54 protein-coding genes are annotated in these 56,638 nt (G+C 71.6%); 26 read left to right on the top strand and 28 right to left on the bottom strand.

Annotated features, from left to right (window positions below):
• The first annotated feature begins 21 nt into the window (after window positions 1-21).
• Window positions 22-1,719, top strand: coding sequence for a GAF domain-containing sensor histidine kinase (locus Ari01nite_RS21315; RefSeq protein ID WP_203783074.1), 1,698 nt, complete (start codon window positions 22-24; stop codon window positions 1,717-1,719).
• Window positions 1,720-1,726: 7 nt separating this feature from the next.
• Window positions 1,727-2,395, top strand: coding sequence for a response regulator transcription factor (locus Ari01nite_RS21310; protein WP_020512124.1), 669 nt, complete (start codon window positions 1,727-1,729; stop codon window positions 2,393-2,395).
• Here Ari01nite_RS21310 and Ari01nite_RS21305 read toward each other — a convergent pair whose 3' ends face one another.
• The 7 genes from Ari01nite_RS21305 to Ari01nite_RS21275 form a co-directional block, all read right to left on the bottom strand.
• On the bottom strand, window positions 2,396-2,809 hold the full coding sequence (locus Ari01nite_RS21305) for a DUF4395 domain-containing protein (protein ID WP_203783073.1): 414 nt from the start codon (window positions 2,807-2,809) through the stop codon (window positions 2,396-2,398).
• 61 nt (window positions 2,810-2,870) lie between these two features.
• Window positions 2,871-3,635, bottom strand: a complete 765-nt coding sequence (locus Ari01nite_RS49950; protein WP_239162893.1) for a TlpA family protein disulfide reductase — start codon at window positions 3,633-3,635, stop codon at window positions 2,871-2,873.
• A 27-nt stretch (window positions 3,636-3,662) separates the two neighbouring features.
• A complete protein-coding gene (locus Ari01nite_RS21295; protein ID WP_239162892.1) occupies window positions 3,663-5,510 on the bottom strand; it encodes an ABC transporter ATP-binding protein in 1,848 nt (615 codons plus the stop codon).
• A gap of 473 nt (window positions 5,511-5,983) precedes the next feature.
• Complete coding sequence (locus Ari01nite_RS21290; RefSeq protein WP_203783072.1) at window positions 5,984-7,141, bottom strand: glycosyltransferase family 4 protein; 1,158 nt, start codon at window positions 7,139-7,141, stop codon at window positions 5,984-5,986.
• On the bottom strand, window positions 7,141-8,397 hold the full coding sequence (locus Ari01nite_RS21285) for a M48 family metallopeptidase (RefSeq protein WP_203783071.1): 1,257 nt from the start codon (window positions 8,395-8,397) through the stop codon (window positions 7,141-7,143). Before Ari01nite_RS21285 ends, Ari01nite_RS21290 begins: the two co-directional genes overlap by 1 nt.
• Window positions 8,398-8,416: 19 nt before the next feature.
• On the bottom strand, window positions 8,417-8,638 hold the full coding sequence (locus Ari01nite_RS21280) for a hypothetical protein (protein WP_203783070.1): 222 nt from the start codon (window positions 8,636-8,638) through the stop codon (window positions 8,417-8,419).
• Between the two features lie 75 nt (window positions 8,639-8,713).
• Complete coding sequence (locus tag Ari01nite_RS21275; RefSeq protein ID WP_203783068.1) at window positions 8,714-10,084, bottom strand: NYN domain-containing protein; 1,371 nt, start codon at window positions 10,082-10,084, stop codon at window positions 8,714-8,716.
• A 104-nt stretch (window positions 10,085-10,188) separates the two neighbouring features.
• Between Ari01nite_RS21275 and Ari01nite_RS21270 the strand changes: the two genes are divergently transcribed.
• The 5 genes from Ari01nite_RS21270 to Ari01nite_RS21250 all read left to right on the top strand — a co-directional run bounded on the left by Ari01nite_RS21270 (window position 10,189) and on the right by Ari01nite_RS21250 (window position 15,598).
• Entirely contained in the window at window positions 10,189-11,988 is a 1,800-nt protein-coding gene (locus Ari01nite_RS21270; RefSeq protein WP_203783066.1) for a DEDD exonuclease domain-containing protein, read from the top strand.
• A gap of 108 nt (window positions 11,989-12,096) precedes the next feature.
• A complete protein-coding gene (locus tag Ari01nite_RS21265) occupies window positions 12,097-13,893 on the top strand; it encodes a RelA/SpoT family protein (RefSeq protein ID WP_203783065.1) in 1,797 nt (598 codons plus the stop codon).
• 22 nt (window positions 13,894-13,915) lie between these two features.
• Window positions 13,916-14,413 carry an NUDIX hydrolase gene (locus Ari01nite_RS21260; RefSeq protein ID WP_203783064.1) on the top strand — a complete coding sequence of 166 codons (498 nt, stop codon included), beginning with the start codon at window positions 13,916-13,918 and terminating at the stop codon, window positions 14,411-14,413.
• Window positions 14,410-15,243, top strand: a complete 834-nt coding sequence (locus Ari01nite_RS21255) for a sugar phosphate nucleotidyltransferase (protein ID WP_203783063.1) — start codon at window positions 14,410-14,412, stop codon at window positions 15,241-15,243. Before Ari01nite_RS21260 ends, Ari01nite_RS21255 begins: the two co-directional genes overlap by 4 nt.
• 67 nt (window positions 15,244-15,310) lie before the next feature.
• Complete coding sequence (locus tag Ari01nite_RS21250; protein WP_203783062.1) at window positions 15,311-15,598, top strand: Lrp/AsnC family transcriptional regulator; 288 nt, start codon at window positions 15,311-15,313, stop codon at window positions 15,596-15,598.
• Between the two features lie 168 nt (window positions 15,599-15,766).
• On the opposite strand, the gene qcrB is transcribed toward Ari01nite_RS21250, so the two are convergent.
• Genes qcrB through ctaE form a run of 4 tightly spaced genes read right to left on the bottom strand, consistent with a single transcriptional unit; the run spans window position 15,767 to window position 19,998 of the window.
• On the bottom strand, window positions 15,767-17,377 hold the full coding sequence (gene qcrB, locus Ari01nite_RS21245; protein WP_203783061.1) for a cytochrome bc1 complex cytochrome b subunit: 1,611 nt from the start codon (window positions 17,375-17,377) through the stop codon (window positions 15,767-15,769).
• Window positions 17,374-18,483, bottom strand: a complete 1,110-nt coding sequence (gene qcrA, locus Ari01nite_RS21240; RefSeq protein WP_203783060.1) for a cytochrome bc1 complex Rieske iron-sulfur subunit — start codon at window positions 18,481-18,483, stop codon at window positions 17,374-17,376. The genes qcrB and qcrA overlap by 4 nt, the downstream gene beginning before the upstream one ends.
• Window positions 18,480-19,349 (bottom strand): cytochrome bc1 complex diheme cytochrome c subunit, encoded by an 870-nt coding sequence (gene qcrC / locus Ari01nite_RS21235; RefSeq protein ID WP_203783059.1) that lies wholly within the window; start codon window positions 19,347-19,349, stop codon window positions 18,480-18,482. Before qcrC ends, qcrA begins: the two co-directional genes overlap by 4 nt.
• A gap of 49 nt (window positions 19,350-19,398) precedes the next feature.
• Entirely contained in the window at window positions 19,399-19,998 is a 600-nt protein-coding gene (gene ctaE / locus Ari01nite_RS21230) for an aa3-type cytochrome oxidase subunit III (protein ID WP_203783057.1), read from the bottom strand.
• Between the two features lie 124 nt (window positions 19,999-20,122).
• Here ctaE and Ari01nite_RS21225 point away from each other — a divergent pair, with 124 nt between their 5' ends.
• The 4 genes from Ari01nite_RS21225 to Ari01nite_RS21210 all read left to right on the top strand — a co-directional run bounded on the left by Ari01nite_RS21225 (window position 20,123) and on the right by Ari01nite_RS21210 (window position 23,003).
• The gene (locus Ari01nite_RS21225) at window positions 20,123-21,055 is read left to right on the top strand and encodes a cytochrome c oxidase assembly protein (protein WP_203783228.1); all 933 of its coding nucleotides are present in this window, start codon (window positions 20,123-20,125) and stop codon (window positions 21,053-21,055) included.
• A gap of 59 nt (window positions 21,056-21,114) precedes the next feature.
• Window positions 21,115-21,564, top strand: coding sequence for a hypothetical protein (locus Ari01nite_RS21220; RefSeq protein WP_203783055.1), 450 nt, complete (start codon window positions 21,115-21,117; stop codon window positions 21,562-21,564).
• 57 nt (window positions 21,565-21,621) lie between these two features.
• Window positions 21,622-22,680: an anthranilate phosphoribosyltransferase gene (gene trpD / locus Ari01nite_RS21215; protein ID WP_203783054.1), complete on the top strand. Its 1,059-nt coding sequence runs from the start codon at window positions 21,622-21,624 to the stop codon at window positions 22,678-22,680.
• 110 nt (window positions 22,681-22,790) lie between these two features.
• On the top strand, window positions 22,791-23,003 hold the full coding sequence (locus Ari01nite_RS21210; protein ID WP_203783052.1) for a hypothetical protein: 213 nt from the start codon (window positions 22,791-22,793) through the stop codon (window positions 23,001-23,003).
• 46 nt (window positions 23,004-23,049) lie between these two features.
• Here Ari01nite_RS21210 and Ari01nite_RS21205 read toward each other — a convergent pair whose 3' ends face one another.
• Window positions 23,050-23,475, bottom strand: a complete 426-nt coding sequence (locus Ari01nite_RS21205; RefSeq protein WP_203783050.1) for a cytochrome c oxidase subunit 4 — start codon at window positions 23,473-23,475, stop codon at window positions 23,050-23,052.
• Window positions 23,476-23,485: 10 nt separating this feature from the next.
• Window positions 23,486-24,337 (bottom strand): aa3-type cytochrome oxidase subunit II, encoded by an 852-nt coding sequence (gene ctaC / locus Ari01nite_RS21200; RefSeq protein ID WP_203783227.1) that lies wholly within the window; start codon window positions 24,335-24,337, stop codon window positions 23,486-23,488.
• Between the two features lie 266 nt (window positions 24,338-24,603).
• Here ctaC and Ari01nite_RS21195 point away from each other — a divergent pair, with 266 nt between their 5' ends.
• Both Ari01nite_RS21195 and Ari01nite_RS21190 read left to right on the top strand, forming a co-directional pair.
• Window positions 24,604-25,752, top strand: a complete 1,149-nt coding sequence (locus tag Ari01nite_RS21195) for a cysteine desulfurase family protein (protein WP_203783047.1) — start codon at window positions 24,604-24,606, stop codon at window positions 25,750-25,752.
• Window positions 25,752-25,976 (top strand): sulfurtransferase TusA family protein, encoded by a 225-nt coding sequence (locus Ari01nite_RS21190; protein ID WP_203783226.1) that lies wholly within the window; start codon window positions 25,752-25,754, stop codon window positions 25,974-25,976. Before Ari01nite_RS21195 ends, Ari01nite_RS21190 begins: the two co-directional genes overlap by 1 nt.
• Here the strand turns inward: Ari01nite_RS21190 and Ari01nite_RS21185 are convergent.
• From Ari01nite_RS21185 to Ari01nite_RS21170, 4 genes are all read right to left on the bottom strand, one after another.
• Window positions 25,969-26,466: a P-loop nucleotide/nucleoside kinase family protein gene (locus tag Ari01nite_RS21185; RefSeq protein ID WP_203783045.1), complete on the bottom strand. Its 498-nt coding sequence runs from the start codon at window positions 26,464-26,466 to the stop codon at window positions 25,969-25,971. The genes Ari01nite_RS21190 and Ari01nite_RS21185 overlap by 8 nt on opposite strands.
• A gap of 9 nt (window positions 26,467-26,475) precedes the next feature.
• Window positions 26,476-27,453: a carbohydrate kinase family protein gene (locus Ari01nite_RS21180; protein WP_203783042.1), complete on the bottom strand. Its 978-nt coding sequence runs from the start codon at window positions 27,451-27,453 to the stop codon at window positions 26,476-26,478.
• Between the two features lie 125 nt (window positions 27,454-27,578).
• Complete coding sequence (erpA, locus tag Ari01nite_RS21175) at window positions 27,579-27,947, bottom strand: iron-sulfur cluster insertion protein ErpA (RefSeq protein WP_203783040.1); 369 nt, start codon at window positions 27,945-27,947, stop codon at window positions 27,579-27,581.
• A gap of 178 nt (window positions 27,948-28,125) precedes the next feature.
• Complete coding sequence (locus Ari01nite_RS21170; RefSeq protein ID WP_203783038.1) at window positions 28,126-29,229, bottom strand: glycerate kinase family protein; 1,104 nt, start codon at window positions 29,227-29,229, stop codon at window positions 28,126-28,128.
• 67 nt (window positions 29,230-29,296) lie between these two features.
• Between Ari01nite_RS21170 and nadA the strand changes: the two genes are divergently transcribed.
• The 3 genes from nadA (at window position 29,297) to Ari01nite_RS21155 (ending at window position 32,793) form a co-directional block, all read left to right on the top strand.
• Entirely contained in the window at window positions 29,297-30,508 is a 1,212-nt protein-coding gene (gene nadA, locus Ari01nite_RS21165) for a quinolinate synthase NadA (RefSeq protein ID WP_203783036.1), read from the top strand.
• Between the two features lie 223 nt (window positions 30,509-30,731).
• Window positions 30,732-32,087, top strand: coding sequence for a UDP-N-acetylglucosamine 1-carboxyvinyltransferase (gene murA, locus Ari01nite_RS21160; RefSeq protein WP_203783034.1), 1,356 nt, complete (start codon window positions 30,732-30,734; stop codon window positions 32,085-32,087).
• An 82-nt stretch (window positions 32,088-32,169) separates the two neighbouring features.
• Complete coding sequence (locus Ari01nite_RS21155; RefSeq protein ID WP_203783025.1) at window positions 32,170-32,793, top strand: DUF3043 domain-containing protein; 624 nt, start codon at window positions 32,170-32,172, stop codon at window positions 32,791-32,793.
• A gap of 18 nt (window positions 32,794-32,811) precedes the next feature.
• Here Ari01nite_RS21155 and Ari01nite_RS21150 read toward each other — a convergent pair whose 3' ends face one another.
• Window positions 32,812-33,120 carry an AzlD domain-containing protein gene (locus Ari01nite_RS21150; RefSeq protein ID WP_203783023.1) on the bottom strand — a complete coding sequence of 103 codons (309 nt, stop codon included), beginning with the start codon at window positions 33,118-33,120 and terminating at the stop codon, window positions 32,812-32,814.
• Window positions 33,114-34,022: an AzlC family ABC transporter permease gene (locus Ari01nite_RS21145; RefSeq protein ID WP_203783020.1), complete on the bottom strand. Its 909-nt coding sequence runs from the start codon at window positions 34,020-34,022 to the stop codon at window positions 33,114-33,116. Before Ari01nite_RS21145 ends, Ari01nite_RS21150 begins: the two co-directional genes overlap by 7 nt.
• Window positions 34,023-34,088: 66 nt before the next feature.
• Between Ari01nite_RS21145 and Ari01nite_RS21140 the strand changes: the two genes are divergently transcribed.
• Window positions 34,089-34,643, top strand: a complete 555-nt coding sequence (locus tag Ari01nite_RS21140) for a helix-turn-helix domain-containing protein (protein ID WP_203783018.1) — start codon at window positions 34,089-34,091, stop codon at window positions 34,641-34,643.
• Here the strand turns inward: Ari01nite_RS21140 and Ari01nite_RS21135 are convergent.
• The 5 genes from Ari01nite_RS21135 to Ari01nite_RS21115 form a co-directional block, all read right to left on the bottom strand.
• Window positions 34,627-35,586, bottom strand: coding sequence for an ABC transporter ATP-binding protein (locus Ari01nite_RS21135; RefSeq protein WP_203783016.1), 960 nt, complete (start codon window positions 35,584-35,586; stop codon window positions 34,627-34,629). The two genes, Ari01nite_RS21140 and Ari01nite_RS21135, sit on opposite strands and share 17 nt — an antisense overlap.
• Complete coding sequence (locus tag Ari01nite_RS21130) at window positions 35,583-36,383, bottom strand: ABC transporter permease (RefSeq protein ID WP_203783009.1); 801 nt, start codon at window positions 36,381-36,383, stop codon at window positions 35,583-35,585. The genes Ari01nite_RS21135 and Ari01nite_RS21130 overlap by 4 nt, the downstream gene beginning before the upstream one ends.
• Window positions 36,376-37,050, bottom strand: a complete 675-nt coding sequence (locus tag Ari01nite_RS21125) for an ABC transporter permease (protein ID WP_239162891.1) — start codon at window positions 37,048-37,050, stop codon at window positions 36,376-36,378. Before Ari01nite_RS21125 ends, Ari01nite_RS21130 begins: the two co-directional genes overlap by 8 nt.
• A gap of 2,060 nt (window positions 37,051-39,110) precedes the next feature.
• Window positions 39,111-40,058, bottom strand: coding sequence for a hypothetical protein (locus Ari01nite_RS21120; RefSeq protein ID WP_203783007.1), 948 nt, complete (start codon window positions 40,056-40,058; stop codon window positions 39,111-39,113).
• A gap of 6 nt (window positions 40,059-40,064) precedes the next feature.
• Window positions 40,065-40,544 (bottom strand): pentapeptide repeat-containing protein, encoded by a 480-nt coding sequence (locus Ari01nite_RS21115; RefSeq protein WP_203783006.1) that lies wholly within the window; start codon window positions 40,542-40,544, stop codon window positions 40,065-40,067.
• Between the two features lie 436 nt (window positions 40,545-40,980).
• Between Ari01nite_RS21115 and Ari01nite_RS21110 the strand changes: the two genes are divergently transcribed.
• Window positions 40,981-42,252: a WG repeat-containing protein gene (locus tag Ari01nite_RS21110; RefSeq protein WP_203783005.1), complete on the top strand. Its 1,272-nt coding sequence runs from the start codon at window positions 40,981-40,983 to the stop codon at window positions 42,250-42,252.
• A gap of 13 nt (window positions 42,253-42,265) precedes the next feature.
• Complete coding sequence (locus Ari01nite_RS21105; protein WP_203783004.1) at window positions 42,266-43,264, top strand: aldo/keto reductase family protein; 999 nt, start codon at window positions 42,266-42,268, stop codon at window positions 43,262-43,264.
• A 26-nt stretch (window positions 43,265-43,290) separates the two neighbouring features.
• Here the strand turns inward: Ari01nite_RS21105 and Ari01nite_RS21100 are convergent, their stop codons facing one another.
• Window positions 43,291-44,118, bottom strand: coding sequence for a site-2 protease family protein (locus tag Ari01nite_RS21100; protein ID WP_203783003.1), 828 nt, complete (start codon window positions 44,116-44,118; stop codon window positions 43,291-43,293).
• A gap of 1 nt (window position 44,119) precedes the next feature.
• Window positions 44,120-44,317 (bottom strand): hypothetical protein, encoded by a 198-nt coding sequence (locus tag Ari01nite_RS21095; RefSeq protein WP_203783002.1) that lies wholly within the window; start codon window positions 44,315-44,317, stop codon window positions 44,120-44,122.
• Between the two features lie 81 nt (window positions 44,318-44,398).
• Here Ari01nite_RS21095 and Ari01nite_RS21090 point away from each other — a divergent pair, with 81 nt between their 5' ends.
• Window positions 44,399-46,357, top strand: coding sequence for a bifunctional adenosylcobinamide kinase/adenosylcobinamide-phosphate guanylyltransferase (locus Ari01nite_RS21090; RefSeq protein WP_203783001.1), 1,959 nt, complete (start codon window positions 44,399-44,401; stop codon window positions 46,355-46,357).
• The gene (locus Ari01nite_RS21085) at window positions 46,354-47,109 is read left to right on the top strand and encodes an adenosylcobinamide-GDP ribazoletransferase (RefSeq protein ID WP_203783000.1); all 756 of its coding nucleotides are present in this window, start codon (window positions 46,354-46,356) and stop codon (window positions 47,107-47,109) included. The genes Ari01nite_RS21090 and Ari01nite_RS21085 overlap by 4 nt, the downstream gene beginning before the upstream one ends.
• Window positions 47,110-47,157: 48 nt before the next feature.
• Here Ari01nite_RS21085 and gcvT read toward each other — a convergent pair whose 3' ends face one another.
• The gene (gene gcvT, locus Ari01nite_RS21080; RefSeq protein WP_438872206.1) at window positions 47,158-48,261 is read right to left on the bottom strand and encodes a glycine cleavage system aminomethyltransferase GcvT; all 1,104 of its coding nucleotides are present in this window, start codon (window positions 48,259-48,261) and stop codon (window positions 47,158-47,160) included.
• A 141-nt stretch (window positions 48,262-48,402) separates the two neighbouring features.
• Here gcvT and Ari01nite_RS21075 point away from each other — a divergent pair, with 141 nt between their 5' ends.
• Entirely contained in the window at window positions 48,403-49,944 is a 1,542-nt protein-coding gene (locus Ari01nite_RS21075) for a leucyl aminopeptidase (protein WP_203782998.1), read from the top strand.
• Between the two features lie 7 nt (window positions 49,945-49,951).
• Here the strand turns inward: Ari01nite_RS21075 and Ari01nite_RS21070 are convergent, their stop codons facing one another.
• Window positions 49,952-50,272, bottom strand: a complete 321-nt coding sequence (locus Ari01nite_RS21070) for a hypothetical protein (protein WP_203782997.1) — start codon at window positions 50,270-50,272, stop codon at window positions 49,952-49,954.
• A gap of 164 nt (window positions 50,273-50,436) precedes the next feature.
• On the opposite strand from Ari01nite_RS21070, the gene lpdA reads away from it, so the two are divergent.
• The 4 genes from lpdA to Ari01nite_RS21050 all read left to right on the top strand — a co-directional run bounded on the left by lpdA (window position 50,437) and on the right by Ari01nite_RS21050 (window position 56,636).
• Window positions 50,437-51,825 (top strand): dihydrolipoyl dehydrogenase, encoded by a 1,389-nt coding sequence (lpdA, locus tag Ari01nite_RS21065; protein WP_203782996.1) that lies wholly within the window; start codon window positions 50,437-50,439, stop codon window positions 51,823-51,825.
• A gap of 31 nt (window positions 51,826-51,856) precedes the next feature.
• Window positions 51,857-53,740: a 2-oxoglutarate dehydrogenase, E2 component, dihydrolipoamide succinyltransferase gene (sucB, locus tag Ari01nite_RS21060; protein WP_203782995.1), complete on the top strand. Its 1,884-nt coding sequence runs from the start codon at window positions 51,857-51,859 to the stop codon at window positions 53,738-53,740.
• Window positions 53,741-53,824: 84 nt separating this feature from the next.
• Window positions 53,825-54,754: a TIGR01777 family oxidoreductase gene (locus Ari01nite_RS21055; protein ID WP_203782994.1), complete on the top strand. Its 930-nt coding sequence runs from the start codon at window positions 53,825-53,827 to the stop codon at window positions 54,752-54,754.
• A gap of 19 nt (window positions 54,755-54,773) precedes the next feature.
• On the top strand, window positions 54,774-56,636 hold the full coding sequence (locus Ari01nite_RS21050; protein WP_239162890.1) for a DUF6311 domain-containing protein: 1,863 nt from the start codon (window positions 54,774-54,776) through the stop codon (window positions 56,634-56,636).
• Window positions 56,637-56,638 lie beyond the last annotated feature (2 nt).

Here is a 56,638-nt window from a genome sequence, read left to right as displayed (position 1 = left end):
CGGAGGACTACCATCCGTCAGGTGCCGGTGCTGATCAGGGTCTCCTCGCGCGTCCAACCGCTTGCGGTGACGGCGCGCATCATCATGCTGGCGCTGGTCGCGGCACTCACTCTGATCCTCACCAAGGAACCCGGTCAGCTGCGCTGGATCGCCCTGCTGCTGGTCGCCGCGCTGCCCGCGTTCATCGCGCCCGACCACCGGCTGTTCGGGCCGCTGGGCCGGTTCGCCGAGGTCGCGGTCACCGGGCTGGCGGCCGGCTCGATCGCGCTGGCGGCCGACCGCAGCGGCACCGTGAGCGCGCCCGGGTTCGGCGCCGAGGCCGTCCTGCCCTATCTGGCGGTCCCGCTGCTCACCGCCGCCCTGCGCCGCAAGCCGACCGAGGGCGCCGCGCTGCTCGGCGTCGCGGCCGTGGCACTGGTGGCCGGCGGCACGCTGATCGGCGGCGCCAGCCCCAGCCCGATCACCCAGCCCGGCTTCCTGGCCGCCAGCGGGCAGTGGCTGGTGCTCGGCGCAATCGTCACGTTCGCGGCCGACGCCATGCGCCAGTTCATGCAGCCCGCCGAACCCACCCCGCAGCCGTACGCCGAGGCCACCCGCCTGCTCACCCAGCTGCGCAGCGTGGCCCGTTCGCTGCCCGGCGCCACCCTCGACCCGGGTGGCATCTCCGAGCACCTGCTCGAGGAACTGCGCATGGTGGCGCCCGGCGACCGCGCCGCGGTGCTGTCGACCAGCGGTGGCGGCCGGCTGGTGGTGCTGGCCCAGACCGGCGCCGACCGGGTCGACTGGGAGACGACTCTCGACTCGGAATCGGCGGTGGCCGAGGCCTGGACCACCCAGCAGCCGCAGGTGGCGAGCCGCTCGCAGGCCCGCTCGCACCGCGGCGGCGACGTGTCCTCGCTGGTCGTGCCGCTGGTCGCCGGCGTGCGCACGATCGGGCTGGTCATCCTCGAGGCGGACGTCTCCAGCGCGTACCCCTCGGGCGTGGTCTTCGACGTGACCGGCGTGACCGAGCCGGCCGCGCTGCGGCTGGAGGCCGCCCTGCTCTTCGACGACGTGCGCTCGCTGGCCACCAATGAGGAGCGTCAGCGGCTGGCCCGCGAGATCCACGACGGCGTCGCGCAGGAACTCGTCATGGTCGGCTACGGGATCGACAACGCGCTGGCCACCCTGCCCGAGGGCACCGAGGAGACGGCCGAGGAATTGCGCACCCTGCGCAACGAGGTGACGCGGGTGATCACCGAGCTGCGGCTGAGCCTGTTCGAGCTGCGTTCCGAGGTGGACCGCAATGGCGGCCTGGCGGCGGCGATCGCCGAATACGCGCGGACTCTGGGCACTTCGGCCGGCCTGCGCGTGCACTTCACGTTCGACGAGTCGACGGCGCGGCTACCCGCCGCGACGGAGGCCGAGTTGTTGCGCATCGCCCAAGAGGCGATCACCAACGCGCGCAAGCACGCGGGTGCCTCTAACCTGTGGGTCACCTGCACTGTCGACCCCCCGTACGCGGAGATCGAAGTCTCCGACGACGGTAAGGGTTTTGCCGACGACCGCCCGGACGGTCGGTACGGTCTCACCATCATGGCCGAGCGAGCGGAACGGATCCGGGGCCGACTCAAGATCACGCCGCGACACCCCAGCGGGACAACCGTGGCCGTAGTGCTCGGTTCTTCCGCCAAGCGCGATAGCGTGCGGGATAGCGTTTCCGCTCCAGAAGGGGAGTAACCCGAGCATGTCGACCAGTCCTGCGCCTACCACGCGCACCAAGGTCCTCCTTGTCGACGATCACGACCTGATTCGTAAGGGGCTGCGACACGCATTCGAGCGCGACCGGCAGTTCGAGGTGGTCGGCGAGGCGGCAACGGCCGCCGAGGCGGTCCGTCAGGCCGGTGCCCTGCAGCCGGACGTCGTGATCATGGACCTCCGGCTGCCCGACGGCAGCGGCCTGGAGGCCACCAAGGCCCTGCGTAAGAACAACGCCAACATGGGCATCGTCGTGCTGACCATGTACGCGGGCGACGACCAGCTCTTCGGTGCGCTCGAGGCCGGTGCCAGCGCGTTCGTGCCCAAGACCGCACCCGCCGACGAGGTGGTCGCGGCCGCCCGGCACGCGGCGTCGGCGCCCAGCGCCTTCACCGCGGCAGATCTGGCCGAGGCCATGAAGCGCCGGCTCGCCCCGTCCGGCCCGCAGCTCTCGCCGCGCGAGGGCCAGGTGCTGCGACTGCTGGCCGACGGCATGAGCGTGGCCGGCATCGCCAAGCAGCTGTTCGTGTCGGAGTCCACGGCCAAGACCCACATCTCGAAGCTGTACGAGAAGCTGGGCGCGGCCAACCGGGCGCAGGCGCTGATGACGGCGCTCCGGCTGGGCCTGCTCGAAGCGCCGGATGCCCCGAAGTTCTGACTAAGTGGTCCGCGCGGTCAGCCGCCGGATCGCCAGGTAGGCCTCACACCCCAGGCAGAGGCCGAACGCCGCGTTGAGGAACGCCGCGAGCAATGCGAAGGCGGCGAAGATCAGCCCCAGCGCGGTCAGCCCGGTGAGATACCCGAACGCGGCCAGCAACAGAAACGTGAAACCGACAGACTGGGCGAAACGGACGGGGGCCACGGGCTCCCGTTCCGATGGCGGTCCCAGGCGCGGCAGGACCAGAAGGCGATAGAGGTACGCGTACGGGCTGCGCCGCGGATCGACGGCCGCGACCGCGAAGATCACGGTCTGCGCCAGCGCCAGCCACCCCGAGCCGGTAATCAGCACCACGATGAGAACGACGCTGGTCAGCGCCGCGGCGAAGCGCTGCCCGCGGGGATCGAGTTCCATCCGTGAAGGGTCGCACCGCGCGGCGCGCTTGCCGAGGTGAGAGGCATCACGAGCGCCGCGGTCAAGAATCGGCGGCCGGCAGGATGTCGGCGAGCGCGGCGATCAGTTGCGGCTTGCTGGGTACGCCGGTGGCCCGCTTGCTCACCCGGCCGTCGGCGTCGAGCAGGAGCAGGGTCGGGGTACGCCAGATGTTCAGCGCCCGCACCTCGTCGAGGTGGCTCTCGGCGTCGACCTCGACGTGCTGCACACTCGGCAGGAGGTCGGCGACCTCGGTGCTGATCCGGCGGACGGCCCGGCAGGGAGCACAGAAGGCCGTCGAGAACTGGAGAATCGTGGCCTGCGCGGGCCGGACACCGAGGCGCTCCAGCAGCCCGGGATCCAGCCGGTCGTCGCCGGCGGCAGGTGACTCGACGACCCCCGGCTCCTCCGTCGCATCCGGGATGACCCCACTGCCTTCCGCCCCGTCACGCCCACTGCCTTCCGCCCCGTCACGCCCGCTGCCCGCCGCCCCCTCGCGCCCGCTGCCCGCCGCCCCCTCGCGCCCGCTGCTCGGGGCCGCCTCGTCGTCGCGTACCAGGTGCAATGCTCTCGGCTTGGCCGGCCTCCCAGCCGGCGCCGGAACCGCAGCCGCCGCCGCGTTCGAGGCCGCATTCGCGGCCGTCGCGGCCGCCTCGGGCGATTTATCGCGATTTTCCACGAACTGCGCGAGCTGATTCTTGGCCTCCGCGACGTCGCGGAACTTGCCGTCCATGCGGCGGCGCAGCAGGCCCGCCATGACGCCCATGATCAGCACGACCACCACCATGAGCACGCCCACCCAGTCCATGGATCAACTCTGGCACGCGCCGGTTGCTCAGGCCGACTGATACGCGCTCGCCTGCAGCGTGAACAGCTGCGAGTAGATGCCGCCGGCCGCCATCAGTTCCTCGTGATCGCCCTGCTCGACGATTGCGCCGTGGTCGAGCACGTAGATCCGGTCGGCCTCGCGGACGCTCGCCATCCGGTGCGTGATCAGCACGACCGTGCGGCCGGCCGCCAACTCGCGGAGCCGCTGGTAGACGCTGTGTTCGGCGCGGGCGTCCAGGTTCGCGGTCGGCTCGTCGCAGATCAGCAACGGGGCGTCGCGGTAGAAGGCCCGGCTCACCGCGAGCCGCTGCCACTGGCCGCCGGACAGGTCGGCGCCGTCGGTGAAGTGCCGGGACAGCAGCGTCTCGTACTGCCTGGTCAGCTCCATCACGAACTCGTGCGCGTCACCCGCCCGCGCCGCCGCGTGCACCTCCGAGGTGTGCGCCAGCCGCTCGTACCGGCCGATCGTGATGTTCAGGCGCGCCGACAGCGGCCACCGGGTGGGCTCCTGCATGACCACCGCAACCCGCTCGCGCAGGGTGTCCGGGTCGAGGCCGTTCGCGTCCTGCCCGTCCCAGGTCACGGTGCCCTCCTGCGGCCGGTACAGCCCCGCGAGCAGTGCCGCCAGGGTCGATTTGCCGGATCCGTTCTCCCCGACGAGCGCGACCACCTCGCCGCGGCGCAGCGTGAGGCTCACGTCCCGCACGGCCGGCCGGTCCGCGTCCGGATAGCTGAACGTCACCCCCTCCAGCCGGATCTCCCGGAAGGCCGGCGGCGCCACTCCACCCGGCGTCGGTTCGGCCCGCCGCTGCGACAGGTCACAGAAGCCCTGGAAGTCCGCGAAGTACAGCCCCTGCTCGAACACGCGGTTGACGGTGAACGCAATCTCCCGCAACTTCCCAATACCAACATTGATCGCGTACGCCGCGGCGCCGCCGGCGGCCAGTTCCATCCGTCCCGTCCAGAGCAGCCAGAGCAGGACCGCGTACGTGACCCCGGTCGCGGCCGCGCTCAGCGCCGTGCCGATCAGGTTGGTGCGCACCTGGCGGTTGGAGACCCGGATCTCCTCGTTCGTGGAAATCCGCAGCAGCCGCCGGACCTCGTCGAGCAGAAACGACCGCAGGGTGAACGCCCGCAGCTCCGGCGCCGGCTCCCGCGCGGCCAGCAGTTCGGCCAGCATCCGCTGCCGCCGCCACACCGCGATGAGCCGCAGCATCCGCCGGTATCCCAGCCGCGCCGACCGCATCGACGCCCACCCCACCGGAATCACCGACAGCACCAGCAGCGGCAACAGCACCGGATGCAGCACCGCCAGCACCCCCGCCGCCGCGATCAACCCGACCATGTTCGTGGCCAGCTCGATCGCCCGGTCAACCAGCTGCTGCGCCGCCGAAATCCCCCGGTCCCGCGCCCGCTCCATGGCGTCCCGCCAGTCCGGCGAGTCAAAGGTGGCCAGGTCAACCCGCGTGGTAAGCGACAAAAGGCGCATCTCGGCAGCCTGGTAGACCTTGGGCGACAGCCGCCCGTTCGCCGCCACAGCAGCCGCGGTGAGTGCACCACGCACGGCCGCGGCCCCAATGACCAAAAGCAGAGAGGGTACGGCGGCCCGCACCCGTTCCGGCGTTGGCCCGTCCCGCAGCAACCCGTCGAACACCCCCACCACGCTGATCAGCCCCACGGCACTGGCCACACCCCCCGCCAGCTGCAGAATCACGACCGCCACCGTGGTCCGCTTGTCGGCCCGCCACCCGAGCAGCCACGCTTCCCGCAGCAGAGCAGGAAGCCGCTGCAACATCCGCGCAAAGCTGGTGTTGGCCGCCTCCTCGGTGCTGGTGAGCCAGTAGGGCAGCTCCAACTCCCCATCCTCAAGCCGAGCCTCAAACTCCTCCCGCACGTCCGCCCGCGGATCCGCCTCACCCCCGGCCGCGTCAGCCCGCCGCCCGGAGGAGAGGGAGTCGGATGAGAGCGAGGCCGCACCGAGGACGCGGCCGTCAGCCGGCCGAGCGCCCACGGCAAGGCCGCCCACCGCACTCGCATCCGCGCCGCCGGCGCCCGGGGTCCGGGCGTCTGCGCAGGTGACCGGCGTGCGCGCGTCAGCCGGGTGCGCCTCGGCGCGAGGGTCGGGCGCGGCAGGGGCGGGTGGTGCCGGCGGGGGTGGGTCGGGGAGGTCTGCGTCGGTGGTGGCGTCCGGCATCGGAGGCTCCGTCTCGGGGTCCCTCAGCGCGAGCTCCGCGTCCGCGCGTGGGCGCGCTTGACGCTCGGGCGGCTCGCGACGCAGCGGGCCGGAAGCTCTGTGACTTTCCTACGCCTTTCGGGCACGTCCGTCTATCAGGTTTCGGCTCCTTGAGAGTTGAGGGGGTTTAGCGGGTTGAGCATGTCGTGCAGGCGGGCCGCCTGCTTTTCCCAGCGCCACTCGCGCTCCACCCAGGCGCGGCCGGCTGCGCCCATCGCTCGGGCTCGGGTGGGGTCGGCCAGCAGGTCGGTGAGGCGGGCGGCCAGGGCGGGCACGTCGCGGCCGCCCACCACGTAGCCGGTTTCGCCCTCGCGGACCGCGTCGGGGGCTCCGCCGGAATCGCCGCCGACCACCGGCAGGCCGACCGCGGACGCCTCCAGGTAGACGATGCCGAGGCCCTCCACGTCCAGGCCGGCGGCTCGGGTGCGGCACGGCATCGCGTACACGTCGCCGGCCGCATAGTGCTCGGGCAGCTCGGCCCAGGGCACCGAACCGGTGAACACCACATCGGACTCGACGCCCTGGTCGCGGGCCAGCCGTTCGAGTTTTTGGCGGTACGGGCCGCCGCTGACTAGCAGCAGCGCGGCGCCGGGCACCCGGCGGCGGATCGTCGGCAGGGCGCGGATCAGCATGTCCTGGCCCTTGCGCGGGACCAGCCGCGAGACGCACACGACCACCGGGCGATCGGACAGGCCGTGGCGTTTGCGGACCTCGCTGCCGTCGACCCCGGGGTGGAACGCGTCGACGTCGACGCCGGGCGCCAGCCGCTCGAGGTCGGTGAGGCCGGCCAGCGCCCGGTCGAGCCGGGTGCGCTGGAATTCGCCGAGGTATGTCACCACGTCGTTGCCCCGGGCGATGCGGCGCAACAACTGGCGGGCGCCGGGCAGCGCGGCCCAGCCGATCTCGTGGCCGTGGGTGATCGCGACCGCGCGCTCGACACCGGCCGACCGGCGCAGGCCGTCGGCGAGCAGGCCGAGCGGTGCGGCCGCGCCGAACCAGACCTTGTCGCAGCCGTGCTCGCGGGCCAGCGCGGCGGCCCGTCGCGCCACCGCGGGCGTGGGCAGCAGCACCCCGGTCTGCTCGCGCACCACCTCGAACGGCTGCTCGGCGTCGAATTTCTCGGCGCCCTTCCACGTCGAGGCGTAGACCACCAGCGAGCCGGCCGGCTGCCGGACCGCCAGGTTGTGCACGAACTGCTGGATGCCGCCGTGCCGGGGCGGGAAGTCGTTGGTGACGAGCAGCGTGCGTCCCATCAGCGGGCCCCCCGGGCGAAGGCGCGAGCCGCCGCCATCCGTTCCACCGTGGACGGGTGTGAGGCGAAGATGATGTGCTCCCAGGCCGGCGGGTCGGGATCGGACAGGTTGACGGAGCCGAGGCGGCGCTGCATGGCCTCGAACGTGGCCGGGTCGCCGGTCAGCCGCAGCGCGTGCTCGTCGGCCCGGGCCTCGATGCGCCGGGAGACGAACGCCTGGGCCGGCCCGGCTATCAGCCCGGCCACCGTGACCACGGCCAGCATCAGACCGATGGCCCGCGGATCGGCGATCGAGTCGACCCCGGCCCGGCTCAGCAGGCCGGTCCACGCGCCGAGCAGGTAGAGAGCGATCACCGCGGTCGCCGTGCCGAGCGCACCCAGGACGGTGCCGGTGAACACGTCGTTGTCCTTTGCGTGGCCCAGCTCGTGCGCCACCACCGACACCACCTCGTCTCCGGTGGCCTCGGTCAGCATGGTGTCGTAGACGACGATCCGGCGGGTCGGGCCGAGGCCGGACACGTACGCATTCACCGCCCGGGTGCGCCGGGATGCGTCGGCCACCAGCACGTCGCGGACCGGCACCCCGTCGCGGGCGGCCAGCTCGATCAGCTCGGTGCGCAGCGGACCGTCGGCCATCGGGGTGAACTTGTTGAACACCGGCTCGACCAGCACCGGCAGCACGAACGAGAGCAGCACCACGAGCCCGGCCGCACCCACCGCACCCAGCGCCCACCACCAGCGCGGCGCGAAATGCGTGATCGTGTAGAAGCCGAGCAGCGCCAGGCCGCCGATGACCGCGCCGACCGCCCAGGATTTCAGCAGGTCGGCCGTCCAGCCGCCCCACGACTGGGTGGAGATGCCGTAGCGGACCATGATCGTGTGCCGCCAGGCGGCGAGCGGCAGCGTCACCACGTCGGCCACCAGCACCACGGCCAGGCCGCCGAGCAGCGCCTGAGCCACCCAGTTGCCGCCGAACGGGCGCCCGGCCTGGGTGACCAGCCAGGACCCGAGCGGGGTGAGGCCGAGCACGAGGGCGACCAGCAGGCCGAGGGCCATCCCGGCGTACGAACCCGGCCGGAGCTCGCCGCGGAACTCGCGGGCCCGCTCGACCTGCTCGCGGGGCAGCAGGCCGAGGGCGTCGAGCTGGTCGGTGCGCGGCGCGGGTGGCCGCTGCCACGGGACGGTGACCGCCGCGAACACCACGAGCAGCACGACCAGCAGCACAAAGGTGCCGATTGCCCAGGCTCGTGGCGTCATCCGGACATCCTAGAGAGGGTCACGCCACGTCGCGGCGGCGCGGGAGCATCGGCACCACGACCGGCGGATCCGGTGTCTCGAGCAGTTCGACCTCGAAGCCGGCCAGCTCGAACGTCTCGATCGCCCGCAGCTCGCCGGGCGTCAGGTCGGCGATGCCGTCGGGCGTGTCCATCAATGCGCTGACCAGGCAACCCCGGCACGCGTCGGACACTCCGGCGCAGCGACCGCAGTCGACGATCATTGCTCCTCCTCACCCGGGTGGAGACGACCACCATCGGTAACCGTCACGCTAAGCGAGGGGTACGACAAAAATTCGTCAGCTGCGGGCCAGCCTGCGCAAAAGCGAGTCGGCGCCCATCGGGTACGCACCGTGGCGGCGCACCCCGTCGGCCACCTCGCGGTCGGAGGAGATCACCACGATCGGCCGGCCGGCCGGTTCGGCTCGGACCAGTTGCCGGATCAGCTCGTCGGCGGTGTCGCCCTTGCGGGAGAAGAGCACGCGTACGCCGCGCGGCGTCGGCGGCAGCCCGTGCACCCGCTCGGCACCGTCGAAGACCACGGTGACCTCGTCGCCGGTCTGCGCCGCGATCCCGCCGAGCCCGGTGATCAGGCGTTTGCGCTGCTGTTCGAGGGACATCTCGGCGAAACCGCGCTTGGTCACGTTGTAGCCGTCGACGATCAGGTGCGCCCGGGGCAGGGCCAGCAGCTGGTCGAGCCGGCCGGGGTCGTCGGTGTCCTGGGCGCGGGCCCGGGACCGCTCCGGCGAGCCGGGCCGGTCGGCCGCGGCGTCCGCCACGAAGTCGGCCGGCAGCTTGTCGGCCGGGCCGAGGGCGAGCTCGCGGCGCAGCCCGGAGGCGGCCTGCCCGATCGTCTCGATGAGCAGCCAGAGCCGGGCGTCGTCGGCGGCCCGGGCCTCCTTGGCGCTCTGCTTGCCGGTGGCGGCCAGCCCCTCCGCCTCGGCCAGGCGCGTCTTGAGACGGCGTACCTCGGCATCGTGATCGGCCGCAATGCGCGACGCGCGTCCCTTTTCCGTGGCCAGCAGGTCGCTCGCGCGCTTTTGCGCGGCCTGCGACTCGCGCAGCGCCTTGGCCGTCGCCCGGGCCTCCTCGCGCAGCTGGCCGAGCTCCTCGCGGACCCGGGCCAGTTCGTCGCGCAGCTTGTCGGCCTCGACCTTGGCCACCGCCCGGTCGTGCTCGGCCCGTGCGACCCGATGCTCGGCGTCCCGGATCTGGCCGGCGATGGCGGCGCTGTCGGCCTCGGCCCGGACCACGTCGCCGGTGCCCTCGATCAGCTCCCGCCAGCCCTCGGGGCGGCCCAGGTAGGCCAGGGCGGCCACCTCGATCGGGTCGGCCGCGGCCGGTGCCACCCCGCTGGCCACCGCGGCGCCCAGATCACCCGCGTCGGCCACCACCCGGGTGCTGATCCGCTGCCGGAACAGCGGGTCGGCGGCGAGCTGGGCGGCGATCTCGCGGCCGCCGAGCCGGGCCCGGCGGTTGGGGGCGAACCGGGCGACCCGGCGCAGTGCCACCGGGATCTCGTCGCCGGGCAGGCCGGGCAGGGCCGCCGCGGCCAGCGCCGTGATCCGCTGCCGGACCGGTTCGGGCAGAACCGGCTCCGGCACGAACTCCGCATCCTGGACCGCCGCCTCCTCATCGGGGCGGTCGCTGGCGAACGCGGGCTCGGACATCTACCTATTCTCACACCGTGGGCAGAGGAAAAGCTTGTCGAAGCAAGTGATCTTTTCCGGCCGGGTGCCCGTTTCTGTCGTACCCCTTCTCTAATCTCCCCGCCGTGGCACAACCTGCATATGTCCAGGGCACTCTGGACACGCTCCTGACCGCCGACGGCTCGGTCGATCCGGCGGCGTTGTCGCTGGCCGACACCACTTTCGTGGTCCTCGACCTGGAAACCACCGGCGGTGCTGCCGACGGCGCCGGGGTCACCGAGGTGGGCGCCGTCAAGGTCCGCGGCGGCGACGAACTGGGCGTCTTCGCGACTTTGGTCAACCCGGGCGAACGGATTCCGGCGTTCATCACGGTTCTGACCGGCATCACCGACGCCATGCTGGCTCCCGCGCCGCCGATCGAGGCGGTGCTGCCCAGCCTGCTCGAGTTCCTGCGCGGCTCGGTCCTGGTGGCGCACAACGCCCCGTACGACGTCGGTTTTCTGAAAGCCGCCTGTGCCCGGCACGGCTACACCTGGCCGCAGGTCCGGGTGCTCGACACGGCCGCGCTGGCCCGCCGGGCGCTGACCCGCGACGAGGTGCCCAACCGCAAGCTGGCCACGCTCGCCCAGTTCTTCCGCTCGTCGGTGCAGCCCACCCACCGCGCCCTCGACGACGCCAAGGCCACGGTCGACGTGCTGCACGGGCTGATCGAGCGGCTGGGCAGCTTCCGGGTGCACACGCTGGGCGACGCGATCGAGTTCGCCCGCGCGGTCACCCCCACCCAGCGGCGCAAACGCCACCTGGCCGACGGCCTGCCGCACGCGCCGGGGGTCTATGTGTTCCGCGCCGCCGACGACCGCGCGCTCTACGTCGGCACCTCGAAAGACATCGCCACCCGGGTCCGCAGCTACTTCACCGCCAGCGAGAAACGCGCCCGGATCTCCGAGATGCTGGCCGCCGCCACCCGGGTCGAGGCGGTGGAGTGTGCCCACTCCCTGGAGGCCGAGGTCCGCGAGCTGCGGCTGATCGCGAGCCACTCCCCGCCGTACAACCGCCGGTCGAAATATCCCGATCGGGTGGTCTGGCTCAAGCTCACCGCCGAGGCCTACCCCCGCCTGTCGGTGGTCCGCCGGCTGGTCGACGACGACGCGGCATACCTGGGCCCGTTCTCCTCGCGGCGGGTCGCCGAGCTGGCCGCCGCGGGGGTCTACGACGCGGTCCCACTGCGCCAGTGCGGGCACACCCTCTCGGTGCGCACCCCGACGCCGGCCTGCGCCCTGGCCGAGATGGGCCGCTGCCCGGCACCCTGCGAACACAAGATCACCCCGGAGGACTACGCGATCACCGCTGCCCGCCCGGTCCGCACCGCGATCCACGGCGACCCCGAGCCGGTGGTCCGCGCCCTGATGGGCCGGATCGACGTGCTCTCCGACCGCCGCCGCTACGAGGAGGCCGCGGTGCTCCGGTCCCGGCTGATCGCGCTGCTCCGGGCCACCGTCCGCATGCAGCGGCTGGCCGCGATCACCCGGCTCACCGAGGTGGTGGCGGCCCGCCGGGACGGCATCGGCGGGTGGGAGATCGTCGTGGTCCGGCACGGCCGGCTCGCCGCCGCGGCCACCTCGCCGCCGCGCGAGCATCCCCGGCCGACATTGGATGCGGTACGCCTCACCGCCGAGACGGTCCTACCCGGACCGGGTCCGGTGCCGGCCGCCTCGGCCGAGGAGACCGAACGCATCCTCGCGTGGCTCGAACGCGCCGACACCCGCTTGGTGGAAACCTCCGGCGACTGGGTGTCACCGGTTCGTGGCGCCGCGCGGTTTACTGCCCTGCTCAACCGGGCTGAGGCCGCTGCTTCGGGCAAAGACTCGGCCGTTCGCTCATCGGTAACTGACCGTTCGGATGACGCTCGCTCGCTTAGGCTGTAAGGCAAGTGAATTCTCCGGGCGCGGTTCGGGTGACTTCACGGCGATTTGCCAGGCGGCACGCGCGGCTTCCCTCGGGCTCCGCGCGACCGAGCGGTGAGGGGGTGTCCAGTGGACGTCGACGCCGGCCACGGCGCCGCCCTTGGACGTGCCCTCCCGACCCCTTCACCGGCACCAGACCTGACGCTCTCCCAGCGACTGCGGTCCTTTCTGAGCTTTCCGGGCAACGACGACGACCCGGTCTCGCGTCTCACCAAGACGCACCGCGGCATCCACCCCTCGGCCGACCCCGGCGTCCTGCGCCGCGGCTACGCCATCGCGGAAAACATGCACCGCGGGCAGATGCGCAAGTCCGGCGACCCCTACATCACGCACCCCCTGGCGGTCGCGCAGATCTGCGCCGAGCTGGGCATGGACACCACCACCCTGGTCGCGGCCCTGCTGCACGACACGGTGGAGGACACCAGCTACACACTCGAGGCGCTGCACAGCGACTTCGGACCCGAGGTGACCCACCTGGTCGACGGCGTGACCAAGTTCGACAAGGCGTTCTACGGCAAGGCGGCCGAGGCCGAGACCATCCGCAAGATGATCGTGGCGGCCGGCAAGGACGTACGCGTCCTGGTGATCAAGCTCGCCGACCGGCTGCACAACATGCGTACGCTCGATGCCCGCTCCCCCGCCAGCCGCGCCCGGATCGCCACCGCGACCCTCGACGTGCTGGTGCCCCTCTGCGACCGGCTCGGCATCCAGGCCCTCAAACGCGACCTGGACGACGTGGTGCTGTTCCACCTCGAGCCCGACTCGTACGCGCGGATCGACGACCACGTCCGCAACCGGCCCGGCTGGAACGAATACCTCGCCGAGGTCAGCAGCAAGGCCCGATCAGCCCTGCGCCGCCAGCGAGTGACGGCCGAGGTCACCCCCCGGCCCCGGCACTACTACTCGATCTGGAAGGACACCGTGGCCGGCGGCCATCCGGTCCCGTTCGACCTTCCCCGCATCGCCGTCGTGGTCGACGGCCCGCCCACCGACTGTTACGCGGCGCTCGGCGCCATCCACGGCCAGTGGCGCCCGGTGGCCGGCCGGTTCAAGGATTTCATCGCCTCGCCGAAAAACAACCTCTACCGCTCGCTGCACACCACCGTGACCGGCCCGGACGGGCGCCTGGTCGAAGTGCTGATCCGCACCGAGACGATGCACCGCTACTCCGAGTACGGGGTGGCCACCAGCTACCGCTACCCCAAGGTCGCCGACACCGCCGACCCGTCCGGCGCCGACCAGTTGTCCTGGCTCAAGCGGGTGCTGGAGTGGCAGGAGGACACCACCGACGCGGCCCAGTTCCTCGCGTCGCTGCGGTGCGACCTGGCCGAGGCTCAGATCACCGTCTTCGCCCACGGGCAGGCGTTCGAGCTGCCCAGCGGATCCACGCCGGTCGACCTGGCCTACGAGCTGGGCCCGCAGCAGGGCGACCAGTGCCTGGCCGCGACGATCAACGGCCGGCTCGCCCCGCTCAGCTCGCCGCTGCGCGACGGCGACGTGGTCGAGATCTTCTCGGAGACCGACGGCCACGTCGAGGTCGAGCCGAACGCGCCCCGCGGCCCCCGCAAGGAGTGGCTCGGCTTCGTCAAGTCCAGCCAGGCGCAACTGCAGATCAACCGCTACTTCGACGACAAGAACGAGCCCGGCATGAGCATCGCCGACAAGGTGAAACTCGGCCGGGCCACGATCGGCCTGACCCTGCGCAAGCACGACCGCGGCCTGGCCAGCGAGGTGCCGCTGCGCCGGCTCGCCGAGGAACTGGGCTACCCCGACCTGGAGACCATGCTGGTCGCCGTCTGCGAGCGCAACCTCGAACCGGACGCGGTCGTCGAGCAGCTCATCGCCCTGGTCGACCACCCCGACTAGGGGCACCGCTAGCCTTGCTTACGTGAGTCTCCCTCGGCGGTTGCGTGGCCTGGCATATCAGGTCTTCTATTCCCTTCCGGGGCACACCCGCCATCGGCTGGCCCGCCTCGTCGCCCCGAAATACCTGGTCGGCGCCGTCTGCATCATCCGCGACGCGGACGCCGAGGACGGCCCGCTGCTGCTGATCCGCCAGCCGCCCAACCGCGGCTGGGGCCTTCCGGCCGGCCTGCTCAAGAAGCGTGAGGATCCCGCGGTCGGCGCGGCCCGCGAGCTTCTCGAGGAGTCCGGCGTACGCCTCGACCCCGCCGACCTGACCCCCGGCGTGCCCAATGCGATCGTCCACATGGCAGGCGTGGTGGACACGGTCTGGTTCGGCTCCGTGCCGGCGTCCCGGACCACGCTGCGCGTCGACGGCGGCGAGGTGCTGGAGGCGGCCTGGTTCCCGATCGACGATCTCCCCCCGCTCACCGTCAACACGGCCCTGCTGCTGGGCCGCTACGGCATCGGACCGAAGGCGTGACCCCCAACCACGTCTGCGCCGTCATCCTCGCGGCCGGCGAGGGCCAGCGCCTGCGCCCGCTGACCGCGACGGTCCCCAAGGCACTGTGCCCGGTCGGCAACGTCCCGTTGCTCGACCACGCCCTGGCCCGGGTGTCCGGCCTGGGCCTGTCCGGCCCGGACAGTGTCGCGGTGAATGCCGCCTACCTGGCCGGCCAGATCGTCGCGCACGTCGCCGCGCGTACCCGTCTCTCGGTGGAGCCGGACGGCCCGCTCGGCACCTCGGGCGGGCTGGCCCGCCTCAAGACCTGGGTGGACGGCCGCGGCGTGCTGATCGGCAACGCGGACGGTTACCTGGCCGACCCCGCCCGCGAGCCCGGTAAGGACATCGCGATCCTGCTGGAGGGCTGGTCCGGCGAGACCGTCCGGATGCTGACCCGTCCGCTGCCGCCCGGCCAGAGCGGCGGTTTCGGCGGCCGTCGCTTCGCCGGTTTCTCGCTGCTGCCCTGGCGCTACGTCCGCGATCTTCCAGAGACCAAGGCAGAGCTGGTACGCACGGCGTGGCGTCCCGCCGAGGCGGCCGGCGAGCTGGAACTGATCGGCTTCGACGGCACCTACATCGACACCGGGACGCCGGCCGACTACCTGGCCGCCAACCTGCACGCCGCCGCGGGCCGGACCGACCCCACCGCCGAGGTCACCGGCACGGTCACCGAGTCGGTGATCGGCCCCGGGGCCCGGGTCGCCGGCTCGGTGACCCGCTGCGTGGTCTGGCCCGGCGCTGTGGTCGCGGCCGGTGAAGTTCTGGTCGACGCCATCCGCGCGCCCGGCAACCTCACGGTCCAGGTGTGACCGCCCCGGCCGCGCCGTTAGCATGGTCGCAGCCCAAACCCGCTCTCACCGTCGAGGAGCCCCCAAGGTGAACACCGCGATCGTGCACATCGACTGCGCCACCGACTCGATCCCCGAGGTGGCCGAGGCACTGGCCGCCCTCGACGGCGTCAGCGAGGTCTACTCGGTGGCCGGCAACGTCGACCTGATCGCGATCGTCCGCGTCCCGCACTTCGACGACATCGCCGAGGTGATCGCCGGCAAGATCTCCAAGACCGAGGGCGTCCTCAACACCGAGTCGCACATCGCCTTCCGCGCCTACTCGAAGCACGACCTCGAGGACGCCTTCGCGATCGGCCTCCCCGCCGCCGACTGACCCTCCCCCCGGGCGCAATCACGCAAAAGCCATGCCACCTTGGATGGCGCCCCCGGCCGAGCCCCGCTGCCCGCGACGGATGCCGCTTGGCGCGGCGCGCGCGGGATGCGGGAGCAGGGCGGCGAAAGGGCCCGCCGTGTGGGCGGGCCCTTTCGAATGGTGCTGAGATCAGCGGCCGGAGGTGATCTCCTCGCGCTCCTCGCGGCCGGAGACCGGCGGCATGCCGGGTGAGACCGGGGCCTCGGCCGGCTTCTCGACCGGGAAGAAGAAGCCCTTCACGGCCGGGGCCAGGGCGCCGACCCGGTTCATCTTCTTGGGGACCACCCAGCCGCCGTACTCGAGCGGGATCGGGTGGCCGTGGTCGTCGACCGGGCCGAGCGGCTGGTGGACCTCGATGAACTGGCCGTTCGGCAGGCGGCGGATGATGCCCGTCTCGACGCCGTGTGCCAGCACCTCGCGGTCGTGTTGCTGCAGGCCCAGGCAGATCCGTACCGAGATGTAGTACGCCAGCGGCGGCAGCACCAGCAGGCCGATCCGGCCGGCCCAGGTCATCGCGTTCAGGCTGATGTGGAACTTGTCGGCGATCACGTCGTTGCCACCGGACAGGGTGGCCACGATGAAGAACGTGAACGACATGGCGCCGATACCGACCCGCTCGGGGTTGTCGCGCGGGCGCTCCAGCAGGTTGTGGATCTTTTTGTCCTTGAGGCGCCGGGCCTCGATCCACGGGTAGAACATCGGCACCGTGGTGAGCGCGCCGAGGCCGACTACCGCGGGCCAGAACAGCGGCGGGATGCTGTAGTCGAAGATGTAGATCTGCCACGGCGGCATGAGCCGGACCAGGCCGTCCATGAACATGACGTACCAGTCGGGCTGGCTCGCCGAGGACACCTCGGACGCCCGGTACGGGCCGAACAGCCAGATCGGGTTGATCTGGAACAGGCCGGCCAGCAGCGCCACCGTGCCGAAGACGGCCATGAAGAAGCCGCCCTGCTTGAGCGCGTACCGCGGGAACATCCGCTCGCCGACCACGTTGGTGTTGGTCCGCATCGGGCCGGGCCACTGGGTGTGCTTCTGCTTGAAGACCAGGCCCAGGTGAATGCTGATCAGCGCGAGCAGGCCACCCGGGATGAGCAGCACGTGCGCGATGTAGAACCGGCCGATGATCAGGTGGCCCGGGAACTCGCCGCCGAAGATCGAGGCGGAGACCCAGGTGCCGACCACCGGGATGGACAGCATGATCGCGGACGCGATGCGCAGGCCGGTGCCGGACAGGCCGTCGTCCGGCAGCGAGTAGCCGGTGAAGCCGGCCAGGAAGCCGAGCAGGAACAGCGTGACACCGATCGCCCAGTTCGCCTCGCGCGGCTTGCGGAACGCACCGGTGAAGAAGATGCGCGCCATGTGCACCACGATCGACGCCATGAACAGCAGCGCCGCCCAGTGGTGCATCTGCCGCATGAACAGACCGCCGCGCACCTCGAACGAGATGTTGAGCGACGACTCGAACGCCGCGGACATCATGGTGCCGCGCAGCGCCGGGTAGGAGCCGTTGTACGGGACCTCCTTCATCGACGGGTCGAAGAAGAGGGTCAGGAAGACACCGGTGAGCAGCAGGATGATGAACGAGAAGAGGGCGATCTCGCCGAGCAGGAAGGACCAGTGGTCCGGGAAGACCTTGTTGAGCAGCGCCCGGAGCGGGGTGGCCGCCTGGTAGCGCTCGTCCACACCCCGGGCCACATTGGCGGGGGCCTGCGAGAGATCAACTTTCCGGCGCTTCACGGCCGCTCCCAGAAGTCGGGTCCGACGGTGTCCTTGAAGTCGGACTTTGCCACGAAGAAGCCTTCCTCGTCCACGTCGAGCGGCAGCATCGGCAGCCGCCGGGTGGCCGGGCCGAAGATCGGCTGGGCGTTGTCGGTGATCAGGAACTGCGACTGGTGGCACGGGCAGAGCAGACGGTTGGTCTGCTGCTCGTACAGGCTCGCCGGGCAACCCGCGTGCGTACAGATCTTGGAGTACGCGACGTAGTTGCCCCACATCAGCCCATTGTTGCGCGGGTCGGCGTCGGCCGCCGCGCGGGTCTTTTCCGCGTCGTCGGGGCGGAGGTGGATCAGCAGGGTGGGCGAGTCGGCCCACTCGTTGGTGGCGCCGTGCGGGATGCCCGGGAACACCGTCAGCTGACCGCCGGTGCTCACGTCCTCGGGGCGCAGCGGGGTGCCGTCGTCGCGGGTGAGCCGCACCGGCTTGCCGCCGTTGTGCACCGGGTTGAACCCCGTGCTGAACATGATCGGCGGGTCGTCCTTGTGCGGGTTCTCGATCAGGCCACCGATCAGCGGCGCGGCCGCGGCCACGCCGAGCGGCGCCATGCCGATCGCGATCGCGCCCTTGAGCAGCGGCCGGCGCTGCACGCCCTGTGCCAGTTCGTCACCGACGAAGGCCAGCGTGTGCCCCGTGATGATCTGCTCGTCGCTGGGCGAGCCGCCGTCGTGCCGCTGCTGGATCGACACCTCGTGCGGCAGCAGCTTTTTGGCCCAGGCCAGGATGCCGAAGCCGACGCCGAACAGCGCCACCGACAGGCTGATGCCGAGCAGCGCGGTGTAGTAGTCGCTGGCGGTGTGGCCCAGCTCGAAACGCCACGGCCACCAGATGTAGAAGCCGATGAACGCGGCACCGCCCAGCCCGGAGATCAGGAACAGCAGGGCGATGTTGCGGACGACCCGCCGCTCCGCCTTGGAGTTGGTGCCCTGGAACTGCGACTCGTACGTGACGATCTCGATCTCGTCGCGCCGGGCGCCTTCCTTGACGATCTCGAACCGGGTCAGCCGCGGGTCGCTCACGTCGACCGGTTCGCGGCCGGCGTCGGTCGCATGGTCGTGCACAGCTGTCATGACTTCCCCGCAATCCAGAGCGCCACGAAGACGAGGATCGTGATGCCCACCATGAAGATGGCGACACCCTCGGTCGCCGGGCCGTACCGGCCCAGGTTGAACAGGCCGCCCGGGTCCTTGTCGTCCTGGAGCTGGACCGTGACGTAGGTGATGATCTCGCGCTTCTCCTCGGGGGAGAGCTCGTTGTCGCCGAAGACCGGCATGTTCTGCGGGCCGGTCAGCATCGCCGCGTAGAGGTGCTCGGGGGAGACGTCGTGCAGGCCCGGCGCGAACTTGCCGGACGAGAGGGCACCGCCGCCACCACCGAAGCCGTGGCAGGACGCGCAGTTCACCCGGAACAGCTCACCGCCGCGGGCCAGCGCCTCGGGGTTCGCCTCGATGTCCTCCACCAGCTCACCGGTCGGCATCTGCGGCCCGCCACCGAGCTCCTGGATGTACTGCCCCAGCTGCTTGGTCTGCGCCTTGTCGAACTGCGGCTTCTTTTCCTCGGCCTGAGCCTCCTGGCGGGTCATCGGCATGCGGCCGGTGCCCACCTGGAACTCCACCGAGGCCGACCCCACACCGATCAGGCTGGGACCGCGGCCCTCGACACCCTGGGCGTCGCGCCCGTGACAGGTGATGCAGCTGGTGTCATAGAGCTGCTTGCCCTCGATCGCGGCGGCGGACAGCTGCCGGGGCTCGTCGGCAAACGCGCCGGGTGCGAACGCGGTGTATACGCCGCCGGCGAGCGCGAGCGCTGCCAGCATGCGGGCGGCCGCCCCGATCCGCCGACGGACCCGGCTCGGCGCGGAGCGCCGCGGGGTGAAGAACCCCCAGCGGAGCCTCCCAAACCGAGACCGCCGACCGGCAGGGGTGTCTGAAGTCATCAGCTGTGTCCCTCTGGTTTTTGACCTGAACTCTCGGACGCCGGCCCCATCACTGCAGCCAATAGATCATGGCGAACAGCGCGATCCACACGACGTCCACGAAGTGCCAGTAGTACGACACGACGATCGCCGAGGTCGCCTGCGCCGGGGTGAACCGGCCCATGGTCGTACGGATCATGAAGATGATGAAGGCGATCAGACCGCCCGTGACGTGCAGGCCGTGGAACCCGGTGGTCAGGTAGAACATCGAGCCGTAGCCGTCGGCGTTGAGCGCGATGCCCTCGTGCACCAGGTGCCGGTACTCGTTGACCTGGCCGAGCACGAAGATCAGGCCCATCACGAACGTGATGGTGAACCAGCGCCGCAGCCCGAACACGTCGCCCTTCTCCGCCGCGAACACGCCGAGCTGGCATGTCACCGAGGACAGCACCAGGATCACCGTGAACGTCGTCGCGTACGGGATCTGGAGCTTGGGGGTGTGTTCTTCCCACATGCTGTAGTCCGCCGCACGGATCGAGAAATACATGGCGAACAACGCCGCGAAGAACATGAGTTCACTGGAGAGCCACACGATCGTGCCGACGCTGACCATGTTGGGTCGGGTCAGCGAGTGGATCCGGCTCTTGTCTATGGCTGAGGCCGCTGTCACCGGCTCATTATTGCCCCGCGATCAGTCCAACGTGCCGCGGGGGGTGGAATCCGGCACGTGTCGCAGCCCGGTAGAACGTCCGCGACGGGGGTGGGCCTAGCCTCGAGAGGTGCAGCTCGCCGAAATGCCCACGCCGGCGCTCGCGGCCGGGGATACTGGACTACCCCCGTTCACCGCCAGTGTGATCTTCACGCAGCTCCACCTGACCAGCCTGATCGCTCTGTTCCTGCTGGTGGCTGCCGCCCTGTACGGCTACGGCGTGTATCAGCTGCGAGCCCGCGGCGACCACTGGCCGGTGGGCCGCACGGTGGCCTTCGTGGTGGGTGGGCTGGGCTCGATCGCGGCGGTCTCGGTCACCGGCATCGAGGCGTACGACAGCTCGCTGCTGTCCGTACACATGGTCCAGCACATGGTGCTGTCCATGGTCGGGCCGATCTTCCTGGCCCTCGGCGCGCCGGTCACGCTCGCCCTGCGGATCCTGCACGGCGGCCCGCGCCGCACACTGCTGGCCGTGCTGCACAGCCGGGTCGCCCGGGTGCTGACCTTTCCGCTGGTCGCGTTCGGGATCTTCGTGGCCAACCCGTTCGTGCTCTATTTCACCGGCCTGTACCGGCAGACCCTCGAACACGGCTGGTTGCACGAGGCCACGCACGTGCACTTCATCCTGACCGGCTGCCTGTTCTTCTGGCCGCTGCTCGGCCTCGACCCGCTGCCCAACCGCTGGCCGTACCCGGGCCGGGCGCTGCTCATGGTGCTGTCGGTGCCGTTCCACACCGTGCTGGGACTGACCATCATGCAGAGCCGGACGCTGCTCGCCGGCGACTACTACCCGAGCCTCCAGCTGGGCTGGGTCGACCCGGTCGACGACCAGGTCACCGCGGGCGGCGTCCTGTGGGCCGGCGGCGAGATCGTGAGCGTCACCATGCTGGGCATCCTGGTGTTCCAGTGGATCAAGCAGTCCGAACGGGAGGCCCGCCGGATCGACCGCGCGCTGGACCGGGCCGAGGCCGAGGAAGCCAAGGCCGCCGCGGTCCGACCACGGTCGGACGCGGAGTAATCGTGTTCGGTACGATCAGCGGGCTACTTCGCCCACCCAGACGGACTGGAAGCGCAACCATGAGCGACGCAAACGCGACTCCGGAGCCGGAGACCTTCACCGTCCTGCTCTACAGCGACGACAGCGCGGTCCGCGACCGGATCCGGCTGGCCATCGGCACCCGCCCCGCCGCCGACCTGACGGTCGAGTTCGTCGACGCGGTCACCTGGGAGGACTGCCGTGACCTCCTGGACAAGTACGAGATCGACCTGATGGTGCTGGACGGCGAGGCCTCGCCCGCCGGCGGCCTGGGCATCGCCCGGCAGACCAAGGACGAGTACGCGACTCCCCCGCCGGTCTGCGTGGTGCTGGCCCGCGCCGCCGACCGCTGGCTGGCGGCGTACGCGCAGGTCGACCAGACCCTGACCTACCCGCTCGACCCGGTCACCACGGGCCAGACGGTGGCCGCCATGCTGCGCGCCCGCCGCGGCGGCGCCATCCCGCTGGGCACGCTCGGCACGCTCGGCTGACCTTCCGCTCCACCAGACCACCTACCGACCCCCGTAAACCCCCCACGGAGGCCCGCCATGGGCGCACGCACCTGGCCGAACCTGACGAGCGCCCTGCTGCGCGGCGAGGATCTCGCGACCGCCGACACGGCCTGGGCGATGGGCGAGATCATGGCGGGCAACGCCACGCCGGTGCAGGTCGCCGGCTTCGCGGTGGCGCTGCGGGCCAAGGGCGAGACCCCGGTCGAACTGACCGGTCTGGTGGACGCCATGCTGGCCAACGCCACCCTGGTCGAGCTGCCGGAAAAGATCCGCACCGACGCGGTGGACGTGGTCGGCACCGGCGGCGACCGGGCCAACACGGTCAACATCTCCACGATGGCCGCGATCACCGTGGCCGCGGCCGGCGTCACCGTGGTCAAGCACGGCAACCGGTCCGCGTCGTCCACCACCGGCACCGCCGACCTGCTCGAACACTTCGGCATCCCGCTCGACCTGGGCCCCGAGGGGGTGGCCCGGACGGTCGCCGAGGCGGGCATCGGCTTCTGCTTCGCGGCCCGGTTCCACCCCGGCATGCGGCACGCTGCCGTCACCCGGCGCGAGCTGGGCGTGCCCACCTTCTTCAACATGCTCGGCCCGCTGACCAACCCGGCCCGGCCCACGTCGGCCATGGTCGGCTGCTTCGACCTGCGGATGGCCCCGGTGATGGCCGGCGTGCTGGCCGGTCGCGGCGACTCGGCCCTGGTGGTCCGTGGCGAGGACGGCCTGGACGAGTTCACCACGGCCGCGCCGTCGCGGCTCTGGGTGGCCCGGGAGGGCACCGTCGAGGAACTGGTGATCGACTCCGTCGAGCTGGGCCTGCCCCGCAGCCAGCCGGCCGACCTGCGCGGCGACAACGCGGCGTTCAACGCCGACGTGGCGCACCGCACCTTCGCCGGCGAGAAGGGCCCGGTGCGCGACGCCGTAGTCCTCAACGCCGCGGCGGCCTTCGCGGCGCACAGTGGCCTCCCCGGCGACCTGAGGGAGACGCTGCGGGCCGGAATAGCCCGGGCCCAGGAGACGATCGACTCCGGCGCCGTGACGGCTCAGCTGGAGCGCTGGGTGGCCGCGGCGCAGGAGGCCAAGGCCGCCGAGTGACAGATTCGCGGCGGACACGCCGCGCGAATTACTCCGCATTGCCGGATTTCCGTGCGACGGTCTGAATGACATTCGGGTAATTCCACCTCCCGCGAAGAGAGGAGCCACCCGTGTCCGATCGCGAACTGCGCTGTGTCATCTGTGACGGCGACATGATGTTCGAGGTGCCGCCCTGCACGGACGGCCACGACGACTGCCCTGAACTGGTCTGCACCCGCTGCGGTGCGGCCGAGGTGGTCGCCCCGATCGTCGTGCACCTGTGGTTCAGCCCGTACGGCAAACGCAGAGCCGTCGCCCCGCAGCAGCGCCGCGCGGCAGCCTAGAACAACAAAGCCCGCGCCCCGAAGGGCGCGGGCTTTGGAAAAATCCTCAGTGCTCGGCGGTGTGCCGGGTGCCCGAGTAGTACTCGAAGAGCATCGCGCTGGCCGAGACGATCACCAGGATCAGGCCGAGCGCGATCAGCCACCACATCCAGAACACCAGGCCGATCGCGGCCACCGAAGCCGACAGGGCGATGCCGAACGGCCAGTAGCTGCCCGGGCTGAAGAAGCCGATCTCGCCGGCGCCCTCGGCGATCTCGCCGTCCTCCCGGTCCTCCGGGCGTAGCTCGATCCGGCGGGAGACGAACCAGAAGAAGCCGCCGCACATCGCGCAGAGCAGTCCGGAGAGGATCAGCGCAACCGTGCCGATCCACTCCACGTTGCCGGCCTCGCCGTGCGTCCAGAAGCCGTAGAGGGCGGCCACCGCGAAAAGGAACCCGGCTACGCCGGCGAAGATCTTGTATTCGGTCTTCACTGCGTGTCCTTTACTTCGCGGCCGCGGTGTTGGGCTGGTACCAGTTGCTGCCCTGGCGGCGGGTCTCCAGCGGCGCGGTGGTCGTGGCGTACGCCTGGGCGCCGGTGAAGCCGATCGCCTCCATCGCCTGCTGGGTGGTGGAGCCGCGCTTCTTGGTGTCCAGGAAGGTGGTGAACTTGTCGGCCGAGACCACGACCATCTCGAACTGCATGTAGGCGTGATAGGTGCCGCAGAGCTCGGCGCACCGGCCGACGTAGCGGCCCTCCTTGTCGAGGGTCACCTCGAAGACGTTGCGCACGTTGCCCGGGAACACGTCCCGCTTGAACAGCAGCTCGGGCACCCAGAACGAGTGGATGACGTCCCGTGCCGTCTCCTCGAACCGGATCTTCTGTCCGACCGGGACGACCAGCAGCGGGATGACGTCGGCCGAGCCGACCGTCGAGGCCACGGTGCCGGCGTCCGGGCCGATCCCGTCACGGTAGTTGAACTGCCACTGCCACTTGAACGCGACGACCTCGACGACCTGGTCGGGGTTCTTCGACAGCTTGTCCACGTCGGTCTGCACGATGGCGGTGTAGTAGAACAGCACGGCGACCACGAGGATCGGGGTGACCGTGTAGAGCACCTCCATCGGCATGTTGAACCGGGTCTGCACCGGCAGCTCATCGCCGCGCTTGCGGTACCGGATGATGCACCAGAAGATCAGGCCCCAGACGAAGATACCCACGACCAGTGCCGCGATCGTCGACGCGATCCACAGGTCGTACATCTTGTGTGCCTGGAGGCTGATGCCCGGCCCCGGCCAGCCGAAGTGGCCGAACGCCTTGCCGACGCTCTCCAGTGAACAGCCCGAGAGCAGCATCAGCAGCGACGTGCCGCCGAGTCCGAGCCCGGCGATCCGGGCTGCCGCTCGCGGCCGTGCGGCCGAACTCTTTGCGCCCACCTGCTTCTGCCTCCTTAGCAGCGCCGCCCCGCCCGGAACGTAGGGCCACCCTAAATCGGACAGCGGGCGGCAGAGCGTCACCGACGGTCGCACACTACTCGACCAGGCCCTACCGGCCCGTTGCGGGGTCGGATCTTCGACCGCCGGCGAGTACCCCTCAACAACCGGACGATACCGTTCGCGGGGTGGAATATACGGGCGTTCCCGCCGGTGCGGCGGCATACCTCGACGCGGCGAGCGCGGCTCCACTGCATCCGGTGGCCGCCGAGGCACTGGTTGCCGCGCTGGCGGACGGCTGGGCCGACCCGTCCCGGCTCTATTCCGCGAGCCGGCGGGCCCAGCAGCTGAGAGACGCGGCCATGGCCGCATTCGCCGAGGCATTGGCGGTACGCCCGGACGAGGTGTCGATCTGGTCCTCGGGCGCGGCCGCGGCGCAGGCGGCGGTGCTCGGCGCGCTTGCCGGACGGCGGCGTCAGGGTGACACGCTGGTGCACTCCGCGATCGAGCACTCGGCCGTGCTGCACGCCGCGACCCGGGCCGGGCGCGCCGTCGAGGTCGGAGTGGACCGCCACGGCCGGCTCGACCTGGCCGCCTGGGACGAGGCGGTCTCGGCGCCCGGCACGGCCCTGGCCGCCCTGATCAGCGCGAGCCACGAGGTGGGCACGGTGCAGCCGGTGGCCGCCGCGGCAGATTGTTGCGCCGAGGCCGGCGTGCCGCTCTACCTGGACGCCGCCCAGTCGGTCGGCCGGCTCCCGGTGCCGCCGGGCTGGTCGCTGCTGAGCGCGAGCGCGCACAAGTGGGGCGGTCCGCCGGGCGTGGGCGTGCTGGTGGTCCGCAAGGGTGTGCGATGGATCTCGCCGCACCCGCAGGATGATCTTTATCGCCCCGGCGCCATCGGCGCCATCGACCTGCCGGCGGTGGTCGCGGCCGCGGCGAGCCTGCGCGCCGTCGTGGCCGAGAGCCAAACCGAGGCGGTACGCCTGAGCGCGCTGGTCGACCGGATCCGCGAGCGGGTGGCAGCCACCGTGCCGGACGTGGAAGTGGTCGGCGACCCGGTCGAGCGGCTGCCCCACCTGGTGACGTTCTCCTGCCTGTACGTCGACGGCGAGGCGCTGCTGCACGCGCTGGACCGGCAGGGTTTCGCGGTGTCGTCGGGGTCCTCCTGCACGGCGTCCACGCTGCGGCCCAGTCACGTGCTGGAGGCGATGGGCGTGCTGAGCCACGGCAACGTCCGGGTTTCGCTGCACCGCGGCACCACCGCGGACGAGGTCGACCGCTTCCTGGCCGTTCTCCCCGGGATCGTGGCCGGAATCCGGACGGAGGCCGGCCTGTGATCCCGGACGGCCCCGCGATCCTGGACTGCCTGGGCCAGAAATGCCCGCTGCCGGTGATCGCCCTGGCGCGGCAAATCGAAAAAGTCCCGCTTAACGGGGTGATTCGGGTACTAGCCGACGATCCGGCGGCCGCGAACGACATCCCGGCCTGGTGCCGGATGAAGCGGCAGGAATACCTGGGCTCCCCCGAGCCGCACGCGTTCGAGGTGCGCCGGCTCAGCTGAGGTAGGCGACCACCGGTGCGACCGGCTCCTTGGCCAGGTGCGTGTCGACGACCAGGCGCGGACCCAGGTAGGGCTCGTACTCCTGGCGGCGCTCCAGCACCCGCACCCAGTCCGGGATGCCGTCGTGGTCGCGCGCCGCGTACCGGGCCTCGACGCGGCGCCGGTGCTCCGCGTCGTCGCCGCAGACCACCTCCACGACCCGCAGCGGGACCCGGTTGCGCTCGGCCAGCTCGACCCACAGCTGGCGGGCCGCCTTCACCGGGTTGACCGCGTCGATGATCACGTGGTGGCCGATGCCGAGCTGCACCTCGGCCAGCGCCGCGACCACGCCGTAGGCGGCGAAGCCCGGGCGCGGCTCGGAAACCTCGTACCGCTGCAACGTGAAGTCGACGGTGTCGACGGCCAGCACGGTCGCCGGCAGCTCGGCGGCCACCCGCGCGGCCAGCGTGCTCTTACCGACGCCCGGCAACCCGGCGAAGACGGCTAACACCCTCGGTTCCTACGCTGGCAGGAACTGCTTGATCTCGGTGGCCGCCACGTCGCCGTACGAGTCGGCGAAGCGCTTGGCGAAGTCCTCCGCGCGGATGTCGTACTCCTGCGGGCCGACCGACTCGAGCACCAGCGCCGCCACCAGCGAGCCCACCTGAGCGGCGCGCTCCAGGCCGACCCCCCAGTGGATCGCGGCGAAGAAGCCGGCCCGGAAGCCGTCGCCCACCCCGGTCGGGTCCTCGGCCAGCACGTCCCGGGCGACCGGCACGTGGATCCGCTCGATGCCGCGGCCGGTGATCTCGACGCCGTCCTTGCCGAGCGTGGTGACCCGGACCCGGACCTGCTCGAGCACCTGGTCGCTGGTGAGGCCGGCCTTGGTCTCCAGCAGCGAGCGCTCGTAGTCGTTGGTCAGCAGGTATTCGGCGCCGCTGATCAGGGTCAGCACGTCGCTGCCGTCCATCCGGGCGAGCTGCTGCGACGGGTCGGCGGCGAACCTGAAGCCGCGGGCCCGGCACTCCTCCGAGTGCCGGATCATGGCGGCCGGGTCGTTCGCGCTGATCAGGACCAGGTCGAGGCCGCCGGCCCGCTCGTGCACCGGCGCCAGTTCGATGTTGCGGGCCTCGGCCATCGCCCCGGCGTAGAACGAGGCGATCTGGTTGAGGTCGTCATCGGTGGTGCAGACGAAGCGGGCCGTGTGCGCCACCTCGCTGACGTGCACCGAACCGCAGTCGACGTTGTGCCGCTCGAGCCAGGACCGGTAGTCGGCGAAGTCGGCGCCCACCGCGCCGACCAGAATCGGGCGCAGGCCGAGCTTGCCCATGCCGAACGCGATGTTGCTGGCCACGCCGCCGCGCCGGACCACCAGGTCGTCGACGAGGAAGGACAGCGAGACCTTGTGCAGCTGGTCGGCGATGAACTGGTCGGCGAACCGGCCCGGGAAATGCATCAGATGGTCGGTGGCGATCGAGCCGGTGACGGCGATCTTCATGGCGGCCCTTGCAGTCTGGGGAACAGGGGGTCGTTACGAACGCAGCCTACCGGCAGGAGACGCACAGAAGGCCGTCCCGTTACCGGGACGGCCTTCTGCCGAGCTGCTGCTGTTACCTGTGTCGATCAGTGGAACGAATCGCCACACGCGCAGGAGTTCTGTGCGTTCGGGTTGTCGATCGTGAAGCCCTGCGCGTCGATCCGGTCGGCGAAGTCGATGGTCGCGCCCGCGAGGTACGGCGAGCTCATCCGGTCGACCACGACCTCGACACCGCTGAAGTCGGTCACGATGTCGCCGTCGAGCGACCGCTCGTCGAAGAACAGCTGGTAGCGCAGGCCGGAGCAGCCACCGGGCTGAACGGCGATACGCAGGCGCAGGTCGTCGCGGCCTTCCTGCTCGATCAGGGCCTTGACCTTGACCGCGGCGACGTCGGTGAGGATGACGCCGGTCGGGGCGGCCGCCTCGGTCGACTCGGTGTGCGCTTCAGTGGTCACTGCATATCTCCTGCCAGGTGCGGACGTGTGCCGTACTGACCAACGCTAGCCCCATTCCCAAGGATTCCCAATCCGGGTGGCCCAGGTCACCGGCTCCCCCATCCAACCACCCCGCCACCACCCTTAACCGGACTAACGGCTCCCCCATCCAACCACCCCGCCACCACCCTTAACCGGACTAACGGCTCCACTGCTGGGAGAGGTGCCCGGCCAGCTCACGGAGGCCGCGGGCGGGCTCGCGCAGGGCCGTCTCCTCGGAGCCGAAGTGCTCGGTCAGGGACAGCGTCTCGGTCACCCCGGCGCTGGCCGCCTCGCGGTAGCCGGTCTCGTTCCGGCCGCACAGCACGATGCAGGGCAGGCCCCGGTCGCGGGCCCCGTTGGCGATCCCGGCCACCACCTTGCCGCGCAGCGACTGATGGTCGAACGAGCCCTCGCCGGTGATCACGAGGCCGGCCGCGTCCAGTTCCTTCTCCAGGCCGATCGCGGTGCTGACCAGTCCGATGCCGGACACCACCCGGCCGCCCAGGGCGATCAGCGCGGCGCCGATGCCGCCGGCCGCGCCGCCGCCGGGGGCCCGCTGCAGGTCGGTCACGCCGAACGCCTTCTCCAGCACACCGGCGAACACCTCAAGCGCCGCGTCCAGCCGGTAGATGTCCTCGTCGGTGGCGCCCTTCTGCGGACCGTAGATCTTGCTGGCGCCGTGCAGGCCGGTGAGCGGGTTGTCGACGTCGGTGGCGGCGACCAGCCGGACGTCGCGCAGCCGGGGCGCACCGCCGAGCGCGGCGGCGGCGTTCAGATAGGCACCGCCGTACGGCACGGCGTAGCCGGCCGCGTCGACCGGGGCGGCACCGAGCGCGGCCAGCATCCCGGCGCCGGCGTCGTTCACCGCCGAGCCGCCCAGCCCGATGACCACCTCGGTGGCACCGGCCTCGACCGCCGCGGCGATCAGCAGGCCCAGCCCGTACGACGTCGCGGTGTTGGGGTTGCGCTCTTCGGAGTCGAGCAGGTGCAGGCCACAGGCTTGGGCACTCTCGAGGTATGCCGTGCCGCCGGCCAGCAGGATCTCACCCGGGGCGGGCCGGCCCAGCGGGTCGACCGTCTCGACGGGCAGCAGACGGCCGCCGAGGGCCCCGCTCAGGACCTCGACGAAACCGGGGCCGCCGTCGGAGAGCGGGCGACGGACCAGGTCGTCGGAACCCGACCAGCCCTCGGCTACGGCATCGGCGACGGCGGATGCGGACAGGGTGCCGGCGAACTTGTCCGGACAGATCAAAACGCGCACGTCCCAAGTGTCTCAGCCCACTGTTCACAAGGCCGATGACCGCACCGCGCTGTGCGACGATGACGTTGTGACTTCGCCCTGGATCGAGCCCGCGAACTCCGCCACCGCGCTGCTGCTGCTCGGCCGTGGGAGCGACCCCGCCTCGGAGCGCGGCGTCGACTGTCCCGGCGACCTGCCCGCAGCCAGCGACCCCGGCCTGGTGGCCCGGGCCACGGCGGCCAAGGCGGCGCTCGGCGACCGGGTGTTCGTGCTCGGCCACCACTACCAGCGCGACGAGGTCATCCAGTTCGCCGACGTGACCGGTGACTCGTTCAAGCTCGCGCGCGAGGCCGCGGCCCGGCCGTCCGCCGAGTTCATCGTGTTCTGCGGCGTGCACTTCATGGCGGAAAGCGCCGACATTCTGACCGATTCGTCCCAGAAGGTGATTTTGCCGGACCTCGCCGCCGGGTGCTCGATGGCCGACATGGCCGTCCTCGGTCAGGTGCAGACCGCCTGGGAACACTTCGAAGACCTGGACATCACTGAGCCTCCCCGCGGCGGAAAACCCCAGAAAACAAACCTCGCCAATGACATCATCCCGGTCACCTACATGAACTCGTCGGCCGACATCAAGGGCTTCGTCGGCCGCAACAAGGGCGTGGTGTGCACCTCGTCGAACGCGAAGCGCGCGCTGACCTGGGCGTACGAGCAAGGCAGTAAGGTTTTCTTCCTGCCCGACCAGCACCTCGGACGCAACACCGCGGTGCTCGAAATGGGCTTCGACCTCGACGACTGCGTGCTCTACGACCCGCACAAGCCGCAGGGCGGACTGACCGGCGAGCAGCTGCGCACGGCCCGGATGATCCTCTGGCGCGGGCACTGCTCGGTGCACGGCCGGTTCACCCTCGACAGCGTGCGTGAGGTGCGCGACCGGGTGCCCGGCGTCAACGTGCTGGTGCACCCGGAGTGCCGGCACGAGGTGGTCCGGGCCGCCGACCAGGTGGGCTCGACCGAATACATCATCCGGGCGCTCGACGCGGCACCGGCGGGGTCGGCCTGGGCGGTGGGGACCGAGCTCAACCTCGTACGCCGTCTGGCTCTTGCCCACCCGGACAAACAGATCACGTTCCTGGACCGGACGGTCTGCTACTGCTCCACGATGAACCGGATCGACCTGCCGCACCTGGTCTGGGCGCTGGAGGAACTGGTCGCCGGCCGGGTGCCCAACCAGATCACGGTGGACGAGGACACGGCACATCACGCGCGTGTCGCGCTGGACCAGATGCTCGCCCTGCCGTAACGGACGGTAGTCATCGAGATCCGCTGAGCACGGCCCCATCTTTCCGTCGTCTTAAGCATCTGTCCTAAACGTCAGTATTTCGCGTCGACCGGGCGTTGTGCCGACTTGCCGCCTTGTCACTCAGCGCTATGCTTCCCCGGTTGCAGAAACGGGTAACCCCCGCCCGCATCTCTGTCTCTCGATCAACCCGGGCGGACGCAACGCCCGCCGGCTGGAGGTTACGTTGACCGACGATGTGCTGGTTGTGCACGGCGGTACGCCGCTGCAGGGTCAGATCCGGGTCCGTGGCGCCAAGAACCTCGTCTCCAAGGCGATGGTCGCCGCGCTGCTCGGTGAGTCGCCGAGCCGCCTGTACGACGTGCCGCGCATCCGCGACGTCGAGGTCGTCCGCGGTCTGCTCGAACTGCACGGGGTGAAGGTCACCGACGGCGTCGACGACGGCGAACTGGTGATGGACCCCACCAACGTGGAAAGCGCCAGCACCGACGAGATCAACGTGCACGCCGGCTCGAGCCGGATCCCGATCCTGCTCTGCGGCCCGCTGCTGCACCGGCTCGGCCGCGCGTTCATCCCGGACCTGGGCGGCTGCCACATCGGCCCGCGCCCGATCGACTTCCACATCCAGTCGCTGCGCGAGTTCGGCGCGGTGGTCGACAAGGCGCCCGAGGGCATGCACCTGAGCGCGCCGAACGGCCTGCACGGCGCCAAGCTCGAACTGCCCTACCCCAGCGTGGGCGCCACCGAGCAGGTGCTGCTCACCGCGGTCCGCGCCGAGGGCGTCACCGAACTGCGCAACGCGGCCATCGAGCCGGAGATCATCGACCTGATCTGCATCCTGCAGAAGATGGGCGCGATCATCACGGTGCACACCGACCGGGTGATCGAGATCCAGGGCGTGCCCAAGCTGCACGGATACCAGCACCGGCCGATCCCGGACCGGATCGAGGCGGCCAGCTGGGCGGCGGCCGCGCTGGCCACCCGGGGCGAGATCGAGGTGCTCGGCGCCCGCCAGGCCGACATGATGACGTTCCTGAACGTGTTCCGTTCGATCGGCGGCGAGTTCCAGATCACCGACGACCGGGTCAGCCGGCCCGGCGTGACCGGCGTCGAGGGCGGCATCAAGTTCTGGCACCCCGGCGGCGACCTCCAGCCGGTCGCGCTGGAGACCGACGTGCACCCCGGCTTCATGACCGACTGGCAGCAGCCCATCGTGGTGGCGCTCACCCAGGCCCGCGGCCTTTCGATCATGCATGAGACCGTGTACGAGCAGCGGCTCGGCTACACCGACGCGCTCAACCAGATGGGCGCCACCATCCAGGTCTACCGGGACTGCCTCGGTGGCACCCCGTGCCGGTTCGGCCGCCGCAACTTCAAGCACTCCGCGGTCATCGCCGGCCCGTCCAAGCTGCACGCGGCCGACCTGATCATCCCCGACCTGCGGGCCGGCTTCGCCCACCTGATCGCGGCGCTGGCCGCCGAGGGCACCTCCCGGGTGCACGGCGTCGACCTGATCAACCGCGGCTACGAGGACTTCGAGAACAAGCTGGCCGCCCTGGGCGCCCACGTCGAACGCCTCTGACCCCCGGAGATTGAGCACGGAGATTAAGCACGATGCGCGGCGCGGTGTGAAACACACCGCGCCGCTTGGCTACTCTCCTACCGTGCCCTCGCTTTTTCGCCGCAAGCCAGCCGATGTCCCCGCCGCCGCCGAGGCCGCCGCGGAGGAGGTGCCCGACGCCGCCTCCCGGCCCAAGGGCTACACGCCCAGCAAGAAGGAGCTGGGCGTGACCACGCCGAAACGGCAGAGCACGGCCCGGCGGGTCACCGAGGCGGCTCCCGCCAACCGCCGCGAGGCGTACAAGCAGACGCGCGAACGCCAGCGCGAGGAGCGCGCCGAGGCCGCGGCCGGCATGCGCGCCGGCGACGAGCGCTACCTGCTGGCCCGCGACCGGGGCCCCGAGCGCGCCCTGGTCCGCAACATCGTCGACTCCCGGCGCACGGTCGGCACCTGGTTCTTCGGCGGCGCGCTGATCGTGCTGATCGGCACCACGATCCAGATCCCCGCGGTCCAGCTGGCGAGCAACCTGCTCTGGGCATTCCTGGCCGTCTCGGTGATCGTCGACAGCGTCCTGATCTCCCGGCGCATCAAAAAGCTGGTGCGCGAGCGTTTCCCGAAGACCGAGCAGCGGATCGGCGCCCTCCAGTTGTACGGCGTGATGCGTGCGCTGAGCTTCCGCCGCATGCGCATCCCGAAGCCCCAGGTCCAAATCGGCGACGCGATCTGACCCGGGGCCCCGGCGCCGCTACGGCACGCCGGCCAGGCGCAGCAGGGCCGCCGTGGCCGCGGCGGCCAGCACCACCACCACGAACGGGGCGCGGCGCCAGGCCAGGATCCCGCCGACCAGCACTCCGGCCGGCCGGGCCAGCCCCGCGAATTCCGTGCCCGCCATCAGCGTGGCCGTCCCGGCCAGCGCGGCGAGCAGCGCGGCGGCCGCCATCGGCAGCAGCCGTTGGAGCGTGTCGGAAAGCTTGAGGCGCTCGCCCAGCAGCACCCCACCGAGCCGCATGCTGTAGGTGCCGACTCCCAGCGCCACGATCGCCGCGATCAGCATGACTCCTCGCCTCCTTCTCCGTCACTCCGCCCGCCATTTTCGGATTTATCGCTTTTATCGCCCGGGCGATCGGTCGGCGCAGAGGCCGCCTGGAAAGGCGCGGAAGGCGCGGAAGCCGCGGAAGGCGGCGCGGAGGCCGACCCACCCGGCGCGGCCGACCCACCCGGCGCGGCCGACCCACCCGGCGCGGCCGGCGGCAAGGCGCGGCCGCTTTGTCGCGACGCCGACCGCCTCGGGCGGAACAGCGTGATCAACCCCACCAGCGCGCACATGACCGGCAGCCCGGCCGGCAACACCGGCGTCAGCAGCACCGCGATCCCGGCCCCCGTCAGCGCCACGGTCCGGGTAGCCCCGTCCCGCAGAGAGGGCATGATCAGGGCGATCAGCGCCGCCGGGAACGCCGCGTCCGCACCCAGCGCGTCCGGATTGCCGGTTGCTCCACCCAGCAGCACGCCCAGGGCGGTGCCGAGATTCCATGAGGTGAAGAGCGTGCAGCCGATCAGCCAGTAGGTGCGGCGGCGGCGGACCGGGTCCGGTTCGGCCAGGGTGAAGGCGACCACCTCGTCGGTCATCAGGTGGCTGCCGACGATGCGGTCGCGTTTGCGTCTGCCCATCGCGGTCGACACGGCCAGGCCGAAGGGCAGGTGCCTCGCGTTCAGCAGCAGGCCGGCCAGCACCGCGGCCAGCGGGTTGCCGGCCGCCAGCAGGCCGACGGCCAGGAACTGGGCGCCGCCCGCGAAAACCACCGTCGACATCAGGAACGGGACGTACGTGGGCAGGCCGTAGGCGATCGCGATGGCGCCGAACGACGCGCCCACCGCGATCATGGCGGCCGCGATCGTGGCGGCGTCGCGCAGCAGAGCGCGATCGACGCCGGCGAGCGTTCGCTGTAACGTACGCATGGTCTGAAATACTGAACGACGAGCCTAGCGTTCGTCAAATCGAACGCAACGATCGACGGAGCGAACATGCACGAGCCGGCGCCCCCGCTCGCCACCATCGCCGCGGCCCTGCGCCGGGAACGGGAACGGGTCGGCATCTCGATCGCCGAGCTGGCCCGGCGAGCCGGCCTGGCCAAGTCGACGTTGTCGCAGCTCGAGGCCGGCACCGGCAACCCCAGCATCGAGACACTCTGGTCGCTCGGGGTGGCGCTCGGGGTGCCGTTCAGCCGGCTGGTCGAGCCGCCGCCCACCCAGGTCCGGGTGATCCGGGCCGGCGAGGGGCCGAGGTTGCAGGCCGACCAGGCCGACTTCGTGGCCACCCTGCTCGCGGCCGGGTCGCCGCACACCCGGCGGGACATCTATGTGATGGAGCTCGAACCGGGCAAGTCACGCGAGGCCGAGGCCCACATTCCGGGCAGCGTCGAGCACATCGTGGTGTGCGCGGGACGGATCCGCACCGGTCCGGACGGCGACGAGGTCGAGCTTGGTCCGGGCGACTACATCACGTTCCCGGGCGACGTGCCGCACCACTACGAGGCCCTCGAGGACTCCTGGGCGGTCCTGGTCATGGAGCACCGTTAGCCGTGTAGAGGCGGGCCACCACGTCCTCGATGTCCGGCTCCACCAGCGACAGGTCGCGCACCGACGCCGCCGCCACCAGCGCCGCCACCGCACCGCCGGCCGACGTGCCGTCCAGCGCGAACGTCACCCGGTGCCCGTCCGCCTCCACCCCGGTCCGGGTCGCGCCGGGCAGCTCGAAGCCGGCCGGGAGCGGCTCGTCCAGGTCGGCGACCAGGCTGCGCCGCGAACCGTACCGGGCGTGCAGGGCCTCGATCGTGCCGTCGTGCACCACCCGGCCGTGGTCGATCACCACGAGGCGTTCGCACAGCCGCTCGATGTCGGCCAGGTCGTGCGTGGTCAGCACCAGCGTCACGTCGCCGGTCGCGCCCAACTCGGCCAGGAACGAGCGGACCGCCTGCTTGCTCACCACGTCCAGGCCGATGGTGGGCTCGTCCAGGAACAGCACCTGCGGGCCGTGCAGCAGCGCCGCGGTCAGCTCGCCGCGCATCCGCTGGCCCAGCGACAGCTGGCGGACCGGGGTGTCCATGAAGTCGTCCAGGCCGAGCAGGTCGCGGCAGCGGCGCAGCCGGGCCGCGTGTTCCGCCTCGGGCACCCGGTAGATGTGCCGCAGCAGCCGGAACGACTCGTGCAGCGGCAGGTCCCACCACAGCTGCGAGCGCTGGCCGAAGACCACGCCGATGCGCAGCGCCAGCCGGGTGCGCTGCGGCACCGGGGTGAGCCCGAACACCGAGACCTCGCCCGACGACGGGGACAGCACGCCGGTCAGCATCTTGAGCGTGGTCGACTTGCCGGCGCCGTTCGGGCCGATGTAGCCGACCATCTCGCCGGTCTCGATCGTGAGGCTGACCCCGTCCACGGCCGCGACGATGCGTTTCTCGCGGCGCAGGCGACCGGCCTTCACCCGTACGGTGAAATCTTTTCTCAGGTCTTGCATGCGAATCATGAGCCAGTACTCCGGTAATGACGGACGCCGGTGCGCCAGGCGAGAAAGGCGAGTCCGGCCGCGACCAGGGCGATCAGCGGTGACACAAATCCGGTCCAGCCCGGCAGGCCGAGCGGGTCCGGGCGGCCGAGCAGGGCCAGCGAGGGTTGATAGGCCACAAAACCAAAGCCGAGGGTGTACGCGAACAGCGCGCGGAACCAGGTGCCGTAAACCGTGATCGGGTACGAGGTGAAATCCCGGCCGCCGTACGTGAAACCGGCCCCGATCTCGCCCGACTCCACCCACCAGAACGCCAGGCTCGCGGTCGCCACGAAGATCGCGCCGAAGAACACCGCGGCGGCGAGCGGCGCCACCACGACCAGCAGCGCGCGCTCCGGCGTCCACGCGATGTCGTTGGCGACCAGCGCCGACACGTACACGATCACGCCGAAGACGAGCCGGAGCACCTTGCGCAGCGGCAGGTCCATGAACACGATCTGCGGCAGCACACCCAGCGGCCGCACCAGCACGGTGTCCAGGGTGCCCTTGCGCACGTACTCCTTCAACCGGTCGATGTTGCCGACCACCATGTCGGCAGCCACGAAGCCGGCCGCGGTGAGCCCGGTCATCAGCAACGCCTCGGCCAGGGTGAACCCGCCCACCTGCGCGGTCACCCGGTACAGCACGAAGACCGTGAGCACGTCGAGCACGGTGGCACCGAGATTGCCGAGGGTGTCGACCGCGAAGGAGGCACGGTAGGTGGCCACCGAGCGAATCTGGCCACCCACCAGGGCCAGGTACGCGCGTGCGTCAGCCACCCTGCACCACCAGCTTGCGCTCCGCCCGCCGCTGGACCAGGTGCGCGAGCGCCAACAGCACCACGGCCCACACCGCCTGCAACGCCACCAGCCCCGCCTGCAGAGCCGACGGATCGCGCTCGACCAGCACGTCGAGCGGCGTCTGCAGCAGGCCCGGCAACGGGGTGGCCACCCAGAGCGTGACGGCGAGCCAGTCCGGCAGCAGCCGCAGCGGGAAGTACAAGCCCGCCAGCACCCCCGAGCCCAGGGTCCAGAACGTGATCGGCCCGCGCGCGTCGTGCAGCCAGTAAGCGGTCGCGTTGACCAGGTAGCGGCAGCCGAAACTGCCGATCACGGCCAACACCACGGACAGGGCGAAAAGCGGGACGGTCTGGACCCGAGTGGGCACCGTCATCCCGAATACCAGGATGCCGACGGTCACCGGCGCCACGAATCTGGTCGCCATGCCGTGCAGTGCCCGGCCAAGGTCGGCGGCCAGGAAGGCGGTCACCGGCGAAATCGGACGTAACAGATCGGACGCGATGTCACCGGAGCGGATCCGGTCGTTCAGCTCATTCCACGACCAGATGCCGACGACGCTGAGCAGCCCCTGCCCCACCCAGACGTAGGTGACCAGCTGATCCGCGTCGTACCCGCCGGCCAGCGCCGCGCCGGCCCCCGCAGCCACCGCGAGCAGCACATAGCACCGGAGGAAGCCGAAGACTATGTTGGTGCACGTTCCGGCGATGGTCGCCTGCCGGTAGGTTGCGAACCTCCGGAAACCCGACCAGAGGAGCGCACCGAAAGTAGTAACGGAAGCGCGTAACGGTCGGCCGGGAGAGATCGTCGGCACGCTGGCGTCAATCCCGTCCACGCCGTTAATCTCCTCTCGAACCCCCCGCGGTGGAGCCGGGCGACTCTACCCAGATCTCCCCACGACCACCGCACATTTTCTGACGAAGTGGAATTTCGCTGTGACGGAGCGTCGCCAGCCGCCGGGCCCTCAGCCGAGTGCCCGATGAACGGCTGGAGCTCCCAGATCGGCGACGACCGCTGGGGCGACGAGCCGGCCTGGGTCTACGAGATCACCTGGGAGTGGGAGCCCTTGCCCGGCCAGCGCTACCCGGGCGACCCCGGCCGCCGAAAGGCCGTGCACACCCCGATCTACGAGGCCGCGCCCACCGAGGCATACGGCTCCCCGCAGCGCCCTGCGTATGGCCGCCCCGAAAGCCAGTACCGCGACGGCCAAGCGCGCGACAGCCAAGCCCGCGACAGCCAGTACCGTGACAGCCACCCCCGGGACGGCCAGCCCCGTGAAGGCCAGCCCCGGGACCGCCAGCCCCGTGAAGGCCAGCCTCGGGACCGCCAGCCCCGTGAAGGCCAGCCTCGGGACGGCCAACCGTCCGGCGCTGGCCGGCCGCCCGCGGGCCCGCACCCGCCGCAGTTCCGCCCCGGACCGCAGGTGCCGGTCACTCCCGGCCGCTCCACGCCGTCTGCCGCGCCCGGCCGCTCCGCCTCGCCCGGCGCTCCCGGCCGCTCCACGCCGCCTAGTGGTCCCGGCCACTCCGTCTCGCCCAGCGCTCCCGGCCGCTCTACGCCGCCCGGCGCCCCGGGTCAGCCGCCCACCGGCGCCGCTCCCGGCCGCGCTTCGATCCCCGGCATGTCTCAGGGCGGCCAGCAGCAGCCGCCCTCGGGCACCACGCCGGGCCGCGCGTCCATCCCCGGCATGCCCCGCCGCCCGTCGATCCCCGGCCAGCAGTCACCCGCGCCCGGCGGCCGCCCGGCCCCGGTCTCGCCAGCCGACCAGGGCGTCTACGGCGGTTCGCGCCCTTACTACGGCCGGCGTCCCGACGACACCGAGCAGGTGCCCCGGCAGGTGCCCGGCCAGCGCCCGGTGTCTCCCGCCGACCAGGGCGTGTACGGCAGCGCCCGCCCGGCACCGGCCGACGCTTTCCCGGCCTATCCCGACGCGCCGCAGCGTGGCACCGGCCGCCGTCCCGAGCAGCCGTTCGACCTGCGACCGGCACCCGAACTCGGCTCACCCGCTCCGTCGCGCCCGGCCCCGCAACCGACCCGGATGACCCCGGCCCAGCCGGCGCAGCCGCCCGCGCCGGTCTACCCGCCGGTGCCCGGCCAGGCCCGCCCGGTGTCGGCCCAGCCGTCCGAGGCATCCGGTTACGCACCGCGCCCAGTGTCCGGAACCTCGCCCTATCCCCAAGGCACCCCGCCACCCGGTCCCCGGCCCGTGTCCGGCTACCCGCAACAGCATGACACCAGCCCGCGCCCGGTATCCGGCTATCCACAGCAGACCGGTTATCCACACCAGCAGGACGCCGGCCCAGGCCCCGTATCCCGCTATCCACAGTCACCCGGCTATCCACAGTCGGATGCCGGCCCGCGCCCGGTGTCCGGCTATCCACAGTCGCAAGACGCCGGCCCACGGTCCAGGTCCGGATATCCCCAGCAACAAGAACCTGGCCCGCGGCCGGTGTCCGGGTATCCACAGCAGCAGGACGCCGGGCCGCGACCGGTATCAGCGCCGACTGGTTACCCACAGCGGGACGCCGGAGCGCGGCCTGTTTCAGCGCCGTCGGGCTACGCGCAGCAGCCCGCCGCGCAGCAGCCCGCCGCGCCGCAGCCGCCGCACCGGGAGGCCGCGCCCCGGCCGGTGTCCGGGCACCCGCAGCACCAGGACGCCGGCGCCCCGCCGGTGTCGACGCCGGCGCGGCCCACCACGGGCGGGCCGGGCTACCCGCCGAGCGAGGCGAACCTCGGCGCGCTCGCGCCGGTCACGGCGCCGCCATACGACACGTCGAACGAGCCGGTCACCGCGCCGCCCGCAAACCTGTCTGCCGCCCCGCCCGCGACTGAGGAAGAGCACGGTCTGGGCTGGTTGCTTTCGATGAGCGGCCTGGGCGCAAGCACACCCGTGCCGCCCGAGACACCCCAAGCCGAAGCGCCGGTCGCCGGGGTCCCGGTGGCCGGGGCAACCCCGACACCCGAGCCGGTGGCGGAACCGGTGCCGGAACCCGAGCCTGCGACGGACGCCGCGCCAGCAGCTGACGCCGGGCCCACAGCGGACGCCCGGCCGACACCAGACGCCCGGCCCACAGCGGACGCCCGGCCCACAGCGGACGCCCGGCCCACAGCGGACGCCCGGCCCACAGCGGACGCCCGGCCGACACCAGACACCCGGCCGACACCACCGGACGCCACGCCGGTCGCCGGCCGCGAACCCGAGCCGAAGCCGCAACCGGCACCAGGGTCGGGCGAGGCACGGGCCACCGAGGCGGCCGGGGAAGCCGAACCGGTGAGTGCCGCACCGGTCAAGCCGAGCTGGTTCGCCCCGGGCTCCGGTGCCCAGCCGATCGTCAACCCGGCCGCGCGGACGACCGAGGCAACCAGCCCGGTGGCACCCGAGCCCGCCGCCCCCAGCAGCGCGTCGGACAGCGGCATGCCGAGCGCGGGACGGCCGCTCAGCGCCGGACCGGTCAGCCCTGGTCCGCTCAGCGCAGCCGCGACCACCACCGCGCCGACCACCGCGGCCGCGACCACCGCCGCGCGGACTAGCGCCGCTCCGGCCAGCCCCGCTCCGGCCAGCCCTGCGGCCGTTCCCAGCCCTGCGGCCGTTCCCAGCAGCGACGCCGACAGCGGCCACTCCGCTAGCGCTGCACCGGTTAGCCCCTCGCCTTTCATCGGCGGCTACTCCAGCGCTGACTCCATCAGCGCGGCACCGGTCAGCGCCACGCCTGTGAGCGCATCACCCGCCAGCACCGCACCCGTCAGCGCACCCCCCGCACCCGCCGACCCAGCGCCCATCAGCGCCGCGCCCACCAGCCCCGCACCCACCAGCCCCGCAAGCGGGCCTCCGGATAGCGGGTCTTCATCAGGCGTATCCTCGGCAGGCGCGGTGCCCGTCAGCGTCGCCCCCAGCAGCGCGACTCCGGTCAGCGCTTCCCCCAGCAGCGCCGTCCCTGTCAGCGCGGCTCCAAACAGCGCGGCCCCGGTCAGCGCGACACCCGCCAGCGCGACACCCATCAGCCCGGCCTCAGTCAGCCCGGCCTCAGTCAGCGCGACCCCCGTGAGCGCCGCCCCGGTCAGCGCTGCACCGTTCAGCGACGCCTCCACCAGCACCGACCCCATCAGCGCCGCACCGGCAAGCGCCCCGCCGAGCAGCACCACACCGGTCAGCCCAAGCCCGATCCACAATGAGGCGACCACAACCGGAGCTGCAACAGCGACCGATAGCCCCCAGCCCACCACGAACAATGGCGAAGAACTCGATGGGGAAGAGCCCGTCGAGGCCGAACTCGTCGACCACCGTCCGGTGGACGCCATGTGGGTCGAAGCCGAAGTAGTCACCGCCGCCCCGGAACCCACCCCGGCCGATCCGACCAAGCCCCCCGCAGAAACCAAGCCCACAGAAACCAAGCCCGCAGATATTAAGCCCGCAGATATTGAGTCCGCGGGAACAACCGCCCCCAAGCCGAGCACCGACCCCGGCGAAGAGGCCAAGCCCTCCCGCACCCCAGGCGCCATCGTTCCGGTCCGGGCGCCGCTACGGCAGCGGAAACCGCAGGACGTCGAAGTTCAAAGTCGCCGCTCCGACCCGGAGCTCGTGCTGGCCACGTACCCCTGGGTCTTTGATCCGGAGACGCTGCGTGAGCAGGTCGATGAGAGTGACCAACTCTGGGTTGTCATCGATCGGCTCACCGACAAGCTGGAGTATGCCGAGCGCGACGCCGTCCGCGCCCGCCTGCTCAGCCTCCGTGCTGTCGCGGGGCGGCTGCTGGGCGAGCTGGACGATGCTCTCGCCGACGGGCAGGCCGCGGTGCAGCACGCCCAGGCGACCGGTGAGCTGCGGCGGACCGCGATCGCTCAGGCACGGCTGGCGCACGTTCTGCACTGGCGTGGGGATTACGCCGCGGCGGACCGGCTCTACGCCGAGGCTAATTCGCCGGAACTTCCCGGGCGGCTGCGGGCCGAGATCCACGAGTTGTCCGGGCGTTCGGCGTTTGAGCAGGGGCGCTATCTGGAGGCCATGAACCACTTCGAGGGGGCGCTGGACCTGCGCAAGGGCGCCGACCCGGACCTGGTCGAGCGGATCGAGGTGGCGCTGGACACCATTGCCCGGCGGACCGTGTCGGAGTGGGGGCCGTACCCGCGCACCCGGGACGAGATCCTCGGGCGCACCGAGGCCCCGCGGCCGCTGCGGGACGAGCGTTCCGGGCTTTGGGGGTACGTGGGAGCGGTGCCGCCCCAGTTCGCCCAGGCGCAACCGTTCGCGGACGGCGTGGCGTGGGTGCGCCGGCCCGAGTCGCCGGCCTGGGAGCTGATCGACGAGAACGGCGAGATGCTCATCGACGCGTCGTCCGGTTATCTGGCCGCCGAGCGGTTCGCCGAAGGTTTGGCCTGGGTGTCGCGGGACGAAGGCGGCGGCTGGTACGCGATCGACCGCAAGAACCGGCTGATCGTGCCGGGCGGATTCGAGGACGCCAAGCCCTTCCACCACGGGCTCGCGCTGATCCGGCGCGGCGGCTGGGGCGTGATCGACCGGCACGGGCGGGTCGTGGTGCAGCCGCGGTACCGGGCCATCGTCACGAACCTGGTGGACGGCGGGCCGATCGAGGGCTTCACCGACGAGGGGCTCGCGGTGGTCGACGCCGGCGACCGGTACGGCGTGGTGGACCGCACCGGCCAGCTGATCGTCGCCCCGGTGCACGCCGAGGTCGTGGTGCACCCGGTGGCGTTCCTGGTGTCCGACCAGTATGGCCTGTGGGGCGCGCTGGACCGCAACGGCGAGCCGCTGATCGAGCTCACGTTCAAGGAGCAAAGCGCCGTCCTGGAGGAGATTGATCGGCTGCTGACGGACGGCCGGCCCGTGCTCTGAGTAGGGTCGGACCATGGAGTTCCGTCATCTCGGCCGTTCCGGCCTGCTGATCAGCGAGATCGCCTACGGCAACTGGATCACCCACGGGTCCCAGGTGGAGGAGGACGCCGCGCTCGCCTGCGTGCGGGCCGCCCTCGACGAAGGCATCACCACGTTCGACACCGCGGATGTCTATGCGGGCGGCCGCGCCGAGGAGGTGCTGGGCCGGGCGCTCAAGGGCGAACGCCGTCCGGGCTTGGAGATCTTCACGAAGGTCTACTGGCCGACCGGGCCGGGGCCGAACGACCGCAGCCTGTCCCGCAAGCACATCATGGAGTCGATCGACGCGTCGCTGGGCCGGCTCCAGACCGACTACGTCGACCTCTACCAGGCGCACCGCTACGACTACACGACGCCGCTCGAGGAGACCATGCAGGCGTTCGCCGACGTGGTCCGCTCCGGCAAGGCGCTCTACATCGGCGTGTCCGAGTGGACCGCGTCCCAGCTGCGGGCCGGCTGGGAGCTCGCGCAGGACCTCAAGATCCCGTTCGTCTCCAACCAGCCGCAGTACTCGATGCTGTGGCGGGTGATCGAGGCCGAGGTCGTGCCCACCTCGATCGAGCTGGGGCTGAGCCAGGTGGTCTTCTCGCCGATCGCGCAGGGCATCCTGACCGGCAAATACGAGGTGGGCAAGGAGCCGCCGGCCGGTTCCCGGGCCACCGACGAGGCCGGCGGTGCCACCTTCATCTCGCGGATGATGAACGACGAGACGCTGACCGCGGTGCAGCAGCTCAAGCCGCTGGCTCAGGAGGCCGGGCTGTCGATGGCCCAGCTGGCGGTGGCCTGGGTGCTGCAGAACGAGAACGTGGCCGCGGCCATCATCGGCGCATCCCGTCCGGAGCAGGTCAAAGACAACGTCAAAGCATCAGGTGTACGCCTGGAGCCCGGCCTCATGAAGGCGGTCGACGACGTGTTGGGCGCCGTGACCGAGCGGGACCCGGCCAAGACGATCAGCCCGGCCCGCCGGCCGTAGTGGTGCGTGCGTTTCTGGTCCGGCGCTCAGCTGGACCAGAAACGCATCAGTTGCAGGCCGGTCTGGATCAGCACCTCGGAGAGTCCGATCTTTTCGGACAGCCAGAACACCACGTCGAAGAACCACTGGCCCAGCTTCGTCTGCCACAGCGCCAGGAAGAGCAGGATGAAGCCGTACGGGGCGAACAGGTTCCATGCGCGCTGGTAGGCCGGGCTCATCCAGGGCGCCAGGATGCTGCCGCCGTCCAGGCCGGGAATCGGCAGCAGGTTGAGCACGCTTGCGGTGACCTGGAGGAACGCCAGCGCCGCCAGGGCACACCAGAACTCCAGGTGGGACCGGTCACCGGCGACGCTGAACTGGCCGTTGCCGGCCTCGACCAGCTGCGGGCCCAGCCCGATCAGGAACGGGAACGCCACCACCACCGCCAGGATCACGTTGGTGAGCGGGCCGGCCGCGCTGATCAGCGAGTCCTTGAGCCGGCTGCGGATGTACCGGTGGTCGACCCAGACCGCACCGCCGGGCAGGCCGATGCCGCCCAGGATGACCACGACCACCGGCAGCACGATGGACAGCAGCGGGCTGGTGTATTTCAGCGGGTTGAGCCGCAGGTAACCCCGGTCGGCCACGGACTTGTCGCCGGAGAAGTAGCCCACCACGGCGTGCGCGTACTCGTGCAGGCAGAGCGACACGAGCCAGCCGGTGACGATGAAGAGGAACACGTCGATCCGGACGTTGCCGAACCCGCTCCAGGTCATCCAGCCGCTGACCGCAAAGACCGCCACGATGCCGACGAACACCGGGCTCGGTATGAACGCGTTGCGCGGTGTCCTGGTGTAAACCGGCTCGTAGGTCATGTCAGTCCGCCGGCAGCAGGCTCATCCGGTAGTCGACCCGGTCGTCCTCGATCAGCACGACCTGGGCCACCCCGGAGCCGACGAGTTCGCGCCACTCCTGGCCGATCCACGACTCGGCGTCGGCCTGGCTGCTGAACGTCTCGCCCGGTCCAGCGACCGGCTGACCGTCGACGTTCTCGTACCGCCAACTCCACGGCATGCGCCGTCCCCCTCCGTCTGTGCTCGGTGCACTTCCACCCTACGGCGTCCGCAAGTGCGGCCCGGCCTTAAGGTACGGGGCATGTCCGATGATCGGTGGAGCACGGCCCTGGTGCTCGGCGGGATCCGTTCCGGCAAGTCCGCGTTCGCCGAGGCCCTGGTGGCGGACGCCACCTCGGTGCGCTATGTGGCGACCGCGGTCGGCGGCGAGGACGACCCGGAGTGGCTGGACCGGATCGAGGCCCATCAACGCCGCCGGCCGCAGACCTGGTCGACCGAGGAGACCGGCGCCGACCCCACCCGGCTGGCCGCGCTGCTGACCGAGGCCAAGCCGGACGACACGCTGCTGGTCGACGACCTGGGCGGCTGGGTGACCGGCCTGCTCGACCCGGCCCGGCAGCCGAACGACGACCAGGCCGACGTGGCCGCGCTGGCCGCCGCGGTGCGCGCCTGCACCGCCCGGGTGGTGCTGGTCAGCCCCGAGGTGGGGCTGTCGCTGGTGCCCACCACGCCGGTGGGCCGGGCGTTCACCGACGCGCTCGGCACCACCAACGAGGCGCTCGCCGAGGTGTGCGACCGGGTGGCGTTCGTGGTAGCCGGGCGGCCGGTCTGGCTCAAGGGCGCCGACTACCCCGAGGCCCCGGCCCCGGACCCGGCTCCGGTCCCGGTGATGGAGGATCTCCCCGAACCCCACCTGGTCGTCCCCGAGGTCACCGAGGCGCCGGTCGCACCCGCCCCCGCCGCGGTCGCCGCCGCGCTCGAGGAGCCCACCCAGGTGTTGCCGGTCATCGGCGGCGGCGTGGCGATCGAACCCGGCATGGACCTGCCGCTGCCGCACAGCGACACCGGACCGGACGCCCGCGACCGCCTGGTGAGCCTCGACTTCGCCGGCGCCGGCCTGGGCAGCCTGGTGGAGGCGGTCGAGTTCGCGGCCGCCACCCAGCGCACCACGATCCCCCAGCCGTGGGCGTCGGTGCGGGTCCTGCTGATCTCGGGCAGCCACGCGGGCGGCGCCGCGGCCGGCGACGACCCGGCCGACGCCGAGCGCCGCGTCGCCGACGTCGAGCGCGGCGAGGGCGTGCTGAGCCGTCTGGCCGGCGAGGCCGGCGCCGACATCGCGGTGCTGCGGGTGGCCCCCGCCGGCCCGATCGAGGACGGCCCGGTGCTCGACGAGCCGGCCGTCGAGGTCGCGCTGCGCCAGGGCTGGCGGCTGGCCGAGGCGGCCGCCGACGCCGGCCGCGACCTGCTGGTGCTGGCCTCCATCGGGGTCGGCACCGACGCGGTGGCCGCGGCGGTCTCGGCGGCGGTCACCGGCTCCGAACCGGTCGCCGTGCTGCCCCGCGTGCTGCGTCCGGGCGGCACGTTCGACGACGAGTCCTGGATGCGCCGCTGCGCCGCGGTCCGCGACGCCCTGCACCGGATCCGGCACGAGGCGCGCGGCGCCAAGGACATCCTGCGCCATCTGGGCGGCGCCGACCTGGCGGTGGCCACCGGCGCACTGCTGGGCGCCGCCTCCCGGCGCCTGCCGGTGCTGCTGGACGGCCCGGTCGGCATCGCGGCCGGCCTGGTGGCCCGCGACCTGGCCAGCCAGGTGCGGCACTGGTGCCTGCTGCCGGACACCGGCAGCCTCACGCTGGTCCGGCAGGGTTCCGACGTGCTGGGTCTCACCCCCGTGCTCGACCTGCGCCTCGGCCTCGGCGAGGGCGCGAACGCGCTGGCCGCCCTGCCCCTGCTGCGCTCCGCGGTGGGCCTGGCCGCGGCTGCCCAGGTCCACCCGTCCCTGCTGGCCGGCCAGGACGTCCCCGACGACCTCCTGGCCCCGGTCGACGTCCCCGACGACGAAATCCCCGGCGAGCCCATTGACGGGGCCGTCGAAACCCTCGCCGAAGACGGCAGCACCACGCTGACCGTCCCGAACGACCCCGAAGTCGACCTGTCCGAGCCCGACCCGCACGGCCCAGGCCCGGCCACCACCGAACCCACCCCGGACCCGGACACTCCAGAGCCGGACCGGCCGCGCCCGAGCACCCCCGGGGAATGACCGGCCGCGCCGGCGACGCGGCGGCGGGTCTGCGGCTCGCGTTCACCACGCTGACCGTGCTGCCGGTGCGGCCCGGCCGGGTGGACCGGCCGGCCGCGGCGGTCGCCATGAGCGTGGCGCCGCTCGTCGGTGCCGTCCTCGGCGCGCTCCTGGGCGGCCTGCTGTGGCTGCTGCGCGAAGCGGGCGCGCCCACCCTGGTGGCCGCCGCCGTGACCGTCGCGGCGGGTGCCCTGCTAACCCGGGGCCTGCATCTCGACGGCCTGGCCGACACGGTCGACGCGCTGGGTTCCTACCGGACCGGCGACGCCGCCCTGGACATCATGAAGAAGCCGGACATCGGGCCGTTCGGCGTCGCGGCCGTCGCCCTCGCCCTGCTGATCCAGACCGCCGCCGTGGCCACCGCAGGCCTCTTGGCAGTCGTGGTGGCCTGGACCGCCGGCCGCCTCGCGATCACCGTGGCCTGCCGACGCGGGGTGCCACCGGCCCGCCCGCAGGGTCTGGGCGCGCTCGTGGCCGGCACGGTCCCCATCCCGGTGGCAGCAACCATCGCGGCCATCGTCGTGGTCGCCGCGGCCGCCGCCGTGCCGGGCCGTCCGTGGCAGGGCCCGGCCTGCGTCGTCGCCTCACTGTCGGCGGTGGTCCTGCTGGTGCGTCATGCCGTACGCCGGTTCGGTGGCATCACGGGCGACGTGCTGGGCGCGGCCGTCGAGCTAGCCACCACAGCAACCCTGATCGGCCTGTCCTTCCGCTAAAACCAACGCCCGGACGGCGGCCAGCGGACGGCGGCCAGCGGACGGCGGCTAGCGGACCGAGGGCTGGACGAACGGCGGCTTCACGACGCGGGCCTCGATGCGCCGGCCGCGGACGTCGATTTCGACGAGGTCGCCGTCGCTGATCCCGGCCGCGGTGTCGAGCAGGGCCAGCGCGATACCGACCTTCCTGGTGGGCGAGAACGTGCCGCTCGTCGTCTCGCCGATGCGCTGCTCGCCCGCGTACACCTGCATGTGACCGCGGGGAATGCCGCGCCCGGTGAGTTCCAGTCCGCGCAGGAGGCGACGCGGACCCTCGCTCTTTTCGGCGCTGAGCGCCGCCTTGCCCCAGAACTCGGGCTTGGACCAGCCGACGGCCCAGCCGCAGCGGGCCTGCACCGGGCTGATCTCCAGCGAGAGGTCCTGGCCGTGCAGCGGGTAGCCCATCTCGGTGCGCAGCGTGTCGCGGGCGCCCAGGCCGCACGGCTGCACGCCGGCCTCGACCAGCGCGTCCCAGACCGCGCCGGCGGCATCCCAGGGCACCACCAGTTCGTAGCCGTGCTCGCCGGTGTAACCGGTGCGGCAGACGATGAGGTCGGTGCCGCCGAACGCGGCCGTGGCGAACGACATGTAGCCGTGCTCGGTGGGCAGCCCGAGCTTGGCGAGCACCTCGGCGGAGCGCGGGCCCTGCACGGCCAGCACCGCGTGCTGCCGGTGCTCGTCGGTCACCGTCAGCCCGGCGGGAGCGGCGGCGGCCAGGCGGCGTACCACCTCGGCGGTGTTCGCCGCGTTCGGAATGAGAAAGACGTGGTCGTCGCCGAACAGGTACGCGATGAGGTCGTCGACCACGCCGCCGCCCTCGTCGCAGCAGAGCGTGTACTGCGCCTTGCCGGGCTCGATGCGGCCCAGGTCGTTGCTGAGGCAGGAGTTGACGAAGTCGGCGGCGCCGGCTCCGCGAACCCGGGCTTTGCCCAGGTGGGAGACGTCGAACACGCCGGCCGACTCGCGGACCGCGGCGTGCTCGCGCAGGACCCCGCCGCCCGCATACTCCAGGGGCATCTCCCAGCCGCCGAAGGCGGCGAATTTGGCACCCAGCGCGACATGCCGGTCGTGCAGCGGTGAGCGGAAAAGGTCATCGGCAACGTCGGCAGACATGAGAGTCAACTTACCCGTGACCTTGGGAGTCGTTATTGTCGCGGGGATGCCCGTTTCCCCCTCGGCGCGATCGCGCCGGGGACTGCCCGACCAGCCGGCCACCCATGAGGCCGCCGGCCCCGAAGTCCGCGGAGAGCCCGAGTGAGCCAGCCCAGCCTCAGCCTGGTCGACACCGACCCGGCCGAATTGGCCGTCGATGCCATCGTCATCGGCCTGCACAGCCAGCCCGACGAGGGCGGAGCCCTGCTGCCGGCCGCCGGCGCCGAGAGCATCGCCGCCGCGTTCGACGGACAGCTCACCGCGACGCTGGCGCTGCTGGGGGCGAGCGGCGCGCCCGGCGAGGTGACGAAGCTGGCCACCCTGGGCACCGTCGCGGCGCCGCTGGTGGTCGCGGTGGGCCTGGGCGACGAGCCGTCCGGCTCGGCGCCGCAGGCCGAAAAACTGCGCCGGGGTACGGGCGCCGCGGTGCGCGCCCTGGCCGGCAGCGGCACCGTGGCGCTGGCCCTGCCGCTGCCCGACGACGAGGACGCGCCGGCCGTGCTGCGGGCCATCCTGGAGGGCGCGCTCCTGGGCGGTTACCGGTTCGCCGGCTACAAGACCAGGCCGCAGCCGAACCGCCGGGAGCCGGTGGCCGAGTTGCAGGTGCACGTGCCGGACGCGGCCGACGCCGCGGCGCGGGCCGAGGTGGTCCGGGCCGAGGTGATCGCCCGGTCGGTCCGGCTGGCCCGGGACTGGGTCAACATGGCGCCGAACGAGTTGCGCCCGCCGCAGTTCGCCGACGCCGTGGTGGCCGCGGTCGAGGGCAGCGGCCTCGAGGTCGAGGTGCTCGACTTCGACCAGCTCAAGTCCGGCGGGTACGGCGGCATCGTGGCCGTGGGGCAGGGTTCCGAGGCGCCGCCCCGGCTGGTCCGCCTCGCGTACCGGCCCGAGGGTGTCGAGTCGCCGAAACGGGTGGCGCTGGTCGGCAAGGGCATCACGTTCGACACCGGCGGCATCAGCATCAAGCCGGTGGCCGGCATGTGGGAGATGAAGTCCGACATGGCCGGTGCGGCCGCGATCGGCGCCGCGATGCTCGCGGTCGCCGCGCTCAAGCCGCAGGTCGCCGTCACCGGCTACCTCGCGATGGCGGAAAACATGCCGTCCGGCTCGGCGTACCGGCCGGGCGACGTCATCACCATGTTCGACGGCAAGCGGGTCGAGGTGTTCAACACCGACGCCGAGGGCCGCATGGTGCTGGCCGACGCGATCGGCCGGGCCTGCGCGGACGGCGCCGACTACCTGTTCGAGACGTCCACTCTGACCGGCGGCCAGGTGATCGCGCTGGGCAAGCGGATCGCCGGGCTGATGGGTTCGGACGGCGCGGTCGACCTGATCCGCGAGGCCGGCGAGCGGGTGGGCGAGCCGGCCTGGCCGATGCCGCTGCCGGAGGAGGTCCGCAAGGGCATGGAGTCGGACGTCGCCGACATCTGCCAGACCAACTCCAACCTGGACCGTGCCGGGCACATGTTGCAGGGCGGGGTTTTCCTGCGCGAGTTCGTGGCCGAGGGCGTCGAGTGGGCGCACATCGACATCGCCGGGCCGGGTTACCACGCCGGCGAGGCCACCGGGTACTGGACCAAGGGCGGCACCGGCGTGCCGATCCGCACCCTGCTCCAGGTGATCGGCGAGATCGGCCGGGCCTGAGCCTCGGCTAGACCGGGCGGCGCTTCTGCCGTTCGTTGTAGTCGCGCATCCGCTGCGGGTAGCCCATCAGCTTGACGTCGTAGATCGGCAGCGAGAGCTGATGGGCCCAGCGCCGGGCGATCTCGGGCGACTCGATGCGGCGCCTGGTCCACTCGCCGTCGTGTGCCACGAGCAACACGGTGGTCTCGGTCACCGTGGTGCGGGGCTCGATGAACGCCTCCACACCCCGGCGGGACCGGACAAACTCCGCAAGGTACTCAAGGTCGGCACGTTGCACGGGGCGGCCGGCCGCTCGCCCCGCCTCTTTGCGCCGCCGAAACCAGGCCACAGCGCGCTCCTCACGCTCAATTCCCGCAAGGGTACGACGAGTGCGGGTGTCGTAGGGCACCTGGCTGCATCCACCGGTGGCAGAAGTGGAAAGATGGCCTGGACATACTGTGACCGTTTCCATTGTGTGACCCACATGGCGACGATGCGACCACTGGAGTCAGCGTGAGCCAGCCGAACGGCGGAACCTTCGACATCGTCATTCTTGGCGCGGGCAGCGGTGGTTATGCGGCCGCCCTGCGCGCCGCCGAGCTCAACCTCTCGGTAGCCCTGATCGACAAGGCCGAGCTGGGCGGCACCTGCCTGCACCGCGGTTGCATCCCGACCAAGGCGCTGCTGCACGCCGCCGAGATCGCCGATCAGACCCGGGAGAGCGAGCAGTTCGGCGTCAAAGCCGACCTGGTCGGCATCGACATGGCCGGGGTCAACGCGTACAAGGACGGCGTGGTCGGCCGCCTCTACAAGGGTCTGCAGGGCCTGCTCAAGCAGGACAGGATCACGCTGGTGGCCGGCGCCGGCAAGCTGGTCGCCAAGGACACCGTCGAGGTCGACGGCAAGCGGTACACCGGCCGCAACGTCATCCTGGCCTCCGGGTCATACTCGCGCAGCCTGCCCGGCCTCGAGGTGGACGGCAAGCGGGTCATCGCCAGCGAGCACGCGCTGCGCCTCGACCGGGTGCCGGCGTCGGCGATCGTGTTGGGCGGCGGCGTCATCGGCGTCGAGTTCGCCAGCGTGTGGAAGTCGTTCGGCGCCGACGTCACCATCCTCGAGGCCCTCCCCCGGCTGGTCGCCGCGGAGGACGAGGAGATCTCCAAGCAGGTCGAGCGGGCGTTCCGCAAGCGCAAGATCAACTTCAAGGTCGGCAAGCCGTTCGAGAAGGTCGAGCACACCGACAACGGCGTGCGGGCCACCATCCAGGGCGGCGAGACCATCGAGGCCGAGGTGCTGCTGGTCGCCGTCGGCCGCGGCCCGACGACGGACGGCCTCGGCTACGCCGAGCAGGGCGTCAAGCTCGACCGCGGCTTCGTGATCACCAACGAGCGGCTGCACACCGGCGTCGGCAACATCTACGCGGTCGGCGACATCGTGCCCGGCCTCCAGCTGGCGCACCGCGGTTTCGCGCAGGGCATCTTCGTGGCCGAGGAGATCGCCGGCCTGCGGCCCGCCGTGATCGACGAGGCCGGCATCCCGCGGGTCACCTACTGCGACCCCGAGGTGGCCTCGATGGGCCTCACCGAGGCCAAGGCCAAGGAGCAGTACGGCGCCGACAAGGTCACGACGTTCAACTACAACCTCGGCGGCAACGGCAAGAGCCAGATCCTCAAGACCCAGGGCTTCGTCAAGCTGGTCCGGGTCAACGACGGCCCGGTGGTCGGCGTCCACATGGTGGGGGCCCGGGTGGGCGAGTTGGTCGGCGAGGCCCAGCTGATCTACAACTGGGAGGCCTTCCCTGAGGAGGTCGCGCAGCTGGTGCACGCCCACCCGACGCAGAGCGAGGCACTCGGCGAGGCCTTCCTGGCCCTGGCCGGCAAGCCCCTGCACGTCCACGCCTGATTCGTTCCGGACTTTGAAGGAGTTCTGAGACATGCCGGTATCGGTCACCATGCCGCGGCTGGGTGAGAGTGTCACCGAGGGCACCGTCACGCGCTGGCTCAAGCAGGAGGGCGAGCGGGTGGAGGCGGACGAGCCGCTGCTCGAGGTCTCCACCGACAAGGTCGACACCGAGATCCCGTCGCCGGCCGCGGGCGTGCTCACCCGCATCGTGGTCGGCGAGGACGAGACCGCCGACGTCGGCAGCGAACTCGCGGTCATCTCGGGCGACGGCGAGGACGAGGGTTCCGCCCCGCAGGCCGAGGCCCCCGCGGCCCAGCCGGAAGCGGCGGCCGAGCCCGAGGCGGAGGCCGAGCCGGAGGCCGAGCCGGAGCCGCCCGCTCCCACCGAGCCCTCCACCGAGAAGCCGGTCGAGGAGGAGGCCCCGGCCCCGCAGACCGCTTCGTCGCAGGGCGGCGGCGGGGGCACCGAGGTCAAGATGCCGGCGCTCGGCGAGAGCGTCACCGAGGGCACCGTGACCCGCTGGCTCAAGCAGGTCGGCGACAGCGTCGAGGTCGACGAGCCGCTGCTCGAGGTCTCCACCGACAAGGTCGACACCGAGATCCCGTCGCCGGTCGCCGGCACCCTGCTCGACATCCGGGTGCAGGAGGACGAGACGGCCGACGTCGGTGCCGTGCTCGCCGTGGTCGGCGCCGAGGGCAGCGCGCCGGCCGCCGAGCCCGCTCCGAAGCAGCCGGCCCCGCAGCAGCGCCAGGAGCCGGAGGCCCCCAAGCCGGAGGCCCCCAAGCAGGAGGAGGCGGCGGCCCCGCAGCCGCGGATCGAATCGGCTCCGGCGCCCGACATCGCGCCGGGTTCCTCCTACGCCGAGCCGGCCCCGCAGGCCGAGACGGCCGAGGAGCCGGAGGCCGCCGAGCGTGCCGCCCAGCCGGCCGCGCCCGCGCCGTCGGCCGAGACGGTCCGGGCCAACGGTGCCGGCGACGCCGGTTACGTGACCCCGCTGGTCCGCAAGCTGGCCGCCGACAAGGGCGTGGACCTGTCCACCCTGACCGGCACCGGCGTGGGCGGCCGCATCCGAAAGCAGGATGTGATCGACGCGGCCGAGAAGGCCGCCGCCGCGAAGGCCGCACCGGCACCCGCCGCGGCCGCTCCGGCCGCGGCCGGCAAGGCCCCGGCCGCCAAGCCGGCGCCCAGCCCGCTGCGTGGCCGCACCGAGAAGCTGACCCGCACCCGGGCCACCATCGCCCGCCGCATGGTCGAGTCGCTGCAGGTCTCGGCGCAGCTCACCACGGTCGTCGAGGTCGACGTCACCAAGGTCGCCCAGCTGCGTGGCCGGGCCAAGGCCGACTTCCAGGCCAAGCACGGCGTGAAGCTCACCTTCATGCCGTTCTTCGCCCTGGCCGCGGTCGAGGCGCTCCAGCAGCACCCGGTGGTCAACTCGTCGATCGACCAGGAGGCCGGCACGGTCACCTACCACGACGCCGAGCACCTGGGCATCGCGGTGGACACGCCGAAGGGCCTGATCGTTCCGGTGATCAAGGACGCCGGCGACCTCAACCTGGCCGGCCTGGCCAAGCGGATCGCCGACGTGGCCGACCGCACCCGGAACAACAAGATCGGCCCGGACGAGATCTCCGGCGGCACGTTCACGCTGACCAACACCGGCAGCCGGGGCGCGCTGTTCGACACGCCGATCATCAACCAGCCGCAGGTCGGCATCCTCGGCACCGGCGCCGTCGTCAAGCGGGCCGTGGTCGTCGACGACGCCAACCTCGGCGAGATCATGGTGCCGCGCTCGATGGTCTACCTGGCCCTGAGCTACGACCACCGGATCGTCGACGGCGCCGACGCGGCCCGCTTCCTGGTCAGCATCAAGGAACGGCTGGAGGGCGGCCAGTTCGAGGCCGACCTGGGTCTCTAGCACGTACGTTGCCCACGGGGCGCGCCGGAGACCCGGTGCGCCCCGTTTGTTTTGAACGGGTTCAATCATGGGTACCGTGCCAGCATGCGGATCCTCATGGCCGGCGCGTCCGGTTACCTCGGCCCGCGCCTCGCCGACCGGTTGCGGGGCAGCGGCCACGACGTCAAGCGCCTGGTCCGCCGGCCCGCCCAGCGCCCCGACGAGGTGCCCTGGCAGCCGGCGCAGGGTCAACTCGACCCGGCCGCGGTGGCCGCGGCCGACGTGGTGATCAACCTGGCCGGCGCGAACGTCGGCGGCTGGCGCTGGACCGACCGATACAAGCGGGTGCTGCGCTCCAGCCGGGTCGACACCACCGGCACCCTCGCGCAGGCCATCGCCCACCTGCCCGCCGAGGACCGGCCGCACACGCTGCTCCAGTCCTCCGGTGTCGGCTGCTACGGCGACACCGGCGACACCCCGGCCACCGAGGAGACGCCGCCCGGCTCCACCTTCCTGGCCGACCTGTGCCGGGTCTGGGAGGCCGCGGCCCGTCCCGCCGAGGACGCCGGCACCCGGGTGGCGCTGCTCCGCACCGCGCCGATCGTCGACGGCAGCGGCGGCCTGCTCAAGCCACTGATGATCCCGTTCAAGCTGGGTGCGGGCGCCCGGATCGGCGCCGGCCGGCAGTGGATGGCCTGGATGGCGCTGCCCGACTGGCTCGCCGCGGCCGAGTTCGTGATGGACCACGACGAGGTGGCCGGGCCGGTCAACATGGTCAGCGGCGAGCAGTGCACCAACGCCGAGTTCACCCGCGCCTTCGCCCAGGCCGTGCGCCGGCCGGCCGTGCTGGCGGTGCCCGGCTTCGTGCTGGACGCCGCGCTCGGCGAGATCGCCGGCGAGATGCAGCGCAGCCAGCGCGTCGTACCCGCGGTGCTGCGCCGGCACGGCTTCGCGTGGCAACTACCCACGATCGAGGCGGCGTTGCGGCACGCGGTCGGCCGTCCGGCGGCCGCTACCCAGGGAAATCCAGCCTGAGCTTGCTAACCTGCGGCTGATGACCGTCGCCGTTCCCGATACCGAGCCCGCCGAGGATCGCCCGGCCCCGCCCGTCACCGGGACGGCCCGCCGCCGCTGGCGCTCCCACCTCACGGTGGCCGCGATCGCCCTCGGGCTCGCGGTCTATCTGACGAACGGCCTGTGGCGGCAGCCATACCTGCACGTGATCTCGGACAACGTCGGCGATCAGGCGTTCTTCGAGTGGGTGCTGGCGTACGGCACGGAACTGCTGCGCAACGGCGGCGACCCGTTCTTCGCCGCGATACTGAACGTCCCGGACGGGGTGAACCTCGCGGCCAACACGTCGGTGACGGCGTACGCGATCCTGTTCTCGCCGCTCACCATGCTGGCCGGACCGCAGGTCACCTTCGCCACCATCCTGACCCTCAACCTGGCCGGCGCGGCCTTCGCCTGGTACCTGTTCCTGCTGCGCTGGGTCACCCGTAACGCGTTCGCGGCCGGGCTCGCCGGGATCTTCTGCGGGTTCGCACCCGGCTTCGTGTCACACGCCAACGGTCACCTCAACTGGAGTTCGGGCTGGGTGGCACCGGTCGTGCTGTGGTGGCTGCTGCGGATGCGCCAGCCCGGCCGCTGGCTGCTCAACGGCGCGGTGCTCGGCCTGCTGCTGGCCGTCTGCTTCACGATCGCGGCCGAGGGTCTGTTCTTCACCGCGCTGGCCGGTGGCACCTTCGTGATCGTCTGGGCGCTGCACCCGGCCGTCCGGGGCGAGGCCAGCGCCGCGCTGCGGCCCATGCTGGCCGGGCTCGGGGTCACCGCGGTCGTCGCGTTCGCGCTGCTCGCGTACCCCCTCCATATGCATTTCTCCGGACCGCAGACCTTCACCGGCACCGGGTTCAACCAGCGGCACTACGCCGAGGACATCGCCTCCTTCTTCGCCTTCTCGGACCGCACACTGGCGGCCTGGGCCGGGCTCAGCAACGATCTGGCGGCCAACCCGACCGAGCAGACGTCGTTCTTCGGCCTGCCGCTGATGGTGCTGATGATCGGCACGCTGGTCATGCTCTGGAAGCGGGCCGACCCGGGCCGGCTGGCCACGCTGCGCGCGCTGGCCGTCGTGGGCGGCCTGTTCCTGGTCGTCTCGCTCGGCCCGCGGCTGCGGATCTTCGGCTACGAGTCCGACATCCCGCTGCCGTACGCGCTGCTCCAGCGCCTGCCGCTGTTCGACGCGGCGCTGCCGGCCCGGTTCGCCCTGGTGCTGGTCGGCGTCTTCGGCGTGCTCATGGCGCTGGCCGTCGACCACCTGATGAACGCGACCGAGTCGCCGCCGGCCGCCCAGCCCGCGTTCGCCGCCGCGTTCACCCTGGCCCTTCTCCCGATCTTCCCGCTGCCGCTGCTCTACACCGACCGCAGCCCCGAGCCGCAGTTCATCGCGAACCGCACCTGGGAGCGCTACGTCCCCGAGGGCGGCACGCTCAGCGCCATCCCGTTCGCCATCAACGTGGCCGCCGACGGACAGCGCTGGCAGGCGTACACGATGGCCCGGGGCGGACGGCAGTTCAAGATCCCCGGCGGCTACTTCCTCGGCCCCGACTCCGACGGCCCCACCGGGAAGGGCCGGATCGGCGCCCTGCCGCGCCGCACCGACTGGCTGTTCCTGCGGGCCGCGCTGTACGGCTACCTCGCCGATGTGGACAACTGGGATCGCGCCCAGGCCCGGGCCGACTTCCAGCATTGGGGCATCGACGTGCTGGTGCTGCCGCGGCAGATCACCGGTCCGGAGGGCCCGCTGTTCCGCTCGGCCGTCGAGATCACCGTGACCGACCTGCTGGGCCCGCCGGAACGCGTCGACGACGTGCTGGTGTGGCGCATCCGCCAGGGCGTGGATCCCATCGACAGGTGACC

This window comes from Paractinoplanes rishiriensis (assembly GCF_016862375.1).
Lineage (GTDB): Bacteria > Actinomycetota > Actinomycetes > Mycobacteriales > Micromonosporaceae > Actinoplanes > Actinoplanes rishiriensis.
The sequence above is the reverse complement of the archived record's forward strand: the minus strand, read 5'-3'. Positions and strand labels throughout refer to the sequence as shown.

What these genes read in the sequence shown, in the direction of transcription:
- ctaC (WP_203783227.1), bottom strand. Translation starts at nt 24,337, where the DNA reads ATGCTGCTCTCGGGCTGTTCACTGGAGAGCGTCGGCAAGGCGTTCGGC.
- Ari01nite_RS21220 (WP_203783055.1), top strand. Translation starts at nt 21,115, where the DNA reads ATGAGCGACGCAAACGCGACTCCGGAGCCGGAGACCTTCACCGTCCTG.
- Ari01nite_RS21280 (WP_203783070.1), bottom strand. Translation starts at nt 8,638, where the DNA reads ATGATCGTCGACTGCGGTCGCTGCGCCGGAGTGTCCGACGCGTGCCGG.
- Ari01nite_RS49950 (WP_239162893.1), bottom strand. Translation starts at nt 3,635, where the DNA reads ATGGACTGGGTGGGCGTGCTCATGGTGGTGGTCGTGCTGATCATGGGC.
- Ari01nite_RS21055 (WP_203782994.1), top strand. Translation starts at nt 53,825, where the DNA reads ATGCGGATCCTCATGGCCGGCGCGTCCGGTTACCTCGGCCCGCGCCTC.
- Ari01nite_RS21105 (WP_203783004.1), top strand. Translation starts at nt 42,266, where the DNA reads ATGGAGTTCCGTCATCTCGGCCGTTCCGGCCTGCTGATCAGCGAGATC.
- Ari01nite_RS21180 (WP_203783042.1), bottom strand. Translation starts at nt 27,453, where the DNA reads ATGAAGATCGCCGTCACCGGCTCGATCGCCACCGACCATCTGATGCAT.
- gcvT (WP_438872206.1), bottom strand. Translation starts at nt 48,261, where the DNA reads ATGTCTGCCGACGTTGCCGATGACCTTTTCCGCTCACCGCTGCACGAC.
- qcrA (WP_203783060.1), bottom strand. Translation starts at nt 18,483, where the DNA reads ATGACAGCTGTGCACGACCATGCGACCGACGCCGGCCGCGAACCGGTC.
- Ari01nite_RS21145 (WP_203783020.1), bottom strand. Translation starts at nt 34,022, where the DNA reads ATGCGTACGTTACAGCGAACGCTCGCCGGCGTCGATCGCGCTCTGCTG.
- Ari01nite_RS21275 (WP_203783068.1), bottom strand. Translation starts at nt 10,084, where the DNA reads ATGTCCGAGCCCGCGTTCGCCAGCGACCGCCCCGATGAGGAGGCGGCG.
- Ari01nite_RS21285 (WP_203783071.1), bottom strand. Translation starts at nt 8,397, where the DNA reads ATGACGCCACGAGCCTGGGCAATCGGCACCTTTGTGCTGCTGGTCGTG.
- Ari01nite_RS21310 (WP_020512124.1), top strand. Translation starts at nt 1,727, where the DNA reads ATGTCGACCAGTCCTGCGCCTACCACGCGCACCAAGGTCCTCCTTGTC.
- Ari01nite_RS21090 (WP_203783001.1), top strand. Translation starts at nt 44,399, where the DNA reads ATGTCCGATGATCGGTGGAGCACGGCCCTGGTGCTCGGCGGGATCCGT.
- Ari01nite_RS21150 (WP_203783023.1), bottom strand. Translation starts at nt 33,120, where the DNA reads ATGCTGATCGCGGCGATCGTGGCGCTGGGAGTCGGCACCTACAGCATG.
- Ari01nite_RS21050 (WP_239162890.1), top strand. Translation starts at nt 54,774, where the DNA reads ATGACCGTCGCCGTTCCCGATACCGAGCCCGCCGAGGATCGCCCGGCC.
- sucB (WP_203782995.1), top strand. Translation starts at nt 51,857, where the DNA reads ATGCCGGTATCGGTCACCATGCCGCGGCTGGGTGAGAGTGTCACCGAG.
- Ari01nite_RS21120 (WP_203783007.1), bottom strand. Translation starts at nt 40,058, where the DNA reads ATGAAAGGCGAGGGGCTAACCGGTGCAGCGCTAGCGGAGTGGCCGCTG.
- qcrC (WP_203783059.1), bottom strand. Translation starts at nt 19,349, where the DNA reads ATGACTTCAGACACCCCTGCCGGTCGGCGGTCTCGGTTTGGGAGGCTC.
- Ari01nite_RS21225 (WP_203783228.1), top strand. Translation starts at nt 20,123, where the DNA reads ATGCCCACGCCGGCGCTCGCGGCCGGGGATACTGGACTACCCCCGTTC.
- Ari01nite_RS21085 (WP_203783000.1), top strand. Translation starts at nt 46,354, where the DNA reads ATGACCGGCCGCGCCGGCGACGCGGCGGCGGGTCTGCGGCTCGCGTTC.
- Ari01nite_RS21100 (WP_203783003.1), bottom strand. Translation starts at nt 44,118, where the DNA reads ATGACCTACGAGCCGGTTTACACCAGGACACCGCGCAACGCGTTCATA.
- Ari01nite_RS21305 (WP_203783073.1), bottom strand. Translation starts at nt 2,809, where the DNA reads ATGGAACTCGATCCCCGCGGGCAGCGCTTCGCCGCGGCGCTGACCAGC.
- Ari01nite_RS21095 (WP_203783002.1), bottom strand. Translation starts at nt 44,317, where the DNA reads ATGCCGTGGAGTTGGCGGTACGAGAACGTCGACGGTCAGCCGGTCGCT.
- Ari01nite_RS21290 (WP_203783072.1), bottom strand. Translation starts at nt 7,141, where the DNA reads ATGGGACGCACGCTGCTCGTCACCAACGACTTCCCGCCCCGGCACGGC.
- Ari01nite_RS21140 (WP_203783018.1), top strand. Translation starts at nt 34,089, where the DNA reads ATGCACGAGCCGGCGCCCCCGCTCGCCACCATCGCCGCGGCCCTGCGC.
- trpD (WP_203783054.1), top strand. Translation starts at nt 21,622, where the DNA reads ATGGGCGCACGCACCTGGCCGAACCTGACGAGCGCCCTGCTGCGCGGC.
- Ari01nite_RS21135 (WP_203783016.1), bottom strand. Translation starts at nt 35,586, where the DNA reads ATGATTCGCATGCAAGACCTGAGAAAAGATTTCACCGTACGGGTGAAG.